This window comes from Ferrovum myxofaciens, from assembly GCF_000735045.1.
Classification (GTDB): domain Bacteria; phylum Pseudomonadota; class Gammaproteobacteria; order Burkholderiales; family Ferrovaceae; genus Ferrovum; species Ferrovum myxofaciens.
Genome location: NZ_JPOQ01000028.1, coordinates 1 through 42,866, shown reverse-complemented (window position 1 = coordinate 42,866; position 42,866 = coordinate 1). Strand labels below are relative to the sequence as shown.

The 42,866-nt window shown below is 56.2% G+C and carries 40 protein-coding genes and 1 pseudogene; 11 read left to right on the top strand and 30 right to left on the bottom strand.

Annotated elements, in window-relative coordinates:
• From IV91_RS0105445 to rimO, 5 genes are all read right to left on the bottom strand, one after another.
• On the bottom strand, window positions 1-929 hold a 929-nt coding region (locus IV91_RS0105445), incomplete at its 3' end, for a lipoprotein-releasing ABC transporter permease subunit (protein WP_035417212.1).
• Window positions 926-2,413, bottom strand: coding sequence for a lysine--tRNA ligase (gene lysS, locus IV91_RS0105440; protein WP_031596655.1), 1,488 nt, complete (start codon window positions 2,411-2,413; stop codon window positions 926-928). The genes lysS and IV91_RS0105445, both read right to left, overlap by 4 nt.
• A 4-nt stretch (window positions 2,414-2,417) precedes the next feature.
• Window positions 2,418-3,522, bottom strand: a protein-coding gene (prfB, locus tag IV91_RS0105435; protein ID WP_150112396.1) for a peptide chain release factor 2 whose coding sequence is annotated in 2 segments (ribosomal slippage) — window positions 2,418-3,440 and window positions 3,442-3,522 — 1,104 coding nt in all. Because the reading frame shifts where the segments join, the coding sequence is not laid out codon by codon here.
• A gap of 60 nt (window positions 3,523-3,582) precedes the next feature.
• Entirely contained in the window at window positions 3,583-4,473 is an 891-nt protein-coding gene (locus IV91_RS16700; protein WP_031596653.1) for a hypothetical protein, read from the bottom strand.
• A complete protein-coding gene (gene rimO, locus IV91_RS0105420) occupies window positions 4,460-5,809 on the bottom strand; it encodes a 30S ribosomal protein S12 methylthiotransferase RimO (protein ID WP_031596652.1) in 1,350 nt (449 codons plus the stop codon). The genes IV91_RS16700 and rimO overlap by 14 nt, the downstream gene beginning before the upstream one ends.
• Before the next feature lie 359 nt (window positions 5,810-6,168).
• Between rimO and phaR the strand changes: the two genes are divergently transcribed.
• Complete coding sequence (phaR, locus tag IV91_RS17110) at window positions 6,169-6,774, top strand: polyhydroxyalkanoate synthesis repressor PhaR (protein WP_084189934.1); 606 nt, start codon at window positions 6,169-6,171, stop codon at window positions 6,772-6,774.
• Here phaR and IV91_RS0105405 read toward each other — a convergent pair.
• The 3 genes from IV91_RS0105405 to IV91_RS0105395 are packed head-to-tail and all read right to left on the bottom strand — an operon-like array spanning window position 6,673 to window position 9,206.
• On the bottom strand, window positions 6,673-7,452 hold the full coding sequence (locus tag IV91_RS0105405) for a ZIP family metal transporter (protein WP_031596650.1): 780 nt from the start codon (window positions 7,450-7,452) through the stop codon (window positions 6,673-6,675). The genes phaR and IV91_RS0105405 overlap by 102 nt on opposite strands.
• 52 nt (window positions 7,453-7,504) lie before the next feature.
• Entirely contained in the window at window positions 7,505-8,227 is a 723-nt protein-coding gene (pgeF, locus tag IV91_RS0105400) for a peptidoglycan editing factor PgeF (RefSeq protein WP_051862134.1), read from the bottom strand.
• The gene (locus IV91_RS0105395; RefSeq protein ID WP_051862131.1) at window positions 8,220-9,206 is read right to left on the bottom strand and encodes an RluA family pseudouridine synthase; all 987 of its coding nucleotides are present in this window, start codon (window positions 9,204-9,206) and stop codon (window positions 8,220-8,222) included. The genes pgeF and IV91_RS0105395 overlap by 8 nt, the downstream gene beginning before the upstream one ends.
• Between IV91_RS0105395 and IV91_RS0105390 the strand changes: the two genes are divergently transcribed.
• Window positions 9,205-10,029: an outer membrane protein assembly factor BamD gene (locus IV91_RS0105390; protein WP_031596645.1), complete on the top strand. Its 825-nt coding sequence runs from the start codon at window positions 9,205-9,207 to the stop codon at window positions 10,027-10,029. The two genes, IV91_RS0105395 and IV91_RS0105390, sit on opposite strands and share 2 nt — an antisense overlap.
• Here the strand turns inward: IV91_RS0105390 and ftsB are convergent.
• From ftsB to IV91_RS0105365, 5 genes are all read right to left on the bottom strand, one after another.
• Window positions 10,023-10,337 (bottom strand): cell division protein FtsB, encoded by a 315-nt coding sequence (ftsB, locus tag IV91_RS0105385; RefSeq protein ID WP_200874331.1) that lies wholly within the window; start codon window positions 10,335-10,337, stop codon window positions 10,023-10,025. The genes IV91_RS0105390 and ftsB overlap by 7 nt on opposite strands.
• Before the next feature lie 15 nt (window positions 10,338-10,352).
• Window positions 10,353-11,636, bottom strand: a complete 1,284-nt coding sequence (eno, locus tag IV91_RS0105380; protein WP_031596641.1) for a phosphopyruvate hydratase — start codon at window positions 11,634-11,636, stop codon at window positions 10,353-10,355.
• Between the two features lie 53 nt (window positions 11,637-11,689).
• On the bottom strand, window positions 11,690-12,532 hold the full coding sequence (kdsA, locus tag IV91_RS0105375; RefSeq protein ID WP_031596640.1) for a 3-deoxy-8-phosphooctulonate synthase: 843 nt from the start codon (window positions 12,530-12,532) through the stop codon (window positions 11,690-11,692).
• Window positions 12,529-14,175: a CTP synthase gene (locus tag IV91_RS0105370; protein WP_031596639.1), complete on the bottom strand. Its 1,647-nt coding sequence runs from the start codon at window positions 14,173-14,175 to the stop codon at window positions 12,529-12,531. Before IV91_RS0105370 ends, kdsA begins: the two co-directional genes overlap by 4 nt.
• Before the next feature lie 178 nt (window positions 14,176-14,353).
• Window positions 14,354-16,417, bottom strand: coding sequence for a methyl-accepting chemotaxis protein (locus tag IV91_RS0105365; RefSeq protein ID WP_051862129.1), 2,064 nt, complete (start codon window positions 16,415-16,417; stop codon window positions 14,354-14,356).
• 184 nt (window positions 16,418-16,601) lie between these two features.
• Between IV91_RS0105365 and IV91_RS0105360 the strand changes: the two genes are divergently transcribed.
• Entirely contained in the window at window positions 16,602-17,399 is a 798-nt protein-coding gene (locus IV91_RS0105360; protein WP_051862127.1) for a uracil-DNA glycosylase, read from the top strand.
• Here IV91_RS0105360 and glk read toward each other — a convergent pair.
• Window positions 17,357-18,340, bottom strand: a complete 984-nt coding sequence (glk, locus tag IV91_RS0105355) for a glucokinase (protein ID WP_031596635.1) — start codon at window positions 18,338-18,340, stop codon at window positions 17,357-17,359. The two genes, IV91_RS0105360 and glk, sit on opposite strands and share 43 nt — an antisense overlap.
• Window positions 18,341-18,433: 93 nt before the next feature.
• On the opposite strand from glk, the gene IV91_RS0105350 reads away from it, so the two are divergent.
• Both IV91_RS0105350 and IV91_RS0105345 read left to right on the top strand, forming a co-directional pair.
• Window positions 18,434-18,688, top strand: a complete 255-nt coding sequence (locus IV91_RS0105350) for an AbrB/MazE/SpoVT family DNA-binding domain-containing protein (protein WP_031596633.1) — start codon at window positions 18,434-18,436, stop codon at window positions 18,686-18,688.
• Complete coding sequence (locus IV91_RS0105345) at window positions 18,685-19,080, top strand: type II toxin-antitoxin system VapC family toxin (RefSeq protein ID WP_197456367.1); 396 nt, start codon at window positions 18,685-18,687, stop codon at window positions 19,078-19,080. Before IV91_RS0105350 ends, IV91_RS0105345 begins: the two co-directional genes overlap by 4 nt.
• Window positions 19,081-19,227: 147 nt before the next feature.
• Here the strand turns inward: IV91_RS0105345 and IV91_RS0105340 are convergent, their stop codons facing one another.
• The 12 genes and pseudogenes from IV91_RS0105340 to IV91_RS0105290 form a co-directional block, all read right to left on the bottom strand.
• Window positions 19,228-19,929: a c-type cytochrome gene (locus tag IV91_RS0105340; protein ID WP_031596630.1), complete on the bottom strand. Its 702-nt coding sequence runs from the start codon at window positions 19,927-19,929 to the stop codon at window positions 19,228-19,230.
• Window positions 19,930-19,941: 12 nt separating this feature from the next.
• On the bottom strand, window positions 19,942-21,414 hold the full coding sequence (locus tag IV91_RS0105335) for a hypothetical protein (protein WP_031596628.1): 1,473 nt from the start codon (window positions 21,412-21,414) through the stop codon (window positions 19,942-19,944).
• Window positions 21,415-21,650: 236 nt separating this feature from the next.
• Window positions 21,651-23,642: a transketolase gene (tkt, locus tag IV91_RS0105330; RefSeq protein WP_031596626.1), complete on the bottom strand. Its 1,992-nt coding sequence runs from the start codon at window positions 23,640-23,642 to the stop codon at window positions 21,651-21,653.
• 57 nt (window positions 23,643-23,699) lie between these two features.
• Window positions 23,700-24,764 carry a class II fructose-bisphosphate aldolase gene (gene fba, locus IV91_RS0105325; protein WP_031596625.1) on the bottom strand — a complete coding sequence of 355 codons (1,065 nt, stop codon included), beginning with the start codon at window positions 24,762-24,764 and terminating at the stop codon, window positions 23,700-23,702.
• A gap of 26 nt (window positions 24,765-24,790) precedes the next feature.
• A complete protein-coding gene (locus IV91_RS0105320) occupies window positions 24,791-25,504 on the bottom strand; it encodes an HAD-IA family hydrolase (protein ID WP_031596624.1) in 714 nt (237 codons plus the stop codon).
• The gene (locus IV91_RS0105315; protein WP_031596623.1) at window positions 25,504-26,382 is read right to left on the bottom strand and encodes a phosphoribulokinase; all 879 of its coding nucleotides are present in this window, start codon (window positions 26,380-26,382) and stop codon (window positions 25,504-25,506) included. Before IV91_RS0105315 ends, IV91_RS0105320 begins: the two co-directional genes overlap by 1 nt.
• A 38-nt stretch (window positions 26,383-26,420) precedes the next feature.
• Window positions 26,421-27,488, bottom strand: a complete 1,068-nt coding sequence (locus tag IV91_RS0105310) for a class 1 fructose-bisphosphatase (RefSeq protein ID WP_031596622.1) — start codon at window positions 27,486-27,488, stop codon at window positions 26,421-26,423.
• Between the two features lie 514 nt (window positions 27,489-28,002).
• Complete coding sequence (locus tag IV91_RS0105305; RefSeq protein ID WP_051862124.1) at window positions 28,003-28,842, bottom strand: YihY family inner membrane protein; 840 nt, start codon at window positions 28,840-28,842, stop codon at window positions 28,003-28,005.
• Window positions 28,843-28,847: 5 nt separating this feature from the next.
• Window positions 28,848-30,380, bottom strand: a complete 1,533-nt coding sequence (locus IV91_RS0105300; protein ID WP_031596620.1) for a 2-isopropylmalate synthase — start codon at window positions 30,378-30,380, stop codon at window positions 28,848-28,850.
• A gap of 261 nt (window positions 30,381-30,641) precedes the next feature.
• Window positions 30,642-30,881 (bottom strand): hypothetical protein, encoded by a 240-nt coding sequence (locus IV91_RS0105295; RefSeq protein WP_031596619.1) that lies wholly within the window; start codon window positions 30,879-30,881, stop codon window positions 30,642-30,644.
• Window positions 30,882-30,888: 7 nt separating this feature from the next.
• Window positions 30,889-31,131 (bottom strand): annotated as a pseudogene (locus IV91_RS19665) (helix-turn-helix domain-containing protein); the annotation flags it as partial.
• Window positions 31,132-31,171: 40 nt separating this feature from the next.
• Complete coding sequence (locus IV91_RS0105290; protein ID WP_150112395.1) at window positions 31,172-32,029, bottom strand: protease-associated domain-containing protein; 858 nt, start codon at window positions 32,027-32,029, stop codon at window positions 31,172-31,174.
• 106 nt (window positions 32,030-32,135) lie between these two features.
• On the opposite strand from IV91_RS0105290, the gene IV91_RS0105285 reads away from it, so the two are divergent.
• Window positions 32,136-33,848: a proline--tRNA ligase gene (locus IV91_RS0105285; RefSeq protein ID WP_031596617.1), complete on the top strand. Its 1,713-nt coding sequence runs from the start codon at window positions 32,136-32,138 to the stop codon at window positions 33,846-33,848.
• 4 nt (window positions 33,849-33,852) lie between these two features.
• Here IV91_RS0105285 and IV91_RS17840 read toward each other — a convergent pair whose 3' ends face one another.
• The 4 genes from IV91_RS17840 to IV91_RS0105265 form a co-directional block, all read right to left on the bottom strand.
• Window positions 33,853-34,008 carry a PIN domain-containing protein gene (locus IV91_RS17840; RefSeq protein ID WP_150112394.1) on the bottom strand — a complete coding sequence of 52 codons (156 nt, stop codon included), beginning with the start codon at window positions 34,006-34,008 and terminating at the stop codon, window positions 33,853-33,855.
• On the bottom strand, window positions 34,008-34,241 hold the full coding sequence (locus IV91_RS0105275; protein ID WP_031596616.1) for a type II toxin-antitoxin system Phd/YefM family antitoxin: 234 nt from the start codon (window positions 34,239-34,241) through the stop codon (window positions 34,008-34,010). Before IV91_RS0105275 ends, IV91_RS17840 begins: the two co-directional genes overlap by 1 nt.
• An 84-nt stretch (window positions 34,242-34,325) precedes the next feature.
• Window positions 34,326-35,306 carry a 2Fe-2S iron-sulfur cluster-binding protein gene (locus tag IV91_RS0105270; RefSeq protein WP_031596615.1) on the bottom strand — a complete coding sequence of 327 codons (981 nt, stop codon included), beginning with the start codon at window positions 35,304-35,306 and terminating at the stop codon, window positions 34,326-34,328.
• A gap of 83 nt (window positions 35,307-35,389) precedes the next feature.
• Complete coding sequence (locus IV91_RS0105265; protein ID WP_031596614.1) at window positions 35,390-35,752, bottom strand: group I truncated hemoglobin; 363 nt, start codon at window positions 35,750-35,752, stop codon at window positions 35,390-35,392.
• Between the two features lie 261 nt (window positions 35,753-36,013).
• On the opposite strand from IV91_RS0105265, the gene IV91_RS15640 reads away from it, so the two are divergent.
• From IV91_RS15640 to IV91_RS0105240, 5 genes are read left to right on the top strand one after another with little or no spacing between them, the layout of a single operon-like run.
• A complete protein-coding gene (locus IV91_RS15640; RefSeq protein WP_233418395.1) occupies window positions 36,014-37,894 on the top strand; it encodes a histidine kinase in 1,881 nt (626 codons plus the stop codon).
• 7 nt (window positions 37,895-37,901) lie between these two features.
• Entirely contained in the window at window positions 37,902-38,564 is a 663-nt protein-coding gene (narL, locus tag IV91_RS0105255) for a two-component system response regulator NarL (protein ID WP_227509461.1), read from the top strand.
• Between the two features lie 10 nt (window positions 38,565-38,574).
• On the top strand, window positions 38,575-40,137 hold the full coding sequence (locus IV91_RS0105250; protein ID WP_031596611.1) for an MFS transporter: 1,563 nt from the start codon (window positions 38,575-38,577) through the stop codon (window positions 40,135-40,137).
• Window positions 40,134-41,543: an efflux transporter outer membrane subunit gene (locus IV91_RS0105245; protein ID WP_031596610.1), complete on the top strand. Its 1,410-nt coding sequence runs from the start codon at window positions 40,134-40,136 to the stop codon at window positions 41,541-41,543. The genes IV91_RS0105250 and IV91_RS0105245 overlap by 4 nt, the downstream gene beginning before the upstream one ends.
• Window positions 41,540-42,691: an efflux RND transporter periplasmic adaptor subunit gene (locus IV91_RS0105240; RefSeq protein WP_035417213.1), complete on the top strand. Its 1,152-nt coding sequence runs from the start codon at window positions 41,540-41,542 to the stop codon at window positions 42,689-42,691. Before IV91_RS0105245 ends, IV91_RS0105240 begins: the two co-directional genes overlap by 4 nt.
• Window positions 42,692-42,866 lie beyond the last annotated feature (175 nt).

Genomic DNA, 42,866 nt, shown 5'->3' with positions numbered 1-42,866 from the left:
GCCCCCAGGGTACGCAGAATCGCAATATCGGCCTGCTTGTCCGTTACCACCATGACCAGAGTAGACACAATGTTGAAGGCCGCCACCGCCACAATCAGCAACAGGATGATGAACATCATGGTTTTTTCCAGGGCCACGGCATGGAACAGATTGGCATGTTCCTGGGTCCAGTCCGTCAGCCAGGCATCCACCGTCAGGGTCGACGCCAATCGATGCGCTACGCTCGGTGCCAGCATGAGGTCCTTCAACTTGAGACGGACACCCGTTACATTTTCTCCCATACGAAACAGTACCTGGGCGTCGTTCAGATGAATCAGGGCCAACCCGCTGTCATATTCGTACATTCCCACATGAAACAACCCCACCACCTTGAACTGCTTGAGACGGGGCAACATGCCCGCAGGCGTCACCTGACCCTGGGGCGTAATGAGCACCACCTTGTCTCCCACCGACAGATGTAAGGCCTGAGCCAGTTCCTGACCCAGCACGATACCAAACTCATGGGGCTTGAGATCGCTCATGTGGCCGGCCACCATATGCTGATCCAGGTCAGCCACCTGGCGTTCCTGCTCCGGCAAGATCCCCCGCACCATCGTGCCCTGGACCAGGTCATCATTGGCCAGCATGGCCTGTCCATTGACATAGGGAGCTGTACCGATGACTTCCGGATCCCGTCGGGCTTCCGCTGCCACTTTGGGCCAGTTGGCCAGAGACTGGCCGCTGCCAAAGATCTGCACATGGGAAGCCACTCCCAGAATGCGCTCGCGCATTTCCTTCTGGAATCCATTCATGACCGACAGGACCACGATCAGCGCCGCCACCCCCAGGGCAATACCTGCCATGGAAATGAGGGAAATGAAGGAGATGAAGTGGTTACGCCGTTTGGCCCGGGTATAACGCAACCCGACGGTAAGTTCAAACCACTTCAAGAGACTTCCTGACGCATCTGGGGAAAGAGGATGACATCCCGAATCGATGGGCTATCGGTCAACAGCATGACCAGACGGTCGATACCGATACCTTCGCCCGCAGTGGGTGGCAAACCATATTCCAGGGCTCGGATATAATCGGCATCATAGTGCATGGCTTCCTGATCGCCCGCTTCCTTCTGGCGTACCTGGGCTTGAAAACGTTCTGCCTGATCCTCGGCATCGTTCAATTCCGAAAAACCGTTGGCCAGTTCCCGGCCCACCACGAACAATTCAAAACGTTCAGTGATTTCAGGGTTCGTATCACTGCGCCGGGCAAGGGGCGAGACCTCCGCCGGGTAGTCGACAATGAAGGTCGGTTCAAAGAGAAGCGCTTCCGTGGTTTCCTCGAAAAGTGCCAGTTGGAGAATGCCCACGGAAGCACGGGCAGGCACCTTGGCGCCCAGTCGGGTCAATTCCTGCACCAGTTCCACCGGGTCATTCAGGCGTGTGGCCGTATAATCGGGATGATAGGTTTCCAGAGCCTGCGCCAGAGTCAGGCGGTGAAACGGCGGTCCCAAATCCAGTGTCCGTCCCCCGTAACCGAGCACCGTGGTGCCCAACACTTCCTGCGCCACGAAACGCAGCAAGTCTTCCGTCAGGTCCATGAGCGCGCGGTAGTCCTGATAAGCCGCATAGAACTCGATCATGGTGAATTCGGGATTATGACGGGGGGACAACCCTTCATTGCGGAAATTTCGATTGATCTCGAACACCCGTTCCATGCCCCCCACCACCAGACGTTTGAGATATAACTCGGGGGCAATGCGCAAATACAAATCGCAGTCGAGGGCATTGTGGTGCGTCACGAAAGGACGGGCCGCCGCTCCCCCGGGAATGGGGTGCATCATGGGGGTTTCCACTTCCAGAAAGTGGCGCGCCACCAGAAACTCACGCACTTTTTGCACGATTCTGCTGCGCTGGATGAATACCTGGCGAGAATGTTCGTTGGTAATCAGATCCAGGTACCGCTGCCGGTATTTCTGTTCCTGATCGGTCAGCCCATGAAACTTTTCCGGAAGGGGACGCAGGGATTTAACCAGCAACCGTATCTCCGTGACCCGGAGCGTCAATTCCCCCATACGGGTTTTGAACAGCGCGCCCCGTACCCCCAGAATATCGCCCAGATCCCAGTGCTTGAAGGCCTGATAGACCTCCTCTCCCACCTGATCCTTCTGCAAAAAAATCTGGAGGCGGCCCGTGCCATCCTGCAGGGTGGCAAAACTGGCCTTTCCCATGAGGCGCTTGAGCATCAGACGACCCGCCAGTTGCACCGGCACTTCCCGCACCTCGAGATCAGTCTCGCTCAACGCGCCATACTGTTCGTGCAGAGGAGCCGCTTCGTGCGTACGCTGAAAATCGTTGGGAAAAGCCACCCCCATGGAGCGCAGAGCCTGCAATTTGGCGCGCCGTTCCTGAACCAATGTATTATCTTCTTCGTGCATCCCGTCACACTCCCTGCTTCAAACTGGCTTCGATGAAGCCTTCCAGATCGCCATCCAGTACGGCTTGGGTATTGCCTACTTCCACGCCGGTGCGCAGATCCTTGATGCGTGATTGATCGAGCACGTAGGAACGAATCTGGTGCCCCCAGCCGATGTCCGTCTTGCTGTCTTCCATGGCCTGTTTTTCCACCGTACGCTTGCGCAATTCGGCTTCATATAACTTTGATTTCAACATGGCCATGGCTTCTGCACGATTGCGATGCTGGGAACGGTCGCTCTGGCATTGGACCACGATCCCCGAAGGCGCATGGGTAAGACGTACTGCCGAATCGGTCTTGTTGATGTGCTGACCGCCCGCGCCCGAGGCGCGGAAGGTATCGATACGCAGATCAGCCGGGTTGATTTCCACTTCTATGGAATCATCCACCTCGGGATACACGAAAACAGAGGCAAAGGAGGTATGGCGACGGTTACCGGAATCAAAAGGGGATTTGCGCACCAGGCGATGAACCCCCGTCTCGGTTCGCAAATGACCAAACGCATAACTCCCCGTCAATTTTAGGGAAGCACTCTTGATGCCCGCCACTTCACCCGGCGACTCCTCCAGAATTTCCACCCCGAATCCCTTGCGCTCGGCATAGCGCACATACATGCGCAACAGCATGGCCGCCCAGTCTTGGGCTTCCGTCCCGCCCGAACCCGCCTGAATATCCAGAAATCCATTGGCCGAGTCCATGGGATGGGAGAACATCCGCCGAAACTCCATGACGCCAACCCGTTTGTCTATGCTGGCCAGATCCGTCGCAACGGCCTGCAGGGTTTCTTCATCGGCCTCTGCCAGGGCCAACGCAAAAAGTTCGTGACTTTCCTCAAGGGCCTGAGTACACCCATGCACCTCGTCCACCACTTCTTCCAGCATCTTGCGTTCCCGCCCCAGTTCCTGGCTTCTTTTGCTGTCCTGCCAAAGCGCCGGGTCTTCCGAAAGATGAATGACCTCGTTCAGGCGCTCGACTTTGGCATCGAAGTCAAAGATACCTCCGCAGGGCCTGAAGACGCACAGTCAGGTCCTGTTGAAGGGTTTCCAGAGCATTTAGTTGTTCCGCTTCCATGGAATAAAATTCTCGCCAATAAAGCCTTGGATTATACCTCGGTAAGCCAGTCCCTGACCATCAGGATTCGCGCAGGGGACGCACCCCCGGCATCCCCATCAAGGGCAAAACTTTACGCCAGAACCGCCAGCGCTGGGAATGGCGCAGAACTACCTGTCCGCTGAAGCGTCCTTCCAGCGCTACCAAAGTCAGGGTTTCGAGGGTTCCCTGGCGCAACTGATCCTGCCAGTACTGCCAGTGCGTCTCCAGAAATTCCTCGAGGGCGGCCATCCATCCCTCCGCATCGCCATAGTCCGAGGGGGCACGCAAGGTCTCCACCACTTCCTGCGCCGACTGGGTACAGGCCTCATCCCATAACCAGACTCCGCTGATCACCCGCCGCCCCTGCGCCTGGCGAGCCTGGTTGTGGGGATGGTCATGCAGGACCATCTGGATCTCGTTGAAGCGGGCTTGCCACAGACCACGCTGGGGCCCGCGCGGCAAGTGACCATCGATATTGCGTCCAACCCGCTGCCGGGGGGGCGTCGTCTCGATCTCCGGGAGGGAGGGGAGACCCAACAGCCAACGGGTCGGCGTAACCTCATGAAAATACAGGCCATCCATTGCAAAATAGGCATTGAGATCTTCCCGTAACCCGCGACTTTCCTCTGCGCTCAGTTCAAATGTATAATCATCGAGCAAAATCAACCCGTCCCCTTCCACATGCAAGTGAACGGGATCCGCACATAACCAATGGGGTGCCGCGTGGAAAATTCCCGCTGCCTGGGCGCGGCGCGCACTCTCCCAAGTGGTTTCCTGATTGGGAGGCCACTGGGCCAAAGTCAGGGGCCGCTCAAAGACTTCTCGGTCCCCCTGGCTCCAGGCCTTTTCCAACGCCGGAACAGCAGGCACCGCCGAATCGGGCAAAGCCGGAAACAGGCCCGGCACCACCAACGTCTTATGAACCGACATGATCCACCCTGAAACCACTCAAATCATGGGCCATAGCTTCTTCGATACGAACGGTTACAAACTCGCCAACCTTGAATCCCGCAGCAGGGGCAATGGCCACGATGCCATCAATTTCTGGCGCATCGGCCGCACTGCGCCCCACGGCCCCCCCCTCGGGCGTCAATTCATCCACCAACACCTGACAATCGCGCCCCACAAAACGTTGCAAGCGTTGCGCGCTGATCTTCTCCTGGCGTTCCATGAACCGTGCCTGGCGCTCCTCACGCACAGCCACAGGTACGGGATCCGGCAAAGCATTGGCCGTAGCCCCTTCCACCGGAGAGTAAGCAAAACAGCCCACCCGATCCAGTTGGGCTTCCTCCAGAAAGTCCAGTAACTGCTGGAAGTCCTCTTCCGTTTCTCCTGGAAACCCCGCAATGAAGGTACTGCGCAAGGTCAGATCGGGACAGTCGCGACGCCAGGACTGAATGCGCTCCAGGGTCCGTTCCACATCTCCCGGTCGTTTCATGGCGCGCAGGATGCGCGGACTGGCATGCTGCAAAGGGACGTCGAGATAGGGCAAAACCAGCCCTTCGGCCATGAGCGGAATCAGTTCGTCCACATGGGGGTACGGATAAACATAATGCAGGCGCACCCAGACCCCCATCTGACCCAGGGCACGGGCCAGTTCCGTCATACGGGTGCGCAGGGGACGACCCTGCCAGAAGCCTGTACGATACCGCACATCCACCCCATAGGCGCTGGTATCCTGAGAAATCACCAATAACTCCCGAACCCCGGCCTGAACCAGATGTTCAGCCTCCTGCAGCACTTCCCCGAGCGGACGACTAACCAGATCACCGCGCAGGGAAGGGATGATACAGAAGGTACAGCGATGATTGCACCCTTCAGAAATCTTGAGGTAGGCATAATGAGCCGGAGTCAATTTGATCCCTTGGGGGGGAACCAGACTGGTAAAGGGATCATGGCGCTGCGGGAGATGTTCGTGTAGCGCCTGCATCACCCCCGCCTGGTCATGAGGTCCCGTAATTGCCAATACCTGAGGGTAGGTCGAAAGAATCTTGCCTGCCTGAGCCCCCAGACAACCGGTAACGATGACTCGCCCATTTTCCGCCAGCGCTTCTCCGATGGCGTCCAGAGACTCCTCAATGGCGGATTCGATGAAGCCACAGGTGTTCACCACCACCACATCCGCTCCCTCATAGTCCCCCACCACCTCATACCCCTCAGCCCTGACCTGAGTCAGAATGCGTTCGGCATCCACCAATGCCTTGGGACATCCCAGGGAGACAAAACCGACGCGTGGTACGGAAGAAGCGGAAGGTTGACGGTTCACCACAATAAACTCCTTGACAGTCAATGGATCCCACAGAGATGCAGAACCCTTGTCCTCTATGGTAGCAGAGGACAAAAAAAACCCGCAGAGTCTGTTCTGCGGGTTGAAGCCTCTATCGAAAGGAAACCTTTGCAATAAAGGAGGAGGAGACAAAATTCTGGCCAGAAATCAAGGGGATCTGACACCCCGCTGCGTCTATGTTGCAGCGCACAATTGCAAGGTTACCGGAGCAAAAGTTTCTTGTCAATACTTTTTTGTTGCATCGCAACATCACCGGCCTGTTTAAAACCTTTGGATCATCTCATTGTTTTATTAATATTTTATTAAATATCCCACTCTAATCCCTGATTCATGGAATAATGCCCCCTATTGTGCTGCACCATACACAGGACAAAGCCATGGAAGCTCCACGAGTGATCAAGAAATACCCCAATCGGCGCTTATACGATATGCGCTCCAAGCGGTACATCACGCTTTGCGAAGTCAAAACATTGGTTCTCGAACAGACTCCCTTCCAGATCATCGACGCCAGAACCCAACAAGACCTGACCCGCTGCATCCTGATGCAAATCATCCTGGAAGAGGAATTGGGCAAGTCCCCCCTCTTCAGTTGCGAGATGCTATCCCGGATGATTCGCTCCTATGGCAACGGCATGCAACGCTTTCTCGGTCATTATCTGGAACAGGGATTGCGTTATGCGCTCGAACGATCTTCGCAGGACAACACCGGCACCGACCTTCCGGACCCGCACCCCGCCAGCGATGGCCTTTCCCTGCAGAATTTGATGGGGCACCACCTGGATCAGATTACCCAGTTGTTCCACACATTGCAGCAGCAAGTCAACAACGCTCCCGTTGCGACCTCACTCCAGGATCAACACATGAGCCCAATGAATGGAAGCCACACCGAGCACGATCAATCCCATCTGCAGGGCGGAGGTACGCAGATCCACCCGGCGATGTAGCCCAGGAATCAGGTCAGCCACCGCCACATAGATCATACTGGCTGAAGCCAAAGCCAACAGGTAAGGAACCCATTTTTGCAAGGACTGCAAGGCCAGACAGGCGATGACCGCTCCCACCAAAGTGGCCATGCTTGAAAACAGGTTGAAGGCCAGGGCGCGCGGACGGGACATTCCGGAATGCAGCAAAACCAGGGCATCCCCCGCTTCCTGAGGCAACTCATGGGCAATGATGGCCAGCGCCGTCACCATCCCCAAACGAGTATCGCTGACAAAGGCTGCGGCAATGATGATGCCATCCACGAAATTGTGAACCGAATCCCCCACCACCACCATGGCCCCCGTCCGCCCCTGAGGCTCATGGGCGTGGGCATGGGCGTGGGCTTCCAGTCCGGCCACATCATGGACATGAACGTGCCGCCAGAGCACCAGTTTTTCCAGCAGAAAAAAAATCAGGATTCCCACCAATACCGTGGCTGAAACCGCTTCCGGGCTGGCCTCATGGTGAAAAGCATGGGGCAGGATTTCCAGAAAAACCGCTCCCAGCAGGGCCCCAATGGCGTAACTCACCAACAGGGGAACCCAGGCAGGACGGGCAGTATAAATGACCAATGCCGCGCAGAGCATTGATAATACGCCGGCCACTACCCCCGCCAACATGGAATTCATCAAGGGTGTCATGGAAAGAACATCGGGAAGATAACCTTTCCATTATACGCTTCCCTCTCTCGTCTCATGGTTCTGCCATCCAGATGACGTGTCCCATGCGCCCCGCCCTCAAGCCCTCCCTCCGATAGGAGTAGAACGCTTCATTTTCCCGGACGGTGCAATGCCCCCCGCCATAAATCCGGGTGACTCCCAGCCGAGCCAGGCGCAAGCGCGCCAATGCATGGAGATCTGCCCACCATCGCCCTCCCTGACCGGAACGGAATGCCTCCCCGGATTCAGGCTGAGCGTCAAGGAAGTGCGCCCGCACCTCTGAGCCCACCTCGAAGGCTTGGGGCCCAATAGCCGGCCCCAACCAGACCAGAATGCCCTCGGGATTTACCGCCATGGCTTGCAAGGCATTTTCCAGTACACCGGCAGCCAGCCCCCGCCATCCTGCATGTGCTGCGCCCACCACAGGCTCCCGTTCATGACAAAAGAGCACAGGCAAACAATCTGCCGTCAACACGATACATCCGACACCCGTCCGCCGGGTCACGGAGGCATCTGCCCCCTCCTCCATTTCTTTCTGATCCGTTTTAACTCCCACCCCATGCACCTGGGTCAACCACCACGGTTGTATCTGCAAGGTCCGGGCCAATGTTTGTCGGTGTTGGTTCACCTGCTCAGGGGCCGTTGCCCCCTGCAAACCCAAATCCAGACCGCGCCGGGTACTCCAGGTACGCACCCAGGAGGGGGCGGGCCAGTCAACCGGCCCCCCCGGCAAGAGCGCCTTGGATCCTTCACACATAAACAGCCTCTTCCAGCACCTCGACCAAACGGGCCATGTCTGCGGCCAGGGGAATATCCCAGGCACAGGGCTGCCGGGTATCAGGATGCAGGAATCCCAGATGAAACGCGTGCAGGGCCTGTCGTCCAAAATCCCGCAATGCAGCGCTGCTGCGCCCATCAAGTGCAATGCTTTTTCCCTTGTAGACAGGATCCCCCGCGAGAGGAAACCCCAAATGCTCCATATGCACCCGGATCTGATGGGTACGGCCGGTTTCCAGGCGACATTCCAACAAGGTATGACAGGGCAAACGCCGCACCACCTCGTAGTGCGTGACGGCGGGACGCCCCGCCGCCGTAATGGCCATGCGGGTACGCTGCGTGGCATGACGGCCGACGGGCGCCTCTACCCTTCCTCCCTCCCGCACCTGTCCCTGAACCAGCGCCCAATAATGTCGATGCACGGTGCGTGCCTGCAACTGACGCACCAACTCTCCATGGGCCGCCAGCGTCCGTGCCACCACCATCAATCCACTGGTGTCCTTGTCGAGCCGATGGACGATGCCGCTGCGGGGCACCTGCGCTACCGCCGGATCATGAAACAACAGGGCATTCTGCAGGGTTCCGCGCCAGTTGCCATGCCCCGGATGCACCACCAAACCTGCGGGTTTATGGATGACTCTGAAGGCTTCCTCCAGCGCCACGGTTTCCACAGGGATATCCTCCGGAACGACTTCTTCCGAAAAGACTTCAGGTTCGGTCTCCAGCCACAGGCTTTCCCCTCCCCAGACGCGCGTCTTCTGCTGCGCCAAAGCCTGGTTCAACCGAACCCGTCCCGCTTCGATCTGAGCCTGCCAGCGGGACCGTGACCAATCAGGAAAAAGACGGGCCAGTGCCTGATCGAGACGCAACCCCCCGTATTCCACGGGAACCTTCAATTCCAGCGGTTCATTCTCTTCAGGACTGTTATAATGGAAAGATTGCATGGTGAGAATTTTCATGAAACACTCCAGTGTACTCCGAAACGTTGCCCTGACTCTCGTCGTGGCCCTGGTGGGCTGTAGCGAACTGGAAAAAAGCGATGACCCCACCAAAAACTGGTCGGCATCCAAACTCCACAGCGAGGCTAAAAAAGATCTGCAGGAAGGTAACTATGAGCAGGCCGCCAAACTCTACGAATCCTTGCAGTCCCGCTACCCCTACGGCACCTATTCCACTCAGGCCGAACTGGAGCAAATTTACGTCTACTACAAACAACATGAATCTGCCTCGGCGGTCAGCGAAGCAGACCGGTTCATCAAAGCGCACCCCAATCACCCGGCCGTGGATTATGCCTATTACATGAAGGGGCTAGCCAACTTTAGCGACGATCTGGGGATTTTTGGCATTTACACCGACAGCGATCTGGTACAACGGGATACAAAACCCACCAAGGATGCCTTCGATGCCTTCCGTGACTTAATCACCCGCTTCCCCAACAGCCGTTACGCCCCCGACGCCATCATTCGCATGAAATACCTGGTCAACTCCCTGGCGCGCAACGATGTGGCCGTGGCACGCTATTATTATCGGCGCCAAGCCTACCTGGCCGCGACGGATCGGGCTCTGAATATTCTGAGGAACTATCCTCATACCGCAGCCCAGGAAGATGCGCTCGACATCATGGCACGCAGTTACGATGCCATGGGACTCAAGGATTTGAGTCAAGACACGGTGCGCGTCCTCAAACTGGACTTCCCGAACAGCCATTACCTCACTACCCAAGGCGATCTGACCAAAAAGATCGAATGGTGGCGCTTTTGGCAGACCAGCGCCAATCAGTGAGCCACCACCGGCGGCGGTGACGTAACCGTCCGGTACTGGTAAAACACCTCATCCGGGCGCACCATCCCTAGTTCGTGACGCGCCCGTTCTTCAATGGCGTCAGAACCCGACTTGAGATCCGCCACCTCGGCACGCAAGGTTTGATTCCGCTTTTCCAGCGATTGGTTCAGGGCGCGTTGCCCCTGAAGTTGGTGCTTCAGATCCTGACGCCGAATCCAGCCCCCTTTCCCTAGCACTAATCCATAACCCAGGGAAAGAATCAGACCAACCATCAACCAGCGTATCAGGCGAATTGTGGTCGGTGACATGGCTCAACTCCGTGGTTAACCGCGCCGTGCAAAAACGGTGGATCCCCCATAGGTGGCCACCGATCCCAGGGCTTCCTCGATGCGCAGCAATTGGTTGTATTTGGCCAAACGATCAGAGCGTGACAGGGACCCGGTCTTGATCTGTCCTGCCGAACTGGCGACGGCGATATCCGCAATGACGGTGTCTTCGGTTTCACCGGAACGGTGAGAAATGACATTGGAATACCCTGCTTTTTTGGCCATTTCTATGGCAGCAAAGGTTTCCGACAAGGTACCGATCTGATTGATTTTGATCAAAATCGAGTTGGCAATGCCTTGTCGAATGCCTTCCGCCAGAATCTTGGTGTTGGTAACAAAAATATCATCCCCCACCAACTGGATGCGTCGACCCAAACGCTGGGTCAACAATTGCCAACCGGCCCAATCTCCCTCGGCCATGGCATCTTCGATGGTGACAATGGGATAGTTATCCACCCACCGCGCCAGATAGTCCACCAATTCAGCGGATTCCAGTATTTTTCCTTCCGCCCCGAGATGATAGCGGCCCTCCCGATAAAATTCCGAACTGGCACAATCGATCCCAATGGCTACCTGTTCGCCCGGACGGTAGCCTGCCGCTTCAATGGCCTGCATAATCAGTCCCAGACCGGCTTCATTGCTGGGCAGACGCGGGGCAAACCCCCCTTCGTCTCCCACCGTGGTCGGCATCCCCTGAGCATCGATCAGTTTTTTCAGGGCATGGAAGACTTCCGCACCATAGCGAAGGGCTTCCCTAAAATTCGGCGCACCCACGGGTACGATCATGAATTCCTGCATGTCCAGACCATTATTGGCATGGGCACCCCCGTTGATGACATTCATCTGGGGAACGGGCAACTGGACTGCGGCGGACCCACCCAGATAGCGGTAGAGGGGCAACCCCGATTCCTCTGCCGCCGCCTTGGCCACCGCCAGCGACACGGCCAACAGGGCATTGGCCCCCAGACGCGCCTTATTCTCGGTTCCGTCCTGTTGTATCATGATCTGATCGATTTTTGCCTGATCCGTCACTTCCCAACCCGCCAGGGCTTCGAAGAGTTCCCCGGTGATGTGGGACACTGCGTTCAGAACCCCTTTGCCCTGATAACGTGCGGCATCTCCATCGCGCAACTCGATGGCCTCACGACTGCCAGTGGAGGCCCCCGAAGGCACGCCGGCTCGACCCCGCGCCCCTGCCTCCGTGATCACCTCGGCTTCCACCGTGGGGTTGCCCCGTGAATCCAGTATTTCCCTTGCCTTGATTTCTACGATTGCGCTCATGACTGCTTTCCCGTCCTTGACCTGCTCAAATTAATCGGTAGCCCCAACCCCTTTCAAGAGGACAGGGTCTGTTCACTCAACCCGCGCTGTTTGACCACAGCATCCAGCGCCATCAAAGTTTCCAGCAACTCGTGCATCCGCCCCAAAGGCCAGGCATTGGGGCCATCGGATAAGGCCTGTTCAGGGCGGGGGTGGGTTTCCATGAACACGCCCGCCACGCCCGCTGCCACCGCCGCGCGCGCCAGTACGGGGACAAATTCCCGCTGACCTCCGCTGGCTCCCCCCAATCCGCCGGGCAACTGGACCGAATGGGTGGCATCAAACACGACGGGACAGCCCGTCTCCCGCATGATCGCCAGCGAACGCATATCGGATACCAGGTTGTTATAGCCGAAGGAAACGCCCCGTTCACAAACCAGAATATTGTCCTGTCCACTGGCGGCACGCGCCTTGTCCACGACGTTTTTCATATCGGCGGGGGCCAGAAACTGCCCCTTCTTGATATTCACCGGCTTGCCTGCCGCAGCCACCGCCGCGATGAAATCGGTTTGTCGACACAGGAAAGCCGGAGTCTGCAACATATCCACCACCGCCGCCACCGCCGCCACATCCTCCCGTTCATGCACGTCCGTCAAAACAGGAACCTGCAAATCGCGCCGAATGTCCGCCAGGATATCCAGCCCTGCCGACTGCCCCAGACCCCGAAAGGACCGTCCTGAACTCCGGTTGGCCTTGTCGTAAGAGGCCTTGAAAATGAAAGGAATCCCCAGAGAGCGGGTGATTTCCTTCAATTGACCCGCCACTTCAAAGGCCAGGTCACGGGATTCGATCACACAGGGACCCGCAATCAAAAACAACGGATGCGGGAGACCGGCTTCAAAATGAGCGATTTTCATGGGGCAGTGGGTTCCGCAACCGCCTGATGGTATACCAGAGCGGCTGCCACAAAGGCGGTAAACAAGGGATGTCCATCACGGGGAGTGGAGGTGAATTCGGGATGAAACTGGCAAGCCACGAACCAGGGGTGGCCCGGCAACTCGATCATTTCGCACAATCCTTCCTGCCCCGATTTTCCGGAAAAACGCAAACCCGCCTGGGTCAGAGATTCCACATACCGGCTGTTGACCTCATAGCGATGGCGATGTCGCTCGACGATGCGTGCCTTTCCGTAAACCCTGCGGACCAAGGATCCTTCTTCCAGCAAACATTCCTGCCCCCCCAGTCGCATGGTCCCCCCCAGATCGGACTGAACGGAACGTTGTTCCACCCGCCCATCTGCAGTACGAAATTCGGTGATCAATGCAATCACGGGGGCCGGGGTCAAAGGCATGAACTCAGTGCTGTGGGCTTCCTGGAAATGGGCGCAATGCCGGGCAAATTCCACCACAGCCAACTGCATACCCAAACAGATTCCCAAAAAAGGCAGGCGGCCTTCACGGGCAAACTGAATGGCGCGAATCTTTCCTTCCACCCCACGCTTGCCAAACCCTCCGGGGACCAATACTGCATCCATCCCCTCCAAAGTGCCCAGACCTTCGCTTTCCAGCCGTTCCGAATCCACATAGTGAATGTGGATCTTGGTTCGCTGGTGAATTCCGGCATGGATCAATGCTTCAGAAAGGGACTTGTAGGATTCGGTCAAATCCACATATTTGCCCACCAAAGCAATGTTCACCTCGTGCAAGGGGTGTTCCAAAGCCTCCACCAGAGCATCCCAGGGAGACAGATCGGCTTCCGGAACCTCCAGAGCCAGTTTGCGACACACAATGCGGTCCAGATGCTGACGGTGCAAGCCTCCGGGGATGCGGTAGATGCAGTCCACATCCGGTGCGGAAATAACGGCTTCCACGGGTACATTGGTAAACAGGGCAATTTTGCGCTGTTCATCAGCGGGCACGGGACGATCCGCCCGACAGATCAAGACGTCCGGCTGAATACCGATCTCGCGCAACTCCTTGACCGAGTGTTGGGTCGGTTTGGTTTTGATTTCTCCCGCAGAAGGCAGATAGGGCAAGAGGGTCAAGTGGATGAAACAGCATTCCTCACGGGGGGCTTCCACCGCCATCTGGCGAATGGCTTCCAGAAAAGGCAGGGACTCGATATCCCCCACCGTCCCGCCGATTTCCACGATGGCCACCTGGGCATCCCCGGCCCCCTGACGAATGCACTGCTTGATTTCGTCGGTGATATGAGGAATGACCTGAACCGTCCCGCCCAGATAATCCCCCCGTCGTTCCTTGCGGATCACGCTGTCGTAGATCTGACCCGTCGTAAAATTATTGCGTTTGGTCATCCGCGTGCGCACAAAGCGCTCGTAATGCCCCAAATCCAGATCGGTCTCGGCACCATCCTCCGTGACAAAAACCTCCCCATGCTGGAAGGGACTCATGGTCCCCGGATCCACATTGATGTAAGGGTCCAACTTGAGCAATGTCACGCGCAACCCACGGGACTCCAGAATGGCCCCCAGGGATGCGGCGGCAATACCCTTCCCCAGGGAAGAGACAACACCACCAGTCACGAATATGTATTTTGTCATGGGCAAGGGCAAGAAAAGGTTGAGCGATTATACCACCGCCCTCACTTTTTCAGAAATTCCTCCAAGGCTTCAACGGACATAGGACGCCCAATCAAATACCCATGCACTATTGATCACAAGCTTCCACTTCGCATTTTTTTCATGGGACTCAGACAGGGATTCGATTGGCCTTTTCTCGTTAAGTCTTGAAGGTACGGGTTTGCAGATCCATTTCCCGAACCAATGCGGACAATACCCGTTCGGCTTCTTCGATGGTCTGGACCACCACGGCATTTCGCTCGGCCCCCTGGGCAATCTGTTCGATGCGATTCGCCACTTCCCGCCCCTCTGTGCTTTGGGACTGGACAGCGGCGACGATATCCCCGACCCCGGCCATGATCTTTTCCGAACTTTGGGCAATATCATCAATGGTGCTGCCCGCTTTTTCTGCCATTTTTTCACCGAACCGCACCTTGTCCACCGCCAACTGGATGCGCGCGATGGCTTCCTTGGTTCCTTCGCCAATATCCTTGGAAACCTTGCCGATCAAAGCCCCACTCTGGGCGCTCTGCCCCGCTAACTTGCGGACCTCATCCGCCACCACGGCAAACCCCCTGCCTTGTTCGCCCGCCCGAGCCGCCTCGATGGCTGCATTGAGCGCCAACAGATTGGTCTGGTCCGCAATCTCCTTGATGGCGTTCACCAACTCGGTAATCTGTCCCGCGCGCTCACCCAACTGACGCACCGATTCGGAAGCCTGTAACACCTCATGGCTGATGGACCCCATATTGTCCACCACTTGCTCCACGATGTCCTTGGCCCCGGACAGGGACCCCGCTGAAAGTTTCTCCACCATGCGCGCATTGTCCGCCGTGGCATCGATACTGGTGGACATTTCTTCTACGCTGGCTGCCGCCGCCTGTGCCGCCTCCGACTGCCGGGTAGATACCTCCGAGGCCACCTGGACAGCCTGATTCATCTGGCGCGTACTTCCGCTGATGTTGCGCGCCGTGGCGCTGATTTGATCGATCACCGCCCCCATCAATACTTTGGTGGATTGAATTTCGCAAAGCAATCGACCGGTCTCGTCCCGCCCTGAAATATCCACCATGCGACTGAAATCGCCATCCACGATTTCTTCCAGATGGGTGGAAACCTCATTCAGGGGAGCCGACACAAAGCGCCGGGCGACCCAACCAAAAATGAAGAAGAGCAAGATTTGCAACACCACTTGGGTCGTCACCATCAGGAAGGTGATCAAATACAGCCGATGAAAGTTTTCTGACAAGTCGATGGTCAGATCAGAAGCTCCATTGGACGACCCGACTTCCACCACATGACAATTCAGACAATCCGTTTCATGAAAATTATGGCTTTCGATGTAAGGGGTAATGACGCGCATCAGAGGATGCCCATCTACCCAACGAATGGCCGCATAGGGCAACGACTTGCCCGCCTTGACGGAATTTTCGATGGTCTGTTTGATCAAAGGGTCATCCAGATGCTCTTCCGGCAATCCAGGGCCAAACTGGTTCACCACCTGGGGCGTACGCACCAGTCTCAGGGCCGTGAGTTGCTGCCCCTCGATGATCTTTTTGATCATCAACTGGCGGTTATGGGGATCGGTAATGGCCCCCGTGACCATCAACATATTGGCACTGTCGATGACCTGCATCGCCACTCCGTGTCCCTTTCCTGCCGCATCGTCGATGATGGCTTTACGCAGTTGCTGATAGGCCACCACGGTGGCCGTCGTCAGCAAGACAAGGAGAACCGGCTGAACGGCCACTTGCATCTTGATCCGGATGGGGAGCCGGGCAAACCAGCGCCGCAATGAAAATCTCTGGGCCGGAGGATGCTCGGGGTACTGACGATAGAGCGCCTCGGCTGCACTCACTTCTTCACGGGAAGGCTTACGCCGCAGGGACAGGTAACCCACCACTTGCCCTTGACGAAAAATCGGGGACACAGTGGCCCGTACCCAATAGTGGTCACCACTTTTGGCCCGGTTCTTGACGATGCCCCGCCATGGATAACCGGCCTTGATGGTCTTCCACAAGTCCTCGAAAGCCCAACACGGCATATCCGGATGACGCACCGAATTATGACTGATGCCCACCAGTTCGGCTCGGGTAAAACCGGATATCTCAACAAAGGTATCATTGACCTCAGTGACGATCCCTTTGAGATCCGTGCGGGTGATAAACACATAAGAAGCGGGGTAATCAATCTCCCGTTGCGTCACGGGGCCATTGTTTTTCATGAATATTCCCTATTTGAACCTTGATCTGCACCCATACCCGTACTATCGGATGATCCAACCCAAACTTGAGGGGTTTACCCACAATCTGTAGCATACCTGTAACATACCTCTCCTGTCTCTGTACAAAAACAGCACTTTCCTGCCTCAATTCTCCCCTTCACTCCCTTTCCAAAATCCTGCCGCAGTGCGACAATCCTCCCTCGCCAGGGGAATCATCGATGCCTTCACCTGCCAACTTCTTTTTTCAGCAACCTGTTCTCTCAACCATTCCAGGCCGGACGTGACCCTGACCCCTTTTCTCGACCTTTTGCACGCACGAATCTCCAGTTCCACTGTTTTCAACCCCTGGCGAGACACAGACCCCCTCAATGACGCCAGTCCGGCGGCACCGCAGCACCGCCTCTCCCATCTGACCCGCTATCTGGAGGAACGCCGGAACCGGGCGCACTGGATCCTGATTGCTGAAGCGCCCGGTTACCAGGGGGCCAAGTTTTCCGGTTGTGCGATGACCAGTGAACGACGCTTGCTCGAAGACGCGGGCAGCCAGAACGCCGCCCCGACCCAGCGCTTTTTTTCAGGGAAAAAATTCCGTACCAGTGGGACGTTACTTTCCAATGGCCGACAAAATCCCGCAGGGGCTCTGGAACCTACCGCGACCATGGTCTGGAACACGATGCTGGGACTCGGCCACAGCCATGATTTTGTCCTGTGGAATGCCTTTGCCTGGCATCCCCATCACCCGCTCAGCCCCCTCACCAACCGTACCCCCACGGATGCGGAACTGGAGTCGGGCAAGGAGACCCTCAGGGCCTTTCTGGCCTTATTCCCTCAAGGCCACCTCGTTGCCATCGGACGCAAGAGTCAGGCAACCCTGGCTTCCCTTGGGATAAGCGCCCACCCGGTGCGCCACCCCGCCAACGGGGGAGGCAGGTTATTCCATCAGCAAATGCGCGAACTTCTGGCTGCCAGCGCCAATCCGTAAAGGGCCACCTGGTCCGTCAGAATGACCTGTACCGGCATGGCTTCCAGCAGGGGGCGCATGCGCCCCTTATCCACGAAAGACTCCAGAAAACCGGGTTGGCGTAGCAGGGGCAAGATTTTGGGGGCAATCCCTCCCCCTACATACACCCCTCCCCGACTCATCACTTTGAGCGCCAGATTGCCTGCCTCTGCGCCATACAAACGGACGAACCAATGCATCAATTCCACGCACAGCGGATCCGTAGCTTCCAGTGCCGCCTGCGCCAATACCGCGCCTGCGGAGGCTCCCTCCAAAGCCGCCTGTAACCAGGCGGGGATTGAAGAATGTTCATGGGCCCGCAAAAACTCGTGAAGTTCAGGCAGGGCCATCCCCGAGACCACCCGTTCCCAACTGACATGGCCATGGCGCGCCTGAAGAAATCGCCAGAGCGCTATTTCCCGCTCCGTACGGGGGGCAAAAGAAGTATGTCCTCCCTCCGTGGCGAAGGGGTGAAAGCGGGTTCCATCCCAATGAATGCCTGCCTCACCCAACCCCGTCCCCGCTGCAATCACCGCGCGATTCCCTTCAGAGGGCACCCCTTCCTGCAAGGAAAAAAGTTCATCCCCCCTCAAGGCAGGCAACCCCCAGGCCACGGCTTCCAGATCATTGAGCAGAATGCACTGGACCCCGAAGCGTTGGCGTAGCGCTGCACTCTCCACCACCCAGGGCAGGTTGGTCACCTGTGCGCGCTGCCTGGAAACCGGGCCCGCCACCCCCAGAGCAATCCCTTCCACCGGGAAACCCACCTGGGTGACGTATTCTTCCAGCACGAGTTCCAAGGTGGCGTAGTGCAAACTGGGGTACGTCCGTACCTCCGTCAGCACCACCACCGTACCCTCCCCCTCGGCCAAGGCCAGGCGCGTTTTGGTTCCGCCAATATCCCCCACCAGAATTCGTTTCATCGCTCTCCCACCCTTAAATCATCCACGAATTGATTTTATCGGATCCTGATCGTATCATGCCATTATCAACATAAAATGACACATGGAGAGATAATGACACAAATCGCCGTTCAAGTGTCCCAGGGAGGCAGAATTGTCATCCCGGCAGATATCCGCCTAAAAATGGGAGTGAACATCGGGGATCAGGTTTTATTGAACTGGTCGGAGGAAGTCCGCGAGTTGCGTATTGCCACGCGCAAACAACGCCTGGAAAATGCACTAAACTTGGTCAAATGCCATGCTCAGGCGTCTGATCACGTTGTGGACAGTTTCCTGCGCGAACGCAAACTTTCCAGTCAAGATGAATGATGAATAAGGTGGTACTGGATGCCTCGGCGGTCCTGGCTTATCTGTTTTCTGAAGCCGGAGCGGATCAAGTGCTGCCTATCCTTGAAACAGGATCGGGTTTGATTTCCGCGGTAAATTACGCCGAACTGGTCAGCAAACTGATGGATCAAGGCATGCCTACAGATATTGTCCATGAAACGTTATTCAATCTGGAACTGGAAGTCGTCCCCTACGATACGGCACAAGCGTTTCAAACCGGGGCATTGCGCCTACCCGGAAAAGCCTTGGGATTATCCTTGGGTGACCGCGCCTGTCTGGCGCTGGGGACGATCATGAAATTACCCATACTTACAGCGGACCGAGTTTGGAAAAATCTGTTACTACCCATAGAAATCATCATCATACGCGCTTAAAACAGGCAAACCAAGTGCGGTCAGATCCAGTTTTCGCAAGGCCAACAAGCGTGAGGTATTGAGTGGAAAAAGAATGAAAAATGCCCCGCCGAAGCGGGGCAAAGATACAACCTTTTTGCCCCCCATTAAAGCGGGGGCGGTGATATTTTAGCGCAGTGACTGCACGTAGGCGGCCATGGCGCGTTTTTGTTCCTTGGTCAGAGCACTGGCCACCATTTCCATCACACCACCGGTGGGCCGCTCAAGCGCAGAATCCGGCACATTTTCCTTGCCATCCGAGGTCTTGGCATCGCGATCGAACACATTCAACTGTTTGTACACGTAGTTGGCATGTTGTCCCGCCAGGCGTGGGATCACCCCATTGCCTTCTCCACTGGAACCGTGACAGCCCATACAGGCAGGCACGCCCTTGTCCAGCAACCCTTCGTTGAAAATCTTCTGGCCTTCGGCGATCAAGGCAGCATTGCCGTGGGCGGGGTTGGGCAGAGGTTTCTGGTTGGAGTAGAACGTGGCCAACTCATCGATCTGCTTGGGCGTAAAGTTACGGGCGATCCCCCACATCATCTGCTGGGCAGCGGGATCCTTCCGGGTCTTTTCATGGAACGCCGTCATTTGAGCAACCAGGTAATCCTTCTGCTGACCCGCCAGATTCGGGAAGGTCGGGTTGACGGAATTACCGTTGACAGAGTTTCCAATGTTGCCGTGACAGACCGAACACACCTGCTGAGCCAGCGTATTGCCGGTTACGTTCGGGTTCCCCAGATTCCGGCTCTTGGTGATGCCGGTGGAACAAGCCCCCAGCGCCAGTGACAAGGCGGAAAGGGTCAGAATGGTCTTAACATTTTTCATATTCATCCCCTATTAATAAATGAACCCGACGTACAGCATGGAGGTATTGAAGTTCGCTGGGCTGAACTTCGGACCACCTACCCCAAAGGTAACATTGCTTCCGCTATTCACCCCACCCATCTCGGTGTAGAAAGTGTACATATACCCGATACGCAGATTCTGGTAAGGTTGCCAGAAAATATTGGGGGTCCAGGACCTCCAGTTAGGACTACCCGTAGCCGAATAGGCCCCAGTAGCAGGATTGAGAGCAGTACCAGCACCGTAGAGCCCAGCATCATTGGACCCTGTGGCACTGGCGTAACTCAACTGAGCCCCGTACTTAGCTTCATAAACATAGGTAGCATCAATATAGGTTTCGGTTAAATTATCCGTTGCATTAGTTGCAAACAATCCTTCCCAATTCGCTTGCCCAGGGGTGTTATTCATCAATTCACGGGTTACCCGAGCATGGGCGGCAAAGTAATGGGGATCGAGGACATATTGGTACTGTGCATCCAAACCGACGTCATGATAAGCGCTGGCAGGTCCACCTGGAAGTGAGTTAGTAGCCGCTGGTGCACCATAAAGAGGCGTCCCATAAACATAGGACATCATCCCATGAATCCCGGCTTCGAAACTGTTGGCGCCCCATTCCTTGTTGTAGGCAAAGCGGAAGTAGGGAGAAGGCTCCAGCAGTGAAGTCACCGCAGTATTTCCGACCGAGGTGGTTCCTGCGGTCAGCATCGAGAAGGGACCGTGGGTGGGTGACTTGTAAACCGCCAGTTCACCGTACCAGGTCTTGTCCTTGAAGAAATAGCCCCCTACCCCCACAGCCGCATGTTGAGAAGACTCTCCCATCATGTAGGTAGTTGGTGCTAGGGGACCACCCGGATTGAAATAATTGATCCAGCCCGATTCCCAGGCGCCAAAGTTGTTCCAGACATCGGACATCATAGCGCGGTTGTTGATATACGCCCCCAGAATCAGATCGCTATTGGGAGTTACTGTACGATCAGCATAACGGAATTCCGTATTGTCGATCGCCGCAGCGTTATAACCTACTTGAGATCCTGATTGCAAATTGGCGTATTTCTGCCCGGTCCATTGCATGAAGGCCCCGAAGTTGTCAGTGATCTTGCCGCCGGCAAACAGACTCACCACCTGCAGATCGGCTGATGATGAGGGCGTACCTTGTCCTGCACGAGTATTGTTGTAGTACTGCTTCGCACCCTGCACCATGATGGCCACAGGCGGATAGTCATTCTGAACTTCCAGACCGTCCAGATTGGGGCGGTTGCCCATGGTGTAACCGGTCAATTTGAACATACGACCGAGTGAAGTCAGTTGCGGGAACATGCCCCCAACGTGACAGGCCACGCACTTAAAGCCGGTTTGCCGAGCAAAGACCGGAATGGCATTGGCGTCCATGGATACCACCACAGATGCCGTGCCCAGCAGCAACAGGGCTGAGCCCTTTGCCTTTCCAAGCAGGTTGGATACCTTCATTCTGAAACCCCCTATGTTTTTCTGTAGGAACCGAGTTGGTGCATCACGCCCCGAAATGGAGCGATTTGCGCCAGGTCAAAAATTAACACCGGCTTAATGGGTCTGTAAATAGTTTTGTAACAATTGGTAAGAAAAAATTCGTGGCGTTGTTTAATTACAACAACCCGTCCGAGAGCACAATAAAAACGGCCTTCCCCTTGGGAGGGAAGGCCGTTTTTTTGGACGTGCGTTTTGGTTTAGAGAACGCTCTTGACCGTGGCGGCCACCTTGTCGGCGGTCAGACCAAAGTACTTGAACAGGGCACCGGCGGGGGCGGATTCCCCGAAGGTATCGATACCCACCACGGCACTACAGCCATACTTCCACCACAGCGCCGTACAACCCGCTTCCACCGCCACCTTGGGCACATGTTTGGGCAGAACGGAGGCGTGGTACTCGGCGTCCTGCCGGTCAAAGACCGAGGTGGAGGGCATGGATACCACCCGTACGGCGATGCCTTCTGCTGCCAGAAGTTTTTGCGCTTCCACGGCCAACCCCACTTCCGAACCGGTGGCGATGAGAATGGCCTGCGCCGCTCCGTCGGCTTCCTTCAGAACATAGCCCCCCTTGCTGATCTCGATGATCTGCTCAGGCATACGGGTCTGGAACGGCAGGTTTTGACGGCTAAAAATCAGGGAACTGGGTCCATCCTTGCGACGGATAGCCGCATCCCAGGAAACCGCCGTTTCCGTGGTATCACAGGGACGCCAGACATCCATGTGCGGGATCAGACGCAAACTGGACACATGCTCGATGGATTGGTGCGTCGGACCATCTTCCCCCAGGCCGATGGAATCGTGGGTGAACACGAAGATACTGCGAATCCGCATCAGCGAGGCCATGCGCAGGGCATTGCGACTGTAATCCGAGAAGGTCAGGAAAGTGCCGCCATAGGGGATGAACCCGCCATGCAGGGCCAACCCGTTGAGGATGGCGCTCATGCCGAACTCCCGCACCCCGTAACTCAGGTAATTTCCGGGGGTGGTGGCATTCATCGGCTTGCTGCCACTCCAGTTGGTCAGGTTGGATCCCGTCAAGTCCGCCGATCCCCCAAAGAACTCGGGCAGGGCGGGACTCAAGGCTTCCAGGGTATTCTGACTGGCCTTGCGGGTGGCGATGCTTTCTGCCTTGTCCCGACACTTGGCCACGAATTCCAGTGCTGCCCGTTCGAAGTTGGCAGGCAGATCCCCCTTCATGCGGCGCGTGAACTCTGCCGCTTCGCTGGGGTAGGCCGCCTGGTAGGCCGCAAAACGCTGGTTCCATTCAGCCTCCTGAGCCTGCCCGCGGGCTTTGGCATCCCATGCCGCATAAACTTCCGCAGGAATTTCAAAGGGACCATAATTCCAGCCGAGCATCTTTCTGGTCGCGGCGATTTCCTCATTGCCCAAGGCGGCACCATGCACATCGTGGGTTCCCTGCTTGTTGGGACTGCCCTTGCCGATGATGGTCTTGCAGCAAATCAGGGTGGGCTTGGTACTGGTTTTGGCGGCCTCGATGGCCTTCGATACCGCCTCCACATCATGTCCATCGATGGGCCGAACCACGTTCCAGCCATAGGCTGCAAATCGTCCAGGTACATCTTCCGAAAACCAGGGTTCTACATGACCATCGATGGAGATGCCATTATCATCCCAGAAGGCGATGAGTTTATTCAGCCCCAACGTCCCTGCCAGCGAGCAGGCTTCATGGCTGATCCCTTCCATCAGACAACCATCCCCCATGAATACGTAGGTATGATGATCCACAATGGTGTGACCTGGCTTGTTGAACTGTTCTCTCAACAGGCGTTCGGCCAAGGCAAAGCCCACCGCATTGGTGACGCCTTGACCCAGGGGGCCGGTGGTAGTTTCCACCCCCACGGTGATGCCATACTCCGGGTGTCCAGGGGTCTTGCTGTGCAATTGGCGAAAAGCCTTGAGTTCGTCCATGGGCAGATCGTAGCCCGTGAGGTGCAACAAGGCATAGAGCAGCATGGAAGCATGACCATTGGACAAGACGAAACGGTCACGGTCCGCCCAATGAGGGTTGGTGGGATTATGTCTCAAATGCTGTCCCCATAGGGCCACGGACATTTCTGCCATGCCCATGGGCGCACCGGGGTGGCCGGAATTGGCTTTTTGCACCGCATCCATCGCCAGTGCGCGAATGGCATTGGCCATCGTTGCCGTGGAGGTTGTACCTTGCGTCATGATGAAATCTCTTGTCGATAAGTTTAGGATAGAAAAAGGGTTTGGCGCGCCGGGGTCTTAACGCACCTGGGGCTTGAGTTCGCCCTTGGCATAACGATCCCCCATGACTTCCAGAGAGATCGGCTTGATCTTGCTGGCTTGTCCGGCACTGCCAAAGGCTTCGAAGCGGGCCTTGCAGATACCCATGGCGGCCTTGCGGGCTTCGGCCAGGAACTTGCGCGGATCGAATTCTTCGGGCTTCTTGAACATGAGTTGACGCATGGCTCCGGTCATGGCCAAACGGATATCGGTGTCGATGTTGACCTTGCGCACGCCATACTTGATGGCTTCGACAATTTCTTCCACGGGCACGCCATAGGTTTCCTTGATGGTTCCACCGTTGGCACGGATGATCTCGAGCCAGTCCTGGGGAACGGAGGAAGAGCCGTGCATGACCAGATGGGTGTTGGGAATCCGGGCATGGATTTCCTTCACGCGCCAAATGGCCAAGGTATCGCCTGTGGGCGCCTTGGTGAATTTGTAGGCTCCATGGCTGGTTCCGATGGCGATGGCCAGAGCGTCCACTTCCGTTTGACGAACGAAGTCCGCTGCCTGTTCGGGGTCGGTCAACAACTGATCATGGCTCAACTTGTCATCGGAGCCGTGTCCATCCTCTTCCCCCATCATGCCGGATTCCAGGGAACCCAGACAACCCAGTTCACCTTCCACCGAAACGCCCACGGCATGAGCCATTTCCACCACGCGGCGTGTGGTGCCGACGTTGTACTCGAAACTGGAGGGAGTTTTCATGTCTTCCATCAGGGATCCGTCCATCATCACGCTGGAAAAACCGGAGCGGATGGAACGTTGACATACCACAGGGCTGGCCCCATGGTCCTGATGCATGCACACGGGAATATCGGGATACATTTCCACAGCGCCTTCAATCAACTTGCGCAGGAAAGGTTCACCGGCATATTTACGGGCACCGGCGGAACCTTGCATGATGACGGGACTGTTGGTGGCTGCGGCGGCTTCCATGATGGCCTGGATCTGTTCCAGGTTATTCACGTTGAAAGCAGGCAAACCGTAACCGTGTTCGGCGGCGTGATCGAGCAACTGACGCAGGGAAATGAGAGCCATGATGTATCCTCGGAATATGGATGGGGTTAGATGGAGGGTGAAGCCAGTGGAGGACGTACCCCCAACTGTTGAAGCAGTTCCGGAAAACTGTCCAGCACACGGTCAGGGTTGGCCATGGCTATGGGTTCTCCGTGATTATATCCATGATTGAACGCCCAGATTGTTACACCGGCACGGCGCGCGGCCTGAACGTCGTTGCTGGAGTCCCCCACAAAAAGTGCGTCCTGTGCGCTTAACCCCGCATCCACCAGGGCTTTTTGGAGCGGCTGAGGACTGGGTTTTCCTTCCGGGGTATCTCCGCCTCCCACCAAAATGTCGATGGCCTGGGCCAGACCCTGACTGTCCAGCAAACGTTGGGACAAGTCCCGATCCTTGTTGGTCACAACGGCCAGTTGGCAACCTGCCGCACGCAGGATTTCCAAAGCCTCGGATGCCCCAGGGTAAGGCCGGCTATGAACGCCGGTCAGGTCATGGTAGACCTGCAGAAAGCGCGGATAAAACTGGTCATACACCTGTGACGCTCGTTCTTTGTCCTGCCCCGTCACCTGTTGCGACACGGTTGCAAACAACCAGGCAGTGCCTTTTCCAATCCACTCCCGAATCAACTCCGGGGGCAAAGAATCAAAACCTGCCTCGGCCAAAGTTTGATTCACGGAGTGGGCAATTTCCATGGCGGTATCCACCAGGGTGCCATCCAGATCGAACATGATCAGGCGCGGCAGGGGAACTCCCTGTGCCATCAGCAGGCAGCCTTACGTTTGTAATCGATCATCTTGAGAATCATGGGCGTGAAAATCAATTGCATGGCCAGACCCATTTTGCCACCAGGAACCACCAACGTATTGGGACGGGTCATCATGGCATCGTGCAACATGGACAGCAGATAAGGAAAATCAATGCCGTGGGGATCAGAAAAGCGGATCACCACCATGCTTTCATCCGGACTGGGAATGTCATTGGCAATGAAAGGATTGGAGGTATCCACCGTGGGCACACGCTGAAAGTTGACATGGGTGCGCGAAAACTGGGGACAGATGTGGTTGACGTAATCGGGCATGCGGCGCAGGATCACATCCATGACGGCTTCCTGAGAATAGCCCCGCAATTTCTGGTCACGATGGAGTTTTTGAATCCACTCCAGATTGATGATGGGCACCACGCCCACCAACAGATCCACCTGGGCCGCCACATTGATCTTGTCGTCGGCATAGCCCCCATGCAGCCCTTCGTAAAACATCAGATCGGTACCCGGCTCGACGTCCTGCCAGGGGATGAAGGTACCCGGTTCCTGCTTGTAGGGAGCCGCTTCACCGGCATCGTGCAGATATTTACGGACTTTACCCAACCCGGTGGCACCATAGGTCTTGAACAGGGTCTCCAACTCTTCGAGAAGATTGGCCTCGGGACCAAAGTGGCTGAAATTACGATTGCCCTTGTCTTCCCGTTCTTTCATCTGCGCTTTCATTTCGGCGCGATTGTAACGGTGAAAGGAATCGCCTTCCACCAATTGGGCCGTAACCTTCTCGCGGCGGAAAATATGTTTGAAACTGTTCATCACGGTGGTGGTACCAGCACCGGAAGAGCCCGTCACGGCAATGATGGGATGTTTGCGGGACATGATCGATGACCTCTTGTGCAATTATATTGTAAAGTTTCTCAAGCCCGGAACAGACCACGCTCGCTGAACAGCGGGGAAGAAAAGGGTTCTCCCTTTCCTTCGTCGTGTTCCTGATGATACTGGATCACCCGTGCCACCTCGTGACTCGACCCCAGAATGACCGCAATGCGTTGGTGAATCTGGGTGGGCACCACTTCCATGATGCGTTCCCGTCCGGTGCTGGAAAGCCCCCCCGCCTGTTCCACAATCATGCTCATGGGATTGGCTTCGTACAGGAGACGCAGACGACCCGGTTTCAAAGGTTCCTTGGTGTCCTTTGGATACAGAAATATCCCGCCACGAATCAGGATACGGTGCACTTCCGCCACCATGGAAGCAATCCAGCGCATGTTGAAGTCACGCTCGCGCACGCCCGTCTTGCCCGCCTTGCATTCGCTGATGTAACGGATGACCGGGGGTTCCCAGAAACGTTCGTTGGAGGTATTGATGGCAAATTCGTTGGTATCCGCCGGAATCTGAATGTCCGGATGGGTCAGAATAAAATTGCCCACTTCCCGATCCAGGGTAAAGCCATGAGTTCCTTTGCCCACCGTGATGACCAGCAAAGTTGCCGGGCCATACAGTGCATACCCCGCCGCCACCTGTTCGGTTCCGGGCTTGAGGTAATCCTGCATCTCGGGTTCTTTCCCATCAGGGGCACGGAGAATCGAGAAAATAGAACCCACCGAAACGTTGCCGTCGATGTTGGATGAACCATCCAGGGGATCAAAAATCGCCAGAAAGGGTCCGCGCTTATGCGGTGCGCGCACGGGAAAGGGATCATCCATCTCCTCCGAGGCGACCCCGGCCACCAATCCACCCAATTCGAAGGTGTTCACAAACGCCGTATTGGACAGGACATCCAGTTTTTTCTGGGTCTCGCCCTGCACGTTGGTGGTATCCATGCTGCCTGTTGCGCCGCCCAACGCCCCTTTGGAACTCAGGGCAGAAATGGCTTTCACCGCAGCAGCCACATCCACCAGCAAGGCGGCCAAATCGGCTCCATCCTTGGTTCCGCTGACATTTTCAATCAAATACTTGGATAAGGTCTTGCGCCCCAGATGCATGGTATATTCTCTCCGTCAATCAAGCGTTGCCGCATTATTTTAGCCCTCGAGAGACCCAGAAACACAGGATTTCCCCGAGGATTTATGGTTTTCTGTCGATGATATCCCGAATCCAGTATAAGAAACCCTAAGTATTTTTTATCTGGATCATAAGAAATGTTTAACATTCAGGATTCATCGTCCCATAACCGTAGTATGACGCAACTTTATCGCGTTGCACAACTCCGATACGCTTCAACAAACAAAAGAGCCGGGATTTCCCGGCTCTTTGTGTTCTTTCGGCTCCCCTCACCGGGGTACGGAGGCAAAGGTCATTTATGCCATACTGAATTGTCCAGCATAAAAATGAGAATGGCCGGTCCTACGATTCCAATGATTTCCATCCATGTAACGCTCATCGCAACCCCCTCGTCTCGTTGTCTGCGCTCTGATGGTACCGCTCCCCTGAGCATGTCCGGCGCATGGTTGAAAGATAAGGGAGATACAATGATTTGTTTTTGATTTAAATCAATTTTTATCCATTCTCCACAGCCTTTGCAGAGAATCCCGAACCCCAATGAGGCAAGCAGGCAGTCAGCACGGCAGAAAACAGGATCACGGCCCAGGATAGGTGAATCCACGCCAGAAAAATGGGTAGGGCAGCAAAAGCCCCGTAGATCAGGGTATAACTGGAGAGGTGGGCCACAAACCAGGTAAAACTGCTTTTCATTATTTCAAACAACAAAGCCCCCAATACGCCGCCAAAGAGGGCATGTCGACGCCGCACCGGATGATCGGGTACCTGGTAGAACGCCAGTGCCAATCCTGCCGCCATAACCAGAAAAGACAGCCACTTGAGAACCAGATGAGTCAGGTGTGCGCCCTTCCCTGCCCAACCGACGGACATCTGCACCAGAAGCGTCATTCCCCATAGCCCCAACCCAAACAGCAGGGGCCCCAGAAGGATCAACACACCATAAATTGCCAGGCGGGTATGCAAAGGACGACGGGGCGCTGTCCCCCAAATGGCGTTGAAAGTATGATCCACCGTCAGAATCAGCGAAAACACCGTCCCCATCAGCATGCCCAGTCCCAGGTAAGTCAATTGGGCAGCATGCCTGGTGAACTGGGTCGCATAAACCGTCACCAAACGGGCCGCCACATCAGGCAGCAGATTGGCCAGCAGAAACCCCCGCATGACCTTCCCAAAATGCCCAAACTCGGGGAAAAGGGAATAAATGTCGATACTGAAGGTAATCAGCGGCACCAGCGCGAAGAGCGTGGTGGTGGTGAGGCTGGATGCCGACTGCATGCAGCGGTCCCGCTGAAACTTGCGCCCCACCATGAGCATGAACTGCCACAGTACCCGTCCCATGATCCTCACACTTGCGGGTTGACCCTTTCCGTATGCGCTTGCAATTTGTTCAAGGCATTCAGATAAGCCCGCGCAGAGGCCACCACGATGTCCGTGTCCGCCCCCAACCCATTGACGATGCGCCCATCCTGAGCCAACCGGACGGTCACTTCGCCCTGGGATTCAGTGCCACTGGTAATGTTGTTGACCGAATAGAGTTGCAACTCGGCACCACTTTGCGCCACCCGCTCAATGGCCTTGAAGGAAGCATCCACCGGGCCGCTCCCTTCCGCTTCCGTGGTCTGTTCGTCTCCTCCCAAGGTCAAAACCAGGCGCGCACGGGGAGATTCACCCGTTTCACTGTGAGCCATCAGTGAAACCAGTGCATAGTGATCGTTCTGGCCTTCTCCGATTTCTTCTCCCACCAAGGCCTGAAGGTCTTCATCAAAAATCTCATGTTTCTTGTCAGCCAGTACCTTGAAACGCTGGAAGGCAGCATTGAGAGCGACTTCCGAGTCCAGCACGATGCCCAACTCCTGCAAGCGGGTACGAAATGCGTTGCGTCCCGAATGTTTGCCCAGCACCAACTTGTTGGCCTTCCAACCCACCTCTTCGGCACTCATGATTTCATAGGTTTCCCGATGCTTGAGGACTCCGTCCTGATGAATCCCGGATTCGTGCGCAAAAGCATTGGCCCCCACCACAGCCTTGTTGGGCTGCACCGGAAAACCCGTGATGGTGGACACCAGACGGCTGGCTGCCACGATCTGGGTGGTATCGATACGCGTGGTCAGGCCGAATACATCCCGACGGGTACGCAACGCCATGACGATCTCTTCCAGTGCGGCATTCCCGGCACGCTCTCCCAATCCATTGATCGTGCATTCCACTTGCCGGGCTCCCGCCAGCACGGCGGCCAATGAATTGGCAACAGCCAAACCGAGATCATTGTGGCAATGCACCGAGAAAACAGCCTGATCGGCATTGGGAATGCGGTTCATCAAATCGGCAATGAGTGCCCCATACTGAAAAGGAATGGCATAGCCCACGGTATCCGGGATATTGATGGTGCGGGCCCCCGCCCGGATCGTGGCCTCGATCACCCGACACAGAAAATCCGGTTCGGAACGGACCGCATCCTCACAAGAAAATTCCACATCGTCGGTGAACTGGCGGGCCAATGTCACAGCCGACACCGCATGCCCAAGCACCTGCTCCGGCGTCATGCGCAATTTGCGCTCCATATGCAGAGGGGAAGTGGCGATAAAGGTATGAATGCGTTTTGACGAGGCAGAGGCCAAAGCTTCAGCCGCACTTCGGATATCCTTTTCCTGGGCACGGGCCAACCCGCAGATGGTGCTTTCCCGAATCGCACTGGCCACGGCCTTGACCGCTTCAAAGTCGCCGGGACTGGCGGCAGGAAAACCCGCCTCGATCACATCCACACGCAAACGTTCCAACTGGCGGGCAATGCGAACCTTCTCTTCACGGGTCATGGAAGCGCCGGGGCTTTGTTCGCCATCGCGCAAGGTTGTATCAAAAATTTTTACAGTATTCATGGTCTCGTCCTTGAAAGTCCAGAGACTTTCATTCATGGCGGAGAACCCCTCGGGGGAGGGGGAGCGGTACACAGCGATGGGAAAAGAAGGATTTTAGCGCGCAAGGCGCAGCAGCAGGAGGGATCCCGTGCAGAAAAGAAGAGCGGAAGTGAAATTTGAGTTCATGGGGTGATTCTACGAAAAAGTCAGAACCTCTGTCAAGGCATCCGGCGTGGGAAACCACCGGAGCTGCTGGTGACATCTCCCCTGCTACGCTTTTTTTCAGGAGAGTTCCAGGCGGCGCTCAATGCGTCCAATGCGATCGGCTAACTTGTCCAGCGTGATCTGTTGCCGGGCATCTGTTTCCTCGCCCAAGTTGATCTCGCGCCTCACAAGGTTCATGGCCTGCTCCAAACCAGACATGCGGTGTTTCAGATCGCCCATATCCTCGGCAATTTGATCCACGCGTCCCCGGATATGACGCAAGTGTTCCAACACCAAGTTTTCAATGTCGTCAGTCATTGGTCGATTAACCTTTGCTGTCCTTTGGCATCCAATTCTCCGCGATCCGCCACGTCATCAGGTGTATTGATTGCCGCAAGTACGATACCTGAGGATCGTCTGATTGTACGACAAAAACAGAAACAAATCCAAGAACTATCCGATCTAGGACAACACTCTCGTGAACCGTTCTAACAGACCTGCAGTTTTGGCGCTGCCATTCCGCCAGCGCCCAATTATAGGTGAAGCGTGCTACACCAATTCCGCGCCGAAGCGCAACAACCGGTCCTTGTGGGTGATGACCAGCCGCTTCATGGCGTAGAAAGAATCAAAGAAGGAGTGTCTCTTCCCGGCATCGATGCAATCGAGGTTGCCAGGGAAGCAGGGATTTCCATTTCCACAGATTGCGCCCTGCAGAACAGGACTCCTGCCGTCTGCAAGGGCAAGGGCACCGGCTGAAAATCCAGGCGCCGTGCCTGCAGGACAAGGGACTCAGGATGTTCTCCGGCCTTTTTCAGCCACTGCCCCCATATCTGGGACGTGGTCCAGCCCACCATCCCGCCACGCGGAATAGATCGAGCGGATTCCGGGAGGTGCAGCACGAGTTCCGGGAAACGTTGATGCCGTGTAAATTGTTCCGGCCCGGTCACCACCAGCACCAGAGCCGCACCTCGGGCCAGGGCATGATCGATCCGGTCCCCCTCTTTCAGGTCCAGATATTGACCTGCTGAAGCCAGGGCTTGCTCCGAGTCCACCATGACATCGTCGGGCAAACGGGAATTCCCGGCCATCAGGACAACCGTTTTGCCCGTCAGGTCCTGAGGGCCGAAATCATCAATGCCCAAGGCCGGGATCCATCGTCCATATCCCGCAAACAGCCAGGGAGAATCCACCAACGTATGTTCCCTTTGGGGCTGTCGGCAGGACACCACCACCTCATCGTTCAATCTCACGGACAGCGTCTTATGGTGGATAATCCACGTCATCTGCCCAGTTCCACGCAGTTGGTCCACCGTCAGGTACAGGGTTTCCGGCATTTTATGCGCACAAGCGCGGAGCCAGCGAATTTCCTCACCGCGATCAGGCACCTCTGCCACGGGCACTGGCGTTTCAGCGCAACCTGCCATGACGAGCATGAATACCCCCTGTATCGTTGCTGCCAGACGCATCTTTAGCTCTCCCGCCGGTCGTGTCTGGGTCATTATGGCGCACGGATTGCCCCCCAACTGCGTTAGAATAAGCACCAATTTTCCCTATTTGCCGGAACATCCTGTCATGCGCGCCAGCCAACTGTTCATCCCCACCCTCAAAGAAGCCCCTGCCGAAGCCGAACTGATCAGTCACCAACTGATGTTGCGAGCGGGTCTCATCCGTCGTCTGGGCAGCGGACTCTACACCTGGATGCCCTTGGGGTTGCGCGTGTTGCGCCGGGTGGAGGCAGTGGTGCGGGAAGAAATGAACCGGAGCGGAGCCCAGGAAGTATTGATGCCCGCCATCATTCCCGCTGAGTTATGGCAGGAGACGGGACGCTGGGACAAGTTTGGTCCCCAAATGCTGAAGATGAAAGATCGGCACGAACGGGATTTCTGTTTCGGCCCCACTCACGAAGAAGTCATCAGTGACATTGCACGCCGGGAGATTCGCAGTTATCGCCAACTTCCCGTGAATTTCTACCAGATTCAAACCAAGTTTCGCGACGAAATTCGCCCCCGCTTCGGGGTCATGCGTGCCCGCGAATTCATCATGAAGGATGCCTATTCCTTCCACACCGACCGCGCCAGCCTGGAATCCACCTATGACCTCATGGTTCAAACCTATCAACGGATCTTCACTCGCCTGGGCCTGAAATTTCGCGCGGTCTCTGCCGACACCGGGGCCATTGGGGGGTATGCTTCCCAGGAGTTTCATGTCCTGGCGGATTCCGGTGAAGATGCCCTGGCTTTCTGCCCCCATTCCGATTATGCGGCCAACGTGGAATTGGCCGAGGCGCTGGCCCCCACCACTTCCCGTCCTGCTCCCTCAACCCTCTTGACCACGGTATCCACACCCGGCATCACGACCTGCGAAGCCGTGGCGAAGGCCCTGAATCTGCCTCTCCACCAGATCGTGAAATCCCTGCTGGTGATGGATGAGGAGCAACGCCCGCACCTGTTGCTCCTGCGGGGAGACCATACCCTCAACGAAGTCAAAACAGAAAAACTCCTGGGCCCGTTTCGTTTGGCTTCGGATCCTGAAATTACTCAATGGCTGGGTCCTGTCAAAGGTTTTGTCGGTCCCGTCGGTCTGCCCTCCGGCATTACCCTATGGGCAGATCGGGCCGTGCCCGTTCTGGCCGATTTTGTCTGTGGCGCCAACCAGCCAGACGCCCACCTCATCCAGGTCAATTTTGGCCGGGATTTGCCCGAACCGGAGCGGGTGGTGGACCTGCGTAACGTGGTCGCCGGCGACCCTTCCCCCGATGGCCAGGGCTACCTGGAATTGGCACGGGGCATCGAAGTCGGCCATGTTTTTCAGTTGGGTGCCCGGTACAGCGAGGCCATGGGAGTCCACTATCTGGACGAAGAAGGTCACTCCCGGGTGGTGGAAATGGGGTGCTATGGCATTGGGGTCAGCCGCATCGTGGCGGCAGCCATTGAACAACACCATGATGCACAGGGGATTTGTTTCCCCCCGGCGCTGGCCCCTTTCCAGATCAGCCTGATTGCCCTGGGGCCGAACAAGAGCCCTTTGGTACGGGAGATGGCAGAACGCCTCTACACCGACTTGTTGGCGCAGGGGGTGGAAGTGCTCTTTGATGACCGCGACGAACGCCTGGGTGTGATGCTCGCCGATCAGGAATTGATGGGGATCCCCTGGCGCATCGTGGTCGGCGAACGCAACCTGAAAAATGGTCATGTGGAAATTCAGGGGCGGCTCGAAACCAGTGCCCGCCTGGTATCTCCCGAAATTGCTGTTGCGCTGGTGGTCGCGCAGGTCGACAAGAGATGAGGGGCTAGGTTTTGATGCCTCGACTGGCGTAGACACTCATAAGTTTGGCCGCATGCAAGAGGCCATCGTCCAGAGTGTAGAGGATCTTTGCGCCGTTGTTAAGTGCGATAGCCAAGTGCAGCGCATCGCCCGCCCGCAACTTGGTGGCGAAGTGCAGCATCAAAGCCCCTCGTCGCGCATTTCACGCAGCAACTCAGCGCTGGAATTGCGCCAGCGTGGCATGCGACTGCGAAACTCGACGAGGGATTTGACGGCGTGCTTGGGCTTTTCGACCGGGGAGATACGCGCTACAGGTTGTCCGCGGCGTGTGATCACCATTTCCTCCCCCGCTTCCACCTGATCGAGGAGATGACTTAGATGGGCCTTGGCTTCTGCTAACGTAACGGTACTCATATGCCTCTCCAGTTGGTCATCATATTGGTCACATGGTAGCGCAAGATCAACGTGAAGCAAATTATGGCCGAACGGTTCAACCTTTCAGGTGCCCGAAGGCAGGAAAGGATCCGCATGAATTTCCGCCATGGACGCCCCGCCCAAAAAAATCTTGAGGCGCGCATCCTTGACCATATCCGGGTGACCACAAAGAAAAACACGGTGGTGCGCAAACACACGGTGATCACTCACGGCGGCTTCGAGCACAGTGCCCACCCGGGCATTCAACGCCAGGGCTTCCGGGCCGGCACGATCCACGCAGGGAACATAATGGAAGTTGGGGAACTGACCGGCCAGGCGCTGCAAGGCAGTCTGATGATAGAGTCCTTCCACCGTAAAACTACCGTGGTAGAGCCAGATCGGCCCACGATGGCCCTGGGCCAGGGCATCGCGCACAATCCCGTAAAGAGGCGCCAGACCAGAACCCGTTCCGAGCAGCAACAAGGTCTGTTCTTCCTGACCAGGCGTATAAAAACACTGACCCAGTGAATCCCCAATTTCGACTTGCGCACCTACCCGGAGTTGATCGTGTACCCAGGCGCTGACCCGTCCCTCCGGAATCCGGCGAATATGCAGTTCCAGCCAGTCATCAAGGGTGGGGACGCTGGCCAGAGAATAGCAGCGTGACAGATCCGCCTGACGATACAAACGCAGATATTGCCCGGCCCGATAGTCCAGGGGACGCTCCGGTTTCAGGCGCAGTGCCACGATCTCCTGATTCAAGGATTCCACGGCGAGGACGTGAGCCCTCTGGCGCAATCCCTCCGCATCAGCCAGCGCCACCGTCAGATCCGAAGAAGGACGAGCCCGGCAAGCCAGGAAATACCCCTGTGCCACCAAAGCGGGTTTCAAACCCTCCTGAGCTCCGGCGGGCACCTCTCCCTCCAGACAACGCATCAGACAGGATTGACAAACGCCGGCCCGACAGCCCGAAGGAATCTCCACCCCGTGTTCGGCCAGACTTTCCAGCACTGTCCGGGGTGCCTCATACACAAAATCCTGACCCTGAAACCGAAGGATCGTCATGCTCGCCTCACATAAAAAAGCCCCATGGAAAGCCGTTTCCACGGGGACAAGGAACTCACTGACCGGAACGGGAAGAGAAAAACTTACTTCCCCAGCACATCGTTGCGCGTGGTTTCAGCCACCGCCGCCACTTGTGCGATCAAGGCATCGGATACCCCCAATTCCTTGAGGGTGGCGCCCAGATCCTCCACCACGGCATCAAAATGGCTGTCGTTCAATCCCTGAGCCACCAGATGGGCGTGCCCCCGGCGCATATCCGCGCCCGTGTAATGGTTGGGCCCCCCAAACGCCATAGTCAAGAAAGCCTTTTGTTTGGCCGACTGTTTTTCCATGTCCACCCCGCTGAAGAAACGGTTGATGCGCTCATCCTGCAGAACCTTGCGGTAAAAAATATCCACGGCCGCATTCACCGCAGCCTCGCCACCCAGTTGTTGGTATAAACTCATGATCGATCCTCACTTCTGTCGTTTGTCGTTCGTTAAAGAAAACTCCAAGGTCACCCTGCGCAGGGCTCCCGTGACTACGTGACCATATTCGCAGAAATGACATCAGGACGCATGACAATGATTGGGTAGTCAACGAAAAAGTTCTACCCCCTAAGAGGTATTCCCTGTCTTGGAAATAAACCGGAAAATGGCGGACGATCATTTGGTTGGAATGACCTTTACAATGCGTTAAAATTGCCCATGAACCTGTTTTCCCGTTCCTTGTCCTTTCTTCCCGCGCGCCCCTGGAGCCTTCCGGGTTTACGCCGTCGGATAGGACGGATTTTGGGCTTGAGATCGTTGCGCCAACGCCTGGCGCTTTCCTTGGCCTTACTTTTCTTTCTGGTTCTGCTCGGAGTCCTCAGTGCCTGGCGCATGACGATCCACAGCAGCGGAGAAGCACGCCTCCTCAATCACACTGCCGCGTTACGCATGCTGGTCTGGCGCCTGGAGGTGGCACATCTCACGGGCAACCGCAAAACCCAGGAAGAGGACCTGAGGGAATGCGATAGTCGACTCAAGACCTTGCCCCGTCTGGTGGAGGATGGATTTCTTCCCGCCGACAGTCCATGGCCCATCTTGCTGCTTCAGACATGGCCAGACCTGCGTGCCCACCTCGAGGCCCCCCCTGATCCGGTCAACCAGCGCTGGTTGGCACAGGCACTGCCGGCCTTCACCACCCTGATCGATCAAGTGGCCCACGGACTGGAACAGGATCTGGAATCCCGCATCCAGACCCTGCGCTGGGTCCAGGGCGCCCTCTTATTGGGCGCATTGCTGCTAACCCTGTCCATCATCCTCCATCTCCAGCGGGATTTCTTCATTCCCCTCAAAGTCCTTTTGCGTTCTGCCCAAGCCGTCCAGAATGGACAGTTTTCGGCGCGCATCTCGCCCCAACCCAACAACGAATTGGGCGAAGTCGGCAATGCGTTCAATGCCATGGTGGAAAGACTGTCAGTGTTGTATGAAGGACTCGAACAGCGAGTCGCAGAAAAAACCCGTGAACTGCAACATAGCAACCATCTTCTGCAGCTGCTCTATCGCACGGCGACCCGCCTGACCGAACAGGATCTGACCCAGGAAATCCTCCTGGAAATGCTCGTGGATGTGGAGCGTGCCCTGGATTTGGGACCGGGCATCGTCTGCGTGCGCCGCGAGGAAGACAGTCGCGCTTACCCCCTCGCCACCACCTTACCGGAAATCGAGCGGGCTGCACTATGCGAATCCCTGGGCTGTTCCATCTGTTTTGGTGCCGGTCGCCCCCCAACGGCCATCAGCGAACATCACGTGGGTGAGATACATTTGGTCAGCATTCCTCTGACAGGCGGCGGACAATGGCAGGGAGTCATGCCTTTCCAGATCCTTGCAGGAAATACCCTGCAGACTTGGCAGGCCCAGATTCTGCAGACCCTGGCGGGTCATGTCGCCACGGCCCTGGCCAATGCGCGACGCACCGAAGAGCGCCATCGTTTGGCCGTGTACGAGGAACGGGCCGTCATCGCCCGTGAACTCCACGATTCCCTGGCCCAGTCACTCTCCTACCTGAAAATTCAGGTTTCGCTCCTGCAAACCCGTCTGGAACCGAAGGCCACGCCCGAACTGCAGGCCACCGTGGAGGAACTCAAGACGGGCCTCAACAGCGCCTACCGGGAACTACGCGAACTTCTGACCACGTTCCGTCTCACGCCGGGTCAAACACCTTTCACCGAAGAGTTGACCAGTGTCGTACAAGAAGCCAGACGGCGGTGCGGTTTCGATATCCTGCTGGAACAACGCATGAACAATCTGGAATTGGGCGCCAACGAAGAAATTCATTTGATGCGTCTGATCCGCGAGGCCCTCATCAATATTGAACGACACGCCAAAGCCACCTGGGCACGGGTCACCCTGGAAGCCAACAGTTTGCGCCAAGTGGAACTCTGTATCGAAGACAATGGCCAGGGCTGGCCAGCAACGACCCCTTCCGGAGGACATTTCGGCCTGACAATCATGCGTGAACGCGCCGCTTTCCTGAAAGGCGTGTTGAACTTCGATACTCGCCCTGCCGGCGGCGCGCGCATTACATTGACTTTCATTGCCCTCACCCCTTACGCCGCTCATTGAGGTTCTCTTGCCCCCGCCCCTTCCTCCCCACGATATTCGCGTTCTGGTCATCGATGACCACCCCTTGTTCCGCCGTGGCGTCCTTCAGTTACTGGCCAGCACCCCTCATTTCAAAACCGTGGGGGAAGCCGATACCGGCGATGAGGGCATTGCGCTGGCCCTGGCATTAAAGCCGGATCTGATCTTGCTGGATCTCAACATGAAGAAGGGACTGGATGGTATCGCCACCCTCCAGCACCTGCAAGGAACCGAGTTGGACGCCAAAATCGTCATTCTCACGGTATCTGACGACCCTCAGGACCTGGTGACCGCCATTCGGGCAGGTGCCGAGGGATACCTGCTGAAGGATACGGACCCTGAACAGATGATCGGGCACTTGAATGAAATCATGTTTGGCCGTACCGTCATCAGTGATACGTTGACTCATTGCCTGGCCGCTGCCCTGCGCGACGACTCGATGAAAACGTTACGCCAGCCTTCCGCCCTGACCGAACGGGAAGACAACATCGTCCGCTGTTTGGCACAGGGTCTATCCAACAAGTTGATCGCCCGCGAATTGGGCATCATGGAAAGCACGGTCAAAGTCCATATTCGCAACCTCCTCAAGAAGCTCAACTTCCATTCACGCCTCGAAGCGGCAGTCTGGGCGGTTACTCAGGGACAACGCTAGAACCTTTTTCATGTTCAAAATTGCTGGCTATTCCCGTTTCCTCACCCCCACCCAGTTCGTCCTGTTCAATTTCACCCTGGGCATCGGACATTTCCTGGTTCTTCTCAATGCGGGCGCGTATTTGCCCATGCTGCCCTATGTCACCGGCTCGATGGATGAAGGATTGCCCTATGTAGTATGGGGACAGAGTGACTACTTCACCGCACTGGGATGCGCTTTTCTCATCGCGCGCCCCCTGATGAAACGGTTTGGCCCCAAGGTCACCGTCATTGCGTCCTTTCTCCTGTTTTCCTTTGCCAGCCTGGGTGCCCTGTTCGTCGTTCATAACCTGATCCTGTTCACCAGTTTCCGGGTCATTCAGGGATTTGCCGCCGGGTTGAGCGTCATTCCCTCTTTTTTTCTGCTCCTGGAATATTACAAGACCGAACACCAGCACATCGCCACCTCCCTTTGGGGACTGGCGGTGTTCATTCCCTTTTCCATCGGCCCTGCGTTGGGCGGCTGGATCGCTTACGTACTGGGGGATTGGCGCTTCCTGTTCTTCGCCTCCTTCCTGATTTCTCTCCTGATCGCCGGAATTCTCTGGGGATTGCTGGCCGATTGGGAAGATGTGATCGACCGGTTCTACCCTCTCTTCCACCAGAGTCTGACCTTTGGGTTGTTCTTCGCCTCTGTTCTGATGTTGCAAGAGTTCTTTGATGTCGGTTTGTTGAGTGATCTTTCCAGCCGTTTTCGGGAATTATGGGGGATGCTGTGCCTTACGCTCATCGGTTTTGCCTGGTTCCAGATTCGAAATGCCCGCAGCAAAACACCTCTGATCTCCTTTGCTCTTTTTTCACACCGCAACTTTGGCGCAGGCACCCTTCTGTTCTGTCTCTCCTTCATGCTCCTGCAGGGAGGCATCATCCAATACATCATCCGATTCCAGTTGGTGGAAGGCTACACCGCCTGGCATGTGGGGCTCTTGTTTCTGCCTTTGTTCATTTTTTCCAAACCCTTCAGCCTGCTGACCCAAAATCGCATCCAGAATGGCTGGGACCCCAGAATCCCGGCCAGCGCGTCACTTTTGGCCATCGCCTTGAATTTCTGGTGGATTTCCAGTTATCTGCGCCCTGCAACCTGGGAATTACTGCTTCTCCCCCAACTTTTCCTGGGCGCCGCGATTGGCCCCTTCTTTTCCTCCATGACGACCCTCGCCTTGGGCCATGTGCCGAAGAACCAACAATTAAACGCCCTCGATCTACTCAATGGAGCAAGAAACATGGGTGCCGGTTTGGCCGTCACCTTCTCGGATATCGGCTGGGATCGACTGCAAGCCCATCAATGGAATCTTTTCACCACCCCGGATCCTTCCAATTCCTTGCGTTTTTTGTCGTTTTCACCCATCGAACCCCACCGTTTACATACCGAACTGGAAAGAGTAGCGGGTCTATTGACCTTCAATGACTTTTTTCAGTTACTGGCGTGGGGTGGCGCACTCTCTTCCTGTCTCGTCTGGTTCCTGACGCCGCCCCGGACGCACCTCCCCGATCCTGACCTGATCATTCTCGAAAATCTTGGAGAAGAGCCATGAGACGTCTATCGTTTCTACTTGCCTTTTCGTTGGTGGGTTGCGTACCCGCCGTTAGTCCAAGTGTCCCCGTTCTGGGCGGGGTGTCCGCCCCCAGTACGCTCACAAAAGCCAATGCTGCCGTGCAACCCAGGGAAAATGGCGCGCTTCCGGACAAATGGTGGGAATCCTTCCACAACCCTGCGCTCGACCGGTTGGTGGAGCAAGCGCTGGCTCATAATCCCGGATTGGATGAAGCGCGCAATCGCCTCCTCGAGGCCCAGGCTCAGGTATTCAAATCCAAGTCGTTGCTTTACCCCCACGTCAATTCCGGGGGTGCCCTCATCCATACCCGCATCTCGCGTAACGGTCCCACCGAACCGTACAGCGGGGTCACGGCCAATCTTGCGACCCTGTTTCCTCTCATGGTCAACTACGACCTGGATTTATGGGGCCGGGATGACGCCCTGATCCAGGCTTCCGAGGCCTCGGAAGAAATCACCCGGGCCAAGTACAGGGAAAGCGCCTTGATGCTGAGTTCTGCCGTCATCAAAACCTATTTCGCCTTGCACAGCGCCAAAGAACTGGTTGAAGGACAAACCCGCATCGTCCAGTTGAACGAAGAAAGGATGAAACTTCTCGACACTTCGTTTCAAACAGGCATCGGACCCAAACCCCCCGTGCTGACCAGCCAGACCCAATGGCATGAAGCCCGGAATGAATTGGAAAAGTTGCAACGTCAACTTTCCTCCCTGAATTATGCGTTATATGAACTGATCGGAAAAAGCCCGGAAGACACGCTGACGCCAACCGCATCATCGTTGCCAGACCAGTTCCCTCTTCCGGCCCGAGTGGATTTGAATCTCGTGTCCCAACGCCCGGACGTGCAAGCTGCCCTATGGAACATCAAACGCAGCGAACATCTGGAAAAAGTGGCGCGAACTGCCTTTTATCCCAATATCAATCTGGTTGGTTTGATGGGGTTCAACAGTATTGGTATTTCCGATCTGGTAACCCCGGCCGGAGGAACCTATGCCTACGGCCCGGCCTTTGACCTGCCCATCTTTGAAGGGGGAGCTCTGGAAGGACAACTGCACGCGATGGAAGCGGCCCGAAACAGTGCCATCGATGCCTACAATCATGCCCTGCTCGTGGCGGTACGCGAAATTGCCGATGGCCTGTCCACCATGAAGCATCGCCGTGAACGTCTTGAAGAGATTTCCGCTGCCGTCACTGCCAGGACCGCAGAAACAGCACTCGATCAGGAAAAATTCGGGGCAGGAATTTCGGGGAAATTACCCTATCTCGATGCTTTGATCCGTTTGGAGAGTGAACAAATGAAAAAAACCGAAGAGAGTCTGGATTGGCTGAACAGTATCACGGATACGGCCACGGCCCTTGGAGGAGGATTCGGAGGGTGGGCATCATGAAAACGGTGCCGGTCAAACACGCCCGAATCCGCCATCACCGACTGCGCGGCGTAGGAATACTCAGCGGCATCACCCTGCTCTCTCTGCTGTCTTACTGGTACCTGTTTTTGCGCCCCGTGGTGGAAAGCGATGATGCCTATGTCACCGGCAACATCATTCCGGTACAGGCTCTGACCCCCGGCATCGTTTCCGATGTTCTGGTGGAGGATACCCTGCCGGTTCATCGGGGACAGTTACTGATCAAGGAAGAACACAATCTGTCCCAACTCCGTTTGCTGAAGGCCGAATCAACCTTGGCACAAGCCGTTCGTTCCACCAGCGGCTTGTTTCATCAGGTCGACATGGAACGGGCCGAAATCGCTGCTTTGCAAGCCAAACAAGAACGCTTGACCCATGATCTCGCCCGCTACCGCAGCGCCGAGCCCTCGGGGGCCGTTTCCGCCCAACTGGTTTCAGACACGCAGGATGAACTGGATGAATTAAACAGGACTCTCGACAAGGCTGCGGCCCGGTTACACCAGGCTCAGGCTCTGGTAACAGGCACCTCGAGGCTGAATAACCCTTTCGTAGCCAAAGCCAAAGCCGAGTTCATGGAAGCCCATATCGAGAATCAACGCGCCAATATCTACTCCCCTGTGGAGGGTTACATCAGTAATCGACAGGTTCAGGCCGGTGAGCAGATCCAAACCGGACAGAAACTCATGGCAATCGTTCCGCTGGATGACCTGTGGGTCACCGCCAATATCAAAGAAACCCGACTGGCCGATGTAAGAACCGGAGAAACCGTCGAGATCGTCTCCCATACCTACGGCAAGGAACACGCCTATCACGGGAAAGTCCTCGGTCTGGACCCTTCGGGAGGCAGCACTTTCAGCCTTTTCCCCGCCAATAATGCAACGGGCAACTATATCCACATCGTGGAACGGATTCCTGTCCGAATCAGTCTATCCAGATCCGAACTGACCGATCATCCCTTGCGCCCCGGTATGTCGGTCAAGGTTAAAATCGACACGAGCCACCATGATGAATTTCAAACGCTGGTCAGCAAGGTCGTCCTCACGGATCCCAGTTATGCCACCGCGCTTTATGAAAAAGAGGTAGACATTGCCCAAGAAGCCGCCGATAAAATCATTCGAGGAAATCTGTAACCCAGTGTGTGCTTCACGAAGCGATGGTTAGTCCTGGGAGATGGGATGTCTAAACCTCCCCATGTCTAAAGACAGGGGGTTCTAAGGGCGAACCCGCTGGGGTCTCCTGGCTCTCGTCTTGCGACTACAGCATCCAGGCCATGACCAGCGGCAAACCCTCTATCACAAACGACCT

Bases quoted from the DNA above. Each gene is read 5' to 3' on its own strand.
- lysS (WP_031596655.1), bottom strand. From the start codon at position 2,413: ATGCACGAAGAAGATAATACATTGGTTCAGGAACGGCGCGCCAAATTG.
- IV91_RS16700 (WP_031596653.1), bottom strand. From the start codon at position 4,473: ATGTCGGTTCATAAGACGTTGGTGGTGCCGGGCCTGTTTCCGGCTTTG.
- phaR (WP_084189934.1), top strand. From the start codon at position 6,169: ATGCCCCCTATTGTGCTGCACCATACACAGGACAAAGCCATGGAAGCT.
- IV91_RS0105405 (WP_031596650.1), bottom strand. From the start codon at position 7,452: ATGACACCCTTGATGAATTCCATGTTGGCGGGGGTAGTGGCCGGCGTA.
- pgeF (WP_051862134.1), bottom strand. From the start codon at position 8,227: ATGTGTGAAGGATCCAAGGCGCTCTTGCCGGGGGGGCCGGTTGACTGG.
- IV91_RS0105390 (WP_031596645.1), top strand. From the start codon at position 9,205: ATGAAACACTCCAGTGTACTCCGAAACGTTGCCCTGACTCTCGTCGTG.
- IV91_RS0105395 (WP_051862131.1), bottom strand. From the start codon at position 9,206: ATGAAAATTCTCACCATGCAATCTTTCCATTATAACAGTCCTGAAGAG.
- ftsB (WP_200874331.1), bottom strand. From the start codon at position 10,337: ATGTCACCGACCACAATTCGCCTGATACGCTGGTTGATGGTTGGTCTG.
- eno (WP_031596641.1), bottom strand. From the start codon at position 11,636: ATGAGCGCAATCGTAGAAATCAAGGCAAGGGAAATACTGGATTCACGG.
- kdsA (WP_031596640.1), bottom strand. From the start codon at position 12,532: ATGAAAATCGCTCATTTTGAAGCCGGTCTCCCGCATCCGTTGTTTTTG.
- IV91_RS0105370 (WP_031596639.1), bottom strand. From the start codon at position 14,175: ATGACAAAATACATATTCGTGACTGGTGGTGTTGTCTCTTCCCTGGGG.
- IV91_RS0105365 (WP_051862129.1), bottom strand. From the start codon at position 16,417: ATGAAAAACAATGGCCCCGTGACGCAACGGGAGATTGATTACCCCGCT.
- glk (WP_031596635.1), bottom strand. From the start codon at position 18,340: ATGAAACGAATTCTGGTGGGGGATATTGGCGGAACCAAAACGCGCCTG.
- IV91_RS0105350 (WP_031596633.1), top strand. From the start codon at position 18,434: ATGACACAAATCGCCGTTCAAGTGTCCCAGGGAGGCAGAATTGTCATC.
- IV91_RS0105345 (WP_197456367.1), top strand. From the start codon at position 18,685: ATGATGAATAAGGTGGTACTGGATGCCTCGGCGGTCCTGGCTTATCTG.
- IV91_RS0105340 (WP_031596630.1), bottom strand. From the start codon at position 19,929: ATGAAAAATGTTAAGACCATTCTGACCCTTTCCGCCTTGTCACTGGCG.
- IV91_RS0105335 (WP_031596628.1), bottom strand. From the start codon at position 21,414: ATGAAGGTATCCAACCTGCTTGGAAAGGCAAAGGGCTCAGCCCTGTTG.
- tkt (WP_031596626.1), bottom strand. From the start codon at position 23,642: ATGACGCAAGGTACAACCTCCACGGCAACGATGGCCAATGCCATTCGC.
- fba (WP_031596625.1), bottom strand. From the start codon at position 24,764: ATGGCTCTCATTTCCCTGCGTCAGTTGCTCGATCACGCCGCCGAACAC.
- IV91_RS0105320 (WP_031596624.1), bottom strand. From the start codon at position 25,504: ATGGCACAGGGAGTTCCCCTGCCGCGCCTGATCATGTTCGATCTGGAT.
- IV91_RS0105315 (WP_031596623.1), bottom strand. From the start codon at position 26,382: ATGTCCCGCAAACATCCCATCATTGCCGTGACGGGCTCTTCCGGTGCT.
- IV91_RS0105310 (WP_031596622.1), bottom strand. From the start codon at position 27,488: ATGCATCTGGGGCGCAAGACCTTATCCAAGTATTTGATTGAAAATGTC.
- IV91_RS0105305 (WP_051862124.1), bottom strand. From the start codon at position 28,842: ATGGGACGGGTACTGTGGCAGTTCATGCTCATGGTGGGGCGCAAGTTT.
- IV91_RS0105300 (WP_031596620.1), bottom strand. From the start codon at position 30,380: ATGAATACTGTAAAAATTTTTGATACAACCTTGCGCGATGGCGAACAA.
- IV91_RS0105295 (WP_031596619.1), bottom strand. From the start codon at position 30,881: ATGACTGACGACATTGAAAACTTGGTGTTGGAACACTTGCGTCATATC.
- IV91_RS0105290 (WP_150112395.1), bottom strand. From the start codon at position 32,029: ATGCGTCTGGCAGCAACGATACAGGGGGTATTCATGCTCGTCATGGCA.
- IV91_RS0105285 (WP_031596617.1), top strand. From the start codon at position 32,136: ATGCGCGCCAGCCAACTGTTCATCCCCACCCTCAAAGAAGCCCCTGCC.
- IV91_RS17840 (WP_150112394.1), bottom strand. From the start codon at position 34,008: ATGCTGCACTTCGCCACCAAGTTGCGGGCGGGCGATGCGCTGCACTTG.
- IV91_RS0105275 (WP_031596616.1), bottom strand. From the start codon at position 34,241: ATGAGTACCGTTACGTTAGCAGAAGCCAAGGCCCATCTAAGTCATCTC.
- IV91_RS0105270 (WP_031596615.1), bottom strand. From the start codon at position 35,306: ATGACGATCCTTCGGTTTCAGGGTCAGGATTTTGTGTATGAGGCACCC.
- IV91_RS0105265 (WP_031596614.1), bottom strand. From the start codon at position 35,752: ATGAGTTTATACCAACAACTGGGTGGCGAGGCTGCGGTGAATGCGGCC.
- IV91_RS0105250 (WP_031596611.1), top strand. From the start codon at position 38,575: ATGTTCAAAATTGCTGGCTATTCCCGTTTCCTCACCCCCACCCAGTTC.
- IV91_RS0105245 (WP_031596610.1), top strand. From the start codon at position 40,134: ATGAGACGTCTATCGTTTCTACTTGCCTTTTCGTTGGTGGGTTGCGTA.
- IV91_RS0105240 (WP_035417213.1), top strand. From the start codon at position 41,540: ATGAAAACGGTGCCGGTCAAACACGCCCGAATCCGCCATCACCGACTG.